Source organism: Amycolatopsis sp. WAC 04169 (assembly GCF_003947535.1).
GTDB lineage: Bacteria > Actinomycetota > Actinomycetes > Mycobacteriales > Pseudonocardiaceae > Amycolatopsis > Amycolatopsis keratiniphila.
On record NZ_QHJI01000002.1, the window covers coordinates 1 to 57,129 of the forward strand.

A 57,129-nucleotide genomic window follows, 5' to 3' on the forward strand; every position below is an offset into this window, starting at 1 on the left:
CCGCGACACCTGGACCACAAACCACCCCCACGCCACCACCAAAGCCGCACTCCGAGCACTCAAACGACACCTCACCAACACCATCTACCAAGCACTCAAAGCAGACTTGACATAGAAGCTTCTTTCGCAACACCTCGGCCTCACAGGGGCACCCCTCCGAATGCCGCGCTCGCCAGCTATGCCTAAACGGGCATGACAGACCGTCGATTCGGCATTTGTGGCCTATGCCTCACGGTGTCAGGCTTCTGCGCAATCGCCAGCAGCCGCGCTCGGCTGACGCCCGACTCGATTGGGTTATCGCAGATGAACGCACCCGCGCCCCGCAAGATCGCCGCCGCCACCCTCGCCGGAACCACCCTGGAGTGGTACGACTTCTTCCTCTACGGCACCGCGTCCGCGCTGATCTTCAACAAGCAGTTCTTCCCCTCGCTCAGCCCCGCCGTCGGCACCCTCGCCGCCTTCAGCACCTTCGCCGTCGGCTTCATCGCCCGCCCGCTCGGCGGTCTGGTGTTCGGCCACTTCGGCGACCGGATCGGCCGCAAGTCCACGCTGGTGGTCTCGCTGATGCTGATGGGCGTCGGCTCCACGCTGATCGGGTTGATCCCGAACTACCAGGCGATCGGCATCTGGGCGCCGATCCTGCTGGTCGCGATGCGGATCGTGCAGGGCATCGGGCTCGGCGGCGAAGGCGCGGGAGCCACGCTGATGTCGATGGAACACGCGCCCGCCGGCCAGCGGAACCGGTACGCCGGGTTCCCGCAGATGGGCACACCGGCCGGGCTCGTGCTGGCGAATCTGCTGTTCCTCGGCAGCAGCGCGGTGATGCCCGCCGACGCGTTCGCCGCCTGGGGCTGGCGGATCCCGTTCCTCCTGAGCTTCGTGCTGGTCGCGATCGGCCTGATGATCCGGCTGCGGATCACCGAATCGCCGTCGTTCACCCGGGCGGCCCAGGACGACAAGGTGGTCCGCTTCCCGCTCGGCGCGGCGTTCAAGGTCGGCTTCGGCAGGCTCGCGCTGACCCTGCTGGTGGGCGTGGCGAACTCGGCGGTCGCCTACGTGTTCATGGTCTTCACGCTGTCCTATGGGACCCAAAACCTCCATTACGACCGGCAGTTCCTGATCCTCTCGGTGACCGGATCGGCGGCACTGTGGTTCGCCACCATCCCGATCTGGACCCGGATCGCCGACCGCCACGGCAGGCGCACCATGTTCGTCGCCGGCTCGGCCGCGCTGCTGCTGTGGTGCCTCGCCTTCTTCCCGTTGCTGAACACCGGCAACACCGCGCTCGCGATGCTCGCGCTGGCGGGCATGGGCCTGGTCGTCCCGATCACCCACTGCGTACAGGGCGCGATCATCGCGGACACCTTCCCGGTCAACGTCCGGTTCTCCGGTATGTCGCTGCTGTTGCAGGGCGGCGCGATCCTCGGCGGCGGGCTCGCCCCGATGATCGCCACCGCGGTGCTCAACGCCACCGGCTCGACGACCGGCATCACCTGGTACCTGGCCGCGATCTGCGGCGTCAGCATGGTCAGCGCGATGGCCTTGTTCCGGCTGGTCCCGTCCGGCGCCGCGGAAATGGACGGACCTCGCGGCGGCGCCGTTCCGGTCATGACGCGATCGAAAGATGCCTGAATCGAGGCTCTTTCCGCGGTCGCCGATGACCCGTCTGATCAAACTAGTCTGTTTAGACTATACTGATCGGACTCGATCGGAGACGTGCTCATGCGAACCCTCACCATCCTCGGGCTGGCCGTGCTGCGACTGCTCAGCCAGCAACCACAACACCCCTACGAAGTCCGGCAGCGCCTGCGGGAACAAGGGCTCGACCACTTGATCAAGGTCACCCACGGCGCGCTCTATCACACGTTCGACGTGCTCACGAAGGCCGCGTTGATCGAAACGGTCGAGACCACCCGGGAGGGCAAGCGCCCGGAGCGGACGGTTTACGCGATCACCGATGAAGGGCGCGAGGTCGCCCTCGAACGGCTGCGGGAACTGCTTTCCACGCTCCAGCCGGAGTACCCGACCTACTGCGCCGCACTCGCGTTCATGTCGTTGCTCCCCAAGGAGGACGCGGTCACGCAACTGGAGCATCGGGCCGTACTCCTGGAGGCGTCGCTGGCGTCCGCGACGGCCGGGAGCGACGCGCTCGTCAAACGGGGCGTGGCGGCGATCGACATCGTCGAACTCCGGCACCTGCAAGCACATCTGCGCGCCGATCTGGACCTGACGCGCGCGATCGTCGAGGACATCCACGAGGGACGCCTGGACTGGCAGCCCGGCGAACGAGCGACCGAAGAGAAAGCGGACTGATGAGCAAGCTGCGGGGGAATCCCTGGGCCGTACTGGTGGCCCTCTGCCTCGGGTTCTTCATGACCCTGCTCGACACGACGGTCGTCGGCGTCGCGATCCCGAACATCGTCGAGCGGCTGGGCACCTCCTACAACGAGGTGCTCTGGGTCAGCAACTCCTACGTCCTGGTGCTGGCGGTCTTCCTGATCGCCGGCGGCAGGCTCGGCGACCTGTTCGGCAAACGCGGTGTCTATCTCGCCGGGGTCGCGGTGTTCACGCTGGCGTCCCTGCTGTGCGCGCTGGCGCAGGGCCCCGGCCAGCTCATCGCGGCCCGCACGCTGCAGGGCCTCGGCGCCGCTTTGCTGATCCCGCAGACGATGTCGATCATCATGAGCGTCTTCCCGCCGGAGCGACGCGGAACCGCGCTGGGCGTCTGGGGCGCGGTGGCCGGCGTCGCCACCATCACCGGGCCGCCGCTGGGCGGCTTCCTCGTCGGTGCGCTCGACTGGCGCTGGATCTTCACCATCAACGTGCCGCCGGGCATCCTGATCCTCGTGTTCGCGCCGATGATCATCCCGGCGGGCGCCAAGCCGCCGAGGACCGGCCGCTTCGACGTGCCCGGCGCGGTGCTGGTGATCCTCGGCCTGTCCTGCCTGGCGTTCGGCCTGCAGGAAGGGCAACGCTACAACTGGGGCACGATCTGGTCGTTCGTGAGCATCCCACTGCTGCTGGTGCTCGGCGTGGCGCTGCTGGTCGCGTTCGGCTTCACCCAGCGCAGGCCCGGCACGCGCGCGCCCATGGTGCCGTTCGCGCTGCTGACCGACCGCAACTTCAGCCTGATGAACGCCGGTGCCATCGGGTTGTCGGTCGGCATCATGAGCATGGCGATCGGCTTCCAGCTCTACGCGCAGTCCGTGCTGGGCTTCTCGGCGCTGGCCGCGGGCATGATCAGCCTGCCGATGTCGGCGATCTCCGTGGTGCTCGGCCCGTACGCGGGCAGGCTCAGCGACAAGGTGGGCGGCAAGCCGATCGTCGTCACCGGCCTGCTGCTGTTCGGCATCGGCCTGCTGATCTTCTCTCTCACGTCCACTGTGGACAGTACGGTGTGGACACTGCTGCCCGCGATGATCGTGATGGGCCTGGGGCTCGGCGCGACGTTCGCACCGCTGACCACCGTGGCGATGTACGACGTGCAGCCGATGATGGCGGGCTCGGCGGCCGGCGTGCTGAACGCGACGCGGCAGATCGGTGCGGTGCTCGGCACCGCCGGTTTCGGTGTGCTGCTGCAGAACCAGCTCGTCGGCAACCTGGTGACGCGTGCCGAGTCGGTGGCCGCGGCGCTGCCTCCCGAGGTGCGCGGGGAATTCGTCGACGGCGTGCGGCGGGCCACCGGCAGCGGCCTGGACTTCGCCGAACTGCAGGCGGGCACCGCGGTGCCGGTCCCGAGCGGGACCACCCCGGCGGTCGCCCAGCGGATCTCGGCGGCGGCGAACGAGGTGTTCTCCGGCGGTTACGTCGCGGCCATGCACGGCGCGATGGTCCTGCCGATCGCCGCGGTACTCCTCGGCGCGATCTGCGCACTGCTGGCCAAGCGCAGGCGGCCACCGGCTCCGGCCGCACCGGACAGCACGGCGGAACAGCTCTCCACCCCGGCGCGGTAGGGCAAAAAACCCCTCTTGACCAGGCTCGCGAGGCGCGACGATGCTGGGAGTCTTGTCTGTTTTTCCGGAGGGGAACAATGCGACGACTCTTCGTACTTCTCTGCGCCCTTTTCCTGCTCGCGACGGCCGTCCCCGCGGCGGCCGATACGCCGCCCGATCCGGTTCCCGGCGAGAGACCCCCGCTGGGGATCACCTGGGCGACCGGGGATCCCTACTGCGTCTACCAATGGGGCGAGAACGCCGTGAAGGCCGCGGCGGACCAGCTGGTCAGCTCGGGGCTGCGTGACGCCGGATACGAATACGTCATGCTCGGCGACTGCTGGCAGGCGGCCCAGCGCGACGCCGACGGCAAGCTCACCGCCCGCGCCGGTTTCCCGTCGGGCATCCCGGCGCTGGTGGACTACGTGCACTCGCGCGGGCTCAAGATCGGATTCTACAGCGGTACGGGGGCGACGACCTGCAGCCGCCAGGCGGCGGGCTCGCTCGATCACGAAGACCTCGACGCCCGGACCTTCGCCGACTGGGGAGCGGATTACCTGCGCTACGACACTTGTTACAGCGTCAACGGTGACGCTCCCGCGCGGGTGAAGAAGATGGCGGACGCGCTCAAGCGCACCGGCCGTCCGATCACCCTCGAAATCGACGACTACGACCGCGAGCAGAAGCCGTGGCTGTGGGCGCGGGCGGCGGGCGCACAGGTCTGGCGCACCTACAAGAACTCGACCAACAACTTCGGCTACTCGGCGAACAGTCTCGACAAGCAGTACGGGCTCGACGGCTACAAGGGCCCGGGCGGCTGGAACATGCCGGGCCCGTTCACCTTCAGCTACCTCGACACCGCCGAGCGCCAGGCCAAACTCGGGCTGTGGGCGGTGCTCAACGCGCCGCTGGTCGCCGACATGGCGCTGACGGCCGACACCACGCTCCCGGCCGCCGAGATGAGCAACCGCGACATCATCGCCGTCCAGCAGGACTGGGCGGGTGTCGCCGGGCGCAAGGTCCGCGACACCGGCTGGACCGAGGTGTGGACGAAACCGATGTCCGACGGCTCGGCCGTCCTGGTGCTGTTCAACCGCGGCGAACTGGCGGCACCGATCACCACCTCCGTCACCGACGCCGGACTCCCGGCCTCGTCCGGCTATCGCGTGCGCGACCTGTGGACGGGCGACGAGACCGTGACGACCGGCGCGCTCGGCGGCACCGTCGGGCGGCACGCGGCCACCGTGCTGCGGGTGTGGCCGACGAACGTGGCCGCCGCACCGCGGACATCACTGACCGTCGACCTGCCCGACTCCGTGCCGCCGTCCCAGCCGGTGACCACCACGGTCAAGTTCACCAACTCCGGCTCGGCCCCGGTCACCGGAGCCCACCTGCGTGTGACCGCACCGGCGCAGTGGCAGTTCGAGGGCCCCGCCGAAGCGACCACCGGGACCGTCGAACCAGGTGCCACCTGGGAAACCGCTGTGACGCTGCGCCCGGTTTCGACCGCCACCGAGCCGTTCAAGATGCCGGCCACGGTGACGTACACGACCGCGCAGGGCCCGCGGACCGCGACCGCGTCGGCCGAGTCACCGCTCATGCTCGCGCCGAATCCGCCGTACAGCAACGGATTGCTGAGCACCCAACCGTGGATTTCCACGGAGAACGGCCTCGGCCCGGTCGAGCGGGACAGCGTCGACAACGGCCACCCGTTCACGATCAACGGCAAGGTCGAAACGCGCGGCGGGCTGGGCGCGCACGCGCCGTCGGTCGTGCGGTACTACCTCGGCGGCAAGTGCAAGCAGTTCACCGCGACCGTGGGGATCGACGACCGCGGCCCGAACGGGACCCTCGGGTTCCGGGTGCTCGGGGACGGCGTCGAACTGGAGGCCACGGGGAACATGCGGCACGGGGACGCCGCGCAGCGTCTGGTCGTGCCGCTGACGGGCGTGCAGGTGCTCGCGCTCGCCGTGGACGACGCCGGCGACGGTTCCGCCGATGACTGGGGTGACTGGGTGATGCCGTACATCAGCTGCTGACCGCAGTCGTGAGTGGCGTTTCGGGTGCTAACCCGAAACGCCACTCACGACCCGGGTGTCTGCCCCGGACGCAGAATGTCACCGCAGGACCGCAGATGCGCGACCGCGTTGACCGCGACGACCTTCTCCGTCTCGGTGGTGACGTACTTCCGCGCCTCGGCGAGCAGCGCGGGATCCCGCACGAGATCCTTGCGCACCCAGACCCCGACGTCACCGAACGCCGCCGGCCCACGCGGGCTGCGGTAGAGCACCTCGTACTCCTGCTCGAACCGCGGGTCCTGCGCGAAGCCGAGCGTGGTGTCCCACGTGCCGATGAGCGAAATCAGCTCCGGCCTGGCCTCGTCGAAGACGTAGCGGCGCTCTCCGGCGAAATCGGCGGTGCGGAGGAAGTCGGCGATGACGCGGTCGGCGAGACCGGCGAGGTCGATCACCTGGAGCCTGCTGACCAGTGCCATCCCGCCGAGATCGATCACGCCGACCTTCGCGGAATCGGGCAGCCTCAACAGATCCGCCACACCGTTGGTCACCCTGGCGTCGCGCTCGACGACGCTGCAGAACGGCGTTTTCGGGGTGTCACGGTAGTTCTTGCCCTGCGTGTAGAAGCCGTTGACCGACGACGCCGCCGCGATGACGAGCGTGATCGCCAGCAGGACACGACCGCGGATTCGGGCCCGGCGCAGGGTTTCGACGATCACGATCGTGCCGCCGAGCGTGCCGAGCGCCCAGATCGGGGTGGCGAACCGGAGCTGCCCCATCCAGTCGGCCTGCAGGACACAGAAGGCGATCACCGACAAGGCGAACGGGACCAGCAGCGCGACCATCGCCGCGCGGAGCTTGGACGGCTTCTGCATCACCAGCGCGAGACAGACGACCGCCACCGCGACCAGCAACCAGCCCGCGTACTGGAGGACCGTCCCGGCCTTGGCGATGTCGCCGATAGCCGGGAGCGGCTGCGCCTTGGCGACCGCGGTGTTGGGCAGCAGGCGCCCGTACTCGATCCAGCGGAAGAGCAGGTAGCCACCGAAGGGAACGACGAACCCGGCCGCCGACAGCAGTACCGCGCGGATGGCGGCGGGCACACCGCCGCGGCGGGTGAACAGCGCGACGACGATCGGGAACGCGGCCGCGTAGATGACCCCGTCCGGGCGGCTCAGCCCGGCGAGGGCGGCGAGCGCTCCAGCGGGCACGGCGATCTTCGCGGTCAGCAGCGTGCCGGAGTCGACGCCGCACAGGACGACCACGGCGAGCGCGGTGGCCGTGAGCGCGTAGACGGAGTTCTCCAGGCCGGAGAAACACCAGATGACGAACGAGGGGTTGGCCGCGAGCGCCGCGCCGGCGATCAGCGTGACCAGGGCGGGCCGCGATGTCACGCGCTTCGCCGCGACGTACACCAGCGCGAGGATTGCCGCGCAGCAGAGCAGCGCCAGCCCCTTGGGGAACAGGACGTAGTCGGGGATGCCGAAGATCGTGCCGCTGTCGAACAGGCCGAGCAGTTTGCCGAGTGCCAGCAGCACCATCCAGACCGGGTTCGAGAAGCCCTCGACCGGTTCCACTCCCGGCTGCAGCACCGACCCGAAACCGTCGGCGAGGTTCCGGGAATACGCAAAAGTGATCGCCGCGTCGTCGATCATCCAGTTTCCGTAGAAACTCGCGTGGACGGCGATCAACACCGTACCGACGACGACCGCGGCGAATGCTCCCGCGAACGACGGGAAACTCCGGCGTGAGGACGCCGCACCACCGGGTCTCCGCCGGTTTCCGTCGTGGCCGGGCTCCGCCACCGTCGGCGGGCCGGCCAGTTTCACACTGTTCACTCGAAATACCCCCAATTGTCCCGGTTCGATAATTCGGCGGCAGCACGCCGATTACCCGAGAAACCCCATCGTTACTCAACAGATGATCCGGCCGGCAGAAGCCGCACCCGAAGATCATCACCCCGGACGGGGATACTACAGCACGGAAAAACGATCTTCGCTTCCGGAAGAAGGAACCCGTGAATTCATTTCGGTCGGACGTCGACGGATAATGGGAAAATCACCGAACCGCGTCACGCCGGAAGGTGGCTCGGTAGTCCCTGGGCCGCCGTCCCGTGTGCTTCGCGAAAAGAGCGGCGAACGTCCCCGGGTCCCGGTAGCCGACGGCGGCACCGATCCCGGCGACCGTACGGTCCGTCGTCTCCAGGAGGTGGCGGGCGCGCCGGACCCGGGAGGAATGCAGGTATTCGAGCGGGCTCTGCCCGGCTTCCGCCGCGAAGCGCCGCAACATCGTCCGGGTGCTGACGTTGAACCGGTCGGCCAGGGCGGCGAGGTCGTATCGGGCGGCCAGGTTCTGGTCGAGCCAGCGCATGACCGGGCGGGCGAACCCGTTGCCCGGCTTTGGAAGCAGCCTTGCGTCGACGTAAGGCTGCTGCGAGGACCGCGCGTCGTCGACCAGCGCCACCCGTGCCGTCGTCCGTGCCACCCCGTCGCCGCTGTGTTCCCGGATCAGTCCGAGCGCGAAGTCGTACATGGCGCTGAAGGCCGCCGTCGTCGTCACTCCCCTGTCGGTGACGACGAGATGTTCAGGCTGGACCAGGGCTTCAGGACGACGTCGAGCCAGCTCGTCCGCGAAGAGCCACGAGGTGGTGGCGCGGCGATGGTCGAGCAGTCCGGCCTCGGCGAGCAGGAATGCGCCGACACAGATGGACACGACGACGTTGCCCGCGGCGGCGTGGGAGTGGATCGCCTCGATCTCCCCCGCGAGGTTCGCCAGTTTCGCGCCGATGTCCTGGCCAGGCACGTACTCGAATCCCGGCACGACGAGGACGTCGACCTCGCGCAGCGCCGAGACGGTCAACGTGACACCGCCCGACGCGACGACCCGGCGGCGGGGCGAGACGACGGAGACCTCGTACCCGGCCTGGTCCGGCCCGGCGACATACGTGGCCATGGTGAGCAGGTCGGGAACACCGAAGACTTCGGACGCGAAGCAGCCCGGGTACGCCAGGACACCGACTCGCAACACGTGGCGAGATTACCCCGATATCCGGCGATCCGGCCCATTCCGCCGGCGGCCACGCTGGTCGAGGCTGCTGCCATGCGCGAACATTCCGACGATGCGATCGCCGATTTTTCCCACCGCTCGCTGGAGGTGGACGGCGTGACGAAGACGGTTCACGTCGCGGGTTCCGGCCCCGGCGTGGTGCTGATGCCGGAAATGCCCGGCATCAGTCCCGACGTCCTCCGGTTCGCGCGGTGGGTGCGCGACGCCGGGTTCACCGTCTACGTCCCCTCGCTCTTCGGGGTCGACGGCGCCTATCCCACCGCCGAGGCAGGTGAGGAAGTGGTCCGCCGAGCCTGCGTCAGCGCCGAATTCCGGGCGTTCGCCGGAGGCGGCACCAGCCCCGTCACACGGTGGCTGCGGGGGCTCGCCCGGATCGCCCACATGGAATGCGGCGGTCCCGGAGTCGGCGCGATCGGTCTGTGCTTCACCGGCAACTTCGCGCTCACGATGGCACTCGAACCCGCCGTGATCGCCCCCGTGGTCAACCACCCGTCCCTGCCGCTGGACGACCCGGGCGGGCTCGAACTCGACGACGAAGACGCGGCCGCGCTGCGGGACCGGATCTCGCGCGACGGCCTGAAGGTGCTCGCCTACCGCTTCGAGGGCGACCGCTGGTGCACCGGACAGCGGTTCGCCGCTTACCAGGCGTTACTCGGTGATGCCTTCGACGGGCGGGTCCTGCCGGACACCGCCGCGAACACCGATCCGCCACCGTTCTTCCGTGACGTGGTCGGCACTCCGCACAGCGTCGTGACCGCCCACCTCGTCGACGCCGAAGGCCATCCGACGCTGCGGGCCAGGGACGAGATCCTCGCGTTCCTCACCGAGCGCCTGTAGAAAGGAGAACGACATGCGCCGAGCCGACGTCTCCGACCACAGTGCGATCGTCGACCGTGTCCAGCGGTGGTGGGGCGACTCGCGCACTCCCGCCGAAGCCCGCGAACTCTCCCTGCTGCTGCCCAAGCTGTTCCTCCAGTTCTTCTCCAGTACGAGCCTGGTCCTGGAGGACGAAACCGGTATCAGGGCGTTTCTCGTCGGCTTCCACGCCCCCGACAACGACACCGAGGCCTACATCCACTTCGTCGGTGTGGACCCGGAACTCCGCGGGCAGGGGACGGCGCGCCGGCTGTACACGACCTTCTTCCAGCGCGCCGCCGAGTCGGGCCGCACGGAAGTCCGCGCGATCACCTCCCCGGCGAACACCGGTTCCATCGCCTTCCACCGCGCCATGGGGTTCACGCTCGAAACCGGCGACCGGGTGATCGACGGACTTCCCGTGCACGGCGACTACGACGGGCCCGGCCAGGATCGGGTGTGCTTCGTCCGGAAGCTCACGCCCTAGCCGTAGATGGAGGCGGCCCATTCCGGGTGGTCGATGAACGGGTTGCGGTTGTGCTGGAACTGGTCGTAGATGACCTGGTTGCGGCGCTGCTCAGTGGCGTCGGGCGGGTCCTGGGTGTTCCAGGTCAGCAGCACCGAGAGCCTGCCGATGTTGGGTTTGGAGCCGTTGTCGACGGCGTCATTGGGTTCGAGATCGGGGAAACCGTCGGTGCCGTCGTAGCGGACGGCCATGTAGAGGATCATGCGGGCCACATCGCCCTTGACCGCGTCGCGCGGCTCGAAGGAGTCGTCATCGGTGAGGCTTCCGGGCGCTTCCTCGACCGGAGAGCCACCGGCGTCGAAATCCTTGTTCCCCCGGGTGCTGTTGACCGACGCGTCCTCCGCGCGCAGGTGGTGCAGGTCGGTCCCCGGCCCGACGGCCGTGCCGAAGTCACCGTGCGACTTGGCCCAGACGTGCTCCCGGTTCCAGTCGTCCACTCCCCCGCCGTTGGCGGTCTTCGCCTGCGAACGACCGCTGTAGAGCAGCACGACGTTCGCCTTGTTGGCCGGATCCTCGTCGGTGGCCCTGATCCCGTCCCACACCTGTTCGTAGGTCAGTTTGGTGTTGGTACTGATGATCTTCTGCAACGCGGCCTTGAGTTCGGGGCCGGTCTTGCCCAGCGCGTCCTGGTAGTAGTCGTCACCGGACACCGGCCCCGCGAGCGCCGGCGGCGCGAACGCGAGCCCCGCCGCGGCGCCGAGCGCGAGGACGAACGGGATACGGCGGGCTGGCTGCATGCACAGTTCCTCTCCCCAGAGGCGCCGGCGCGGGTCGTCGTCCGCTCGACCACGACCCGGCAACGCACTAGTGATCTAGTTGGAAAAATACTGTCATGCCTGTCAATAGCCAACGGTGACATCCACGGCCGGTCACGCGACAATCGTCGTCCTGATCGTGACTCACTGGAGGGCCGTGTGGCCGGGTTGAGCGAGCAGATCCGCGACTGGATCGTGGCACCGAACTTCTGGCATCTGGCCACGGTGAACCTGGACGGTTCCCCGCAGGTCTCCCCCATGTGGATCGACGTCGAAGGCGACTTCATCGTGTTCAACACCGCCATCGGGCGGGTGAAGGAGGAGAACCTGCGCCGCGATCCCCGTGTGTCGTTGTCGTGCCTGGACACGACCGATCCCTACGACCGCGTGGTGATCCACGGCCGGGCCGTCGAGTTCGTCGAAGGCGACGAGGCGGATCGCTGTATGGACCGGCTGGCGAAGAAATACGTCGGCACCGACCGGTTCGAATGGCGGATTCCCGGGGAGCGACGGGTGAAGATTCTGGTCGAGCCGACCCGTGTCCGTCATGTCGTCGGCGTCGAGCCTTTCCGGCGTGGGCGCCTCGGTCCCGGCTGAGGTGGGTCCTTTGTGGATACTTGCCAGATACCAAGACGACGCAACCGAATGACCCACCCACTACGTCTTCGCCACATGAGATGGATCGCAGTGTGCCTCCTCCTGGTCCTGGCCGGATGCGGCGCGGGCGCGGGTCAGGCGAGGCTGGAGGCCTTCGTCGAGCTCGGCTCGGCCCCTCTCCCGGCCGGCCCGAAGTCCGCGGAACTGGGGACGCCCGCCGGCCAGGAGTTCCAGCGCGCCCTGGAACGCGCCAAGACCTCGAACCGGGACGAGGTCCGTGCCGCCTTGTCGTTCGCACCGACGGCCGATCGGCGCGCTTTCGCCTTCGTCATGCCCGGTTGCGCCGAGGACGGCGCCGAACTGACCATCGAGCGCGACACGCCGACCGCGAAGCTCACCGGCGGCGAGAACGTCAACTGCGCTACGGCGAACTACTTCCTCACCGTCTTTTCCGTCGACCGCGACTCGCTCCCGGCGGCACCGACGTTGATGCCACGCTGACTACGCGACAGGATCATCCTCGAGATCCTCGCCGACGGGGTGGACGTGTTCCTGCGCGCCTACCGCTGACGTCCTGGGGTTATGTTACAGGCGTAACATCGACTTGTGACCGACGAATCTCGCGAACAGGGCTGGCTGGTGATCAGCGTGTCCACCGCCGGCGGCCCGGACTCGCTGCGCGTCCAGGTCTGGCGCAAACTCCGCTCCCTCGGCGCGCTTTACCTGCAGCAATCGGTGTGCCTGCTGCCCGCGCGGGCGGAGGTGGTGCGCGAGATCCGCCGTCTGCTCGACCGGGTCCGGCACCAGGGCGGGACGGCGCGTGCACTGCCGATGGCGTTCACCGACCCGGCCGAGGAGCGGGCGGTGATCGCCGAACTGAACGAGGCCCGGGACGCCGAGTACGCCGAAGTCCTCGAGCGACTGCCCGAGCTTCGGCGGGAACTCGCGGACGAGCAGGTCCGCGGCAACGCCACCTACGCGGAAGTCGAAGAGTCCGAAGCCGACTTGAACCGGTTCCGTAGTTGGCTGGCCAAGATCGCCGCTCGCGACTATTTCGCCGCGCCGCTCGGCCAGGAGGCTCGCGACGCCGTCGAACTGGCCGCGGCCGAACTCGCCGCCTTCGAGGAAGCCGCCCTGCGCGCGGAAGCGCCCGAGCCGCGATGACCGGGTCGTTCTGGTGGGATCTGCTGCTCGGCCTCGCGGGTGCGCTGCTCCTGGCCTGGCTCGTGCTCGTCGTGGCGCTCGTGCTCGCCCGGCCCCGTGGCGGGCTGCTCCGGGAAGCGTTGCGGCTGCTGCCCGACGTGCTGCGGCTCATCCGCCGCCTGGCCGCGGACAAGACGCTGCCCCGCGGCGTTCGGATCAGGCTCGCGTTGCTGCTGGCCTACCTCGCCCTGCCCATCGATCTCGTCCCCGATTTCATCCCCGTCCTGGGTTATGCCGACGACGCCATCATCGTCGTCCTCGTACTGCGTGGCGTCGTCCGCCGCGCCGGGCTAGACGCCGTCCGCGCGCACTGGCCCGGTACCGACGACGGTTTCGACGCACTCGCCCGCCTGACCGGTTTTCCCACCGCCACAACCTGATCCCGTTTAGCGAGTTGTGCGCATTTCTGTCAGAGGCGTAACAACTTTCGGTCTTCCCACGGCATACCGGAGAGCTGTCTTGTTCTGTCCGGTCCCCGCCGCAGGAGGATTCGCGTGCTGAATTCCCGTCGTTTCCCGTTCCCCCGAAGATCACGGCGCGCGCTGGCGGTGGGTGTCGTCGGCCCGCTCGTCGGCGCGCTGGCGGTCGGGCTCGTCACCGTGGCACCCGCCGAAGCCGCCGTGCCCACCGGTTTCACCGACACGGTGGCGATCGGCGGGCTCAGCTCGCCGACGGCCACCGCTTTCGCGCCGGACGGCCGGGTGTTCATCGCCGAGAAGAGCGGCCTGGTCAAGGTGTTCGACTCGCTCGCCGACCAGACGGCGACGGTGTTCGCCGACCTCCGGACGCAGACACAGGACTTCTGGGACCGCGGCCTGCTCGGGCTCGCCGTCGACCCCGCCTTCCCCGCCAGGCCGTACGTCTACGTCTCGTACACCCTCGACGCGGAACCCGGCGGCACCGCGCCCCGCTGGGGTGACACCTGCCCGACCCCGCCGGGCGCCACCGACAAGGGTTGCGTCGTGACCGGCCGCGTCTCCCAGCTGACGATGGGTTCAGCAGGCACGGCCGTGAGCGAGAAACCGCTGGTCACGGGCTGGTGCCAGCAGTTCCCCAGTCACTCGGTCGGCGCACTCGCCTTCGGCCCGGACGGCGCCCTGTACGCGGGTGGCGGCGACGGCGCCAGCTTCACCTTCGCCGACTACGGCCAGGCCGGGAACCCCTGCGCCGACCCGCCCTCCCCCGCCGGGACGAACCTCGCGCCGCCGGCGGCCGAAGGCGGCGCGCTGCGTTCGCAGTCGCCGCGACGCGCCACCGGGCAACCGGTCCTGCTCAACGGCACGGTGCTGCGCATCGACCCGGACACCGGCGAAGGCGTCCCTGGCAACCCCTTCGCGAGCAGCGCCGACGCCAACGCCCGGCGCGTGATCGCCTACGGCGCGCGGAACCAGTTCCGGTTCGGCTTCCGTCCGGGTACCGGCGAGCTCTGGGCGGGCGACGTGGGCTGGGACACCTGGGAGGAGATCAACCGCATCGCCGACGTCGGTGACGCCGTCGCCGAGAACTTCGGCTGGCCCTGTTACGAAGGCAGCGCGAGGCAGGCCGGTTACGACGGCGCGAACCTCGACCGGTGCGAATCCCTGTACTCCTCCGGTGGGCACTCCGCGCCGTACTACGCCTACAACCACCGCGCCAAGGTGGTCGCGAGCGATCCGTGCCCCACGGGCGGCTCCTCGATCAGCGGCATCGCGTTCGAATCCGGCAGCAACTACCCCGCCGAGTATTCCGGCGCGCTGTTCTTCTCCGACTCCTCCCGCGGCTGCATCTGGGCGATGCAGACCGTGAACGGCCAGCCGGACGCGAGCCGTCTCGTGCCCTTCGTGACCGGTGTCAACATCCCGGTGCAGGTGCTCACCGGACCGGGCGGCGACCTCTTCTACGTCGCGCTCGGCAGCGGTGAGCTCCGTCGTGTCAGCCATCCCGGCGGCACCAACCGGCCGCCCACCGCGGTGGCCACGGCGACCCCGTCGAGCGGGCCGGCGCCGCTGACGGTGCGCTTCGACGGCACCGCGTCCACCGACCCGGACGCCGGCGACACCCTGTCCTACGCCTGGGACCTCGACGCCGACGGCGCGTACGACGACTCGTCGGCCGCCGACCCCACCTGGACCTACACCGCGGCCGCCGCCGTCGACGCCGGGCTGCGGGTGACGGACTCCCACGGCGCGAGCGCGACCACGACGGTGCGCGTGACCGTCGGGAACCCGGAAGGCCTCGACCCGGTGCCGGTCATCGACAGCCCGGCGGCCTCGCTGACCTGGTCGGTCGGCCAGACCGTGTCATTCTCCGGCCGCGCGGTCGACGCCCAGGACGGGCAGCTTCCGGCGTCGGCGCTGACGTGGCGGCTCGCGATCCGGCACTGCGCGACCAACGGCACCTGCCATACGCACAACGTCCAGGACTTCCCCGGCGTCGCGTCCGGCTCGTTCGTCGCGCCGGACCACGACTACCCGTCGTACCTGCAGCTGAACCTTACCGCGACCGACTCGACCGGCCGGACCGGCAGCAAGACCGTCGACCTCCAGCCGAAGACGGTGTCGCTGAACTTCGCCTCCAACCCCAGCCAGGCGACGCTCACCGTCGGCGGCACGCAGCAGCGCACGCCGTTCTCCCGGACGGTGATCGCGGGATCCACCAACTCGATCAGCGCGGACAGCCCGCAGAAGCTGCCCCCGCTCAACCTGAAGTACGCCTTCACCGGCTGGGCGCACGGCGGCGCGCGGACGCAGAACATCATCGCGCCTGGTACGTCCACGACCTATCAGGCGAACTACCGGCTGTGCTGGCTGTTGAACCCCTGCTGAGCGTCGCGGGAGCCGGTCGTGAGTGGCGATCGGGGTCTCCTGCTGCCGATGTCGGCGAGTGTGGAGGATTCGGGACATTGAACGTCCCAAATCCTCCACACTCGACCATGCCGAAGCACCACGCACGGCACTCGCCGAAACCGTCCATAATGGAGCACTCCAGCCCACTTTCGCGAAGCCGTAAGATCCCCGAAAGGATCGGAACCCCCACCGGAGAGGCCCCGTCGGATCGCGCATCCAGATCCCGCACGGAAGGTGACTCCGATGACCTATCCAGGCCTGCCCGAGCAGCAGAACCCCCGCCCCGCGACCGTCAAGCCCGGTGTCGCCATCGGGATCCTGATCGCGGTGATCGCACTGGTCGCCTTCTGCATCACCGGCTTCGCCGCGCCCGGTTTCCTGCTCAGCAAGGGACCCGGGCTGTCGTTGCCAGTCCCCACCTCCAGCTCGACGACGACCTCCTCGCCCACGAGCACCACGGAAAGCCCGAGCAGCACCAGGGTCAGCCGTCCGCGGATCACCACCACCCGGCGGCCGGTCCCGCCGCCGGAGCAGGGCGTTCAGGTGGTCGTGGACTTCCTCGCCAAGATCGCCGGGAGCGACAAGCCGGGAGCCATCGCGCTGGCCTGCGACGCGCAGAAGAGGTTCATGGACGACAAGATCGATTCCCTGATCCCGCTCGGGTCACGTGTTCAGGTGACCTCGGTCAACGGGACGTCCAGGTTCGTCCTCGCCGACGTCGCCGGAGTCGCCAAAGGACGGTCGGCGAAGGGCATCGTGATCTCGGATCGCAAGGCGGACGGCGGTTTCTGCATCACGACGTTCAGCATTCGCACCGCCGCCTGAGGTCAGTCGAGGCAGAACTCGTTGCCCTCGATGTCCTGCATCACGATGCACGACTCGTTCTCCTCGTCGGCGAGCAGGATACGCTGCTGCGACGCTCCGAGCGCCGTCAATCGGTCGGATTCGGCCTGGAGCGCGGCGAGGCGCTCGTCACCGACGAGACCGGTGCCCGCCCGCACGCAGAGATGCACCCGGTTCTTGACGACCTTGCCTTCGGGAACGCGCTGGAAGTACAGCCGCGGTCCCACTCCGGTGGGGTCGCTGCAGACAAAGGAGGCGTCCTGCTTCTCGGGCGGCAACGTGCGGTTGTAGTCGTCCCAGGTGTCGAACCCCTCCGGCGGCGAGGGCACGACGTAGCCCAGGATCTCGCACCAGAATCGGGCGAGACGCTCGGGTTTCGCGCAATCGAACGTGACCTGTACCTGTTTGACCGAGACCATCAGACCACCCTAATCGCTGCCGGACGGATCAAGCCCGCGGCCTGCAGATCGGCCCAGACCTGTGCGGGCACCTTCACATCGAAGGATGCCAAGTTGCTTCGTGCCTCTTCGGCGGTCCGCATCCCGACCGCGATGCCTGCGACGGCCGGATGCTGGAGCGGGAAGGCCATGGCCGCCTGGGGAAGCGTCACGCCGTGCGCTTCGCACACGTCGGCGATCCGGTTCGCCCGCTCGACGACTTCCGGTGTGGCGGCCGCGTAGTCGAAGTACGCGTCCTCGGCCGGCCGCGGCACGGCGAGCAGCCCGGAGTTGAAGATCGACGCCGCGATCACCGAGACACCGCGTTCCTCGCACGCCGGAAGGAAGGTGTCGAGCGCGCTGTGGTCGAGCAGGGTGTGACGGCCGGACTGCATGACCACGTCGACATCGGCCTCCCTGACCAAAGTGGTCAGCATGGCCGTGTCGTACATGCCGGCGCCGATCGCGCCGACGATCCCTTCCGACCGCAGCTCCGCGAGGGCCGGATAGCCGTCGCGCAGCGCGTCTTCGAAGTACTCCTCGGCGTCGTGGAGATACAGCACGTCGATCCGGTCCAGGCCCATCCGCTCCAGTGAATCCTCGACGCTGCGCCGGATCCCGTCACGGGTGAAGTCACGGACCCGGCGGTGCGCGGCGGGGACGTGGAAACCGGCCGGATCCAGCTTCCCGTCCGGGTCCTGGGGAATCAGCAGACGGCCGACCTTCGTCGACAGGACGTAGGAATCACGCGGCCGCGAGCGCAGGAACTCGCCGATGCGGCGCTCGGAATGCCCGATCCCGTAATGCGGTGACGTGTCGTAATACCGGATCCCGCCGTCCCAGGCCGCGGCCAGCGCCCCCGCCGCGGTGTCGTCGTCCAAGGGCGCGAACAAGCCCCCGAGCGGTCCACCCCCGAAACCCAGCCTCGTCACCTCGACGTCGGTACGCCCGAGTCGCTTCGTCTCCATCCGTGGCCCCCTCGATCGGCTCGCCGATCACCGTGCCACATCCGGGCGCTTCGCTCGCGCGATTTATTCGCCGGGCCAGTCCGCGCACGTCACGACCCCGAACCCGCGGCTCGGGAAGACCGCGTCCACGAAGAAGTCGTGCATCGCCTGATCGCCGTCGGCGCAACCGTCGCGCAACACGGTCACGTGGTAGCCGCGATCCGCCGCGTCGTAGGCCGTCGCGGCCACCATCGCGCTGGTCGCGACCCCGGCGATCGCCACGGTGTCGACGCCACGGGCACGGAGCACCAGATCGAGATCGGTGCCGGCGAACGCGCTCGCACGGCGCTTCAGCACGACCACGTCCTCGTCGGCGACCGGCAGATCGATCTCGGTCCCGGCCGATCCCTCGTGGAAGGTGTCCCCCGCTTCGTGGAACGACTTGAACAAGGCGTTCCCGGCGGGCAGGTCGGCCCCGTTGCCGCGGAGTGCGAAGTGGACGAACACGACGAGCGCACCGGCCGCCCGCGCACGCGGCAGCAGACTCTTGATCGGCGGCAGGACTGTTCCGGTGAACGGGTAGTTGCCCGTGATGCCTCGTTGCAGGTCACCGATGATCAACGCGGTGGTCATGCGGGCAAGCTACCCGATCGTCCGTATACAACCGGCCACGCGAATGGCTAGCCTCCGGCGGGTGAGGATCAAGAGTGTGCTGCTCGCCGTCCTGGTGACCGCCGGAATCGTGATTCCCCAGCCCGCCGTCGCCGCGGCGGATCCGTCGGGCTGGGTGGCGCCGCTCAGCACGCGCGGCCGCTACATCGTCGACGCGGCGGGCGACCGGTTCAAGCTGAAGGCCGCCAACTGGCACGGCGCGAGCGGGACCTGGACCGGTTCGGGCGACGTGAACGATCCGGCCGCACACCACGCCGGCGAGATCGCCTACCAGACCCCGCTCGGGCTGGACCGGGCGTCGATCGACACCGTCATCGACGGGCTCGCGGAGCTGGGCCTGAACAGTGTCCGGCTACCTTTCTCCAACGCGATGATCCACGACACCAGGCCGGTTCCCGACCTCCCGGCGAATCCGGAACTGCGCGGCTTGACCCCGTTGCAGGTCTACGATCGCGTCGTCGCGAGGCTGACCGCACGCGGATTCGCGGTGATCCTCAACAACCACACCACGACCTCCCGCTGGTGTTGCGGTCTCGACGGCAACGAGCGCTGGAACACCGCGCAGACCGAGCAGCGCTGGCAGGACGACTGGCTGTTCATGGCCCGCCGCTACGCCGCGAACAAGCGCGTCGTCGGCGCCGACCTGTACAACGAGGTCCGCCGCGACGTCTTCGACGATCCCAACTGGGGCTGGGGAAACGGCACGGACTGGCAACGCGCGAGCCAGCGGGTGGCCGACCGCATCCAGACCGAGGCCAATCCCGATCTGCTGCTCATCGTCGAGGGCATCAACTGGACCGGCGTACCCGTCGACGGCCTTCCCCACGGCAGGCCGACACTGGAGCCGGCTCGCACGCTCTCGCATACGCTCGTGGACTCAGGGAAACTGGTCTACGCCGCGCATTTCTACGGCTACACCGGTCCGAACCATTCCGGGGCGACCGGCACCGGCGAGACCCACGATCCGCGCTACCGTGACCTCTCACCCCAGCAGTTACGCGATGTCCTTCACCGGCAAGCGTTCTTCGTCTCGGCGGAGACCGGCAAGCACTACACCGCGCCGCTCTGGATCAGCGAGTTCGGCGAAGGCCGTCACACCACCGACGCGGCGAGCCGCGCCTGGTTCGAGAACTTCGTCGGCTACCTCGCCGAGACCGACACCGATTTCGCCTACTGGCCCGCGGTCGGTTTCCACGAAGGCGGCACGGGCAACGGGTGGTCGTTGCTCTCGTGGGACACCGGTGGCAGGCGCGTCGACGTGCTCGACGGTACGGACTGGCGCGGCCCGGCGTGGCGGCGGCTGGTGGACGCGCCGTCCCGCTCCGGCCGGATCCCGGACGCCGACCGGTGGTCGATGCTGAACCTCGACTACGCCGATTTCCAGGCCTCGCGAGGAGTTCGTGCCATGGCGGACTGGAATCCGGGCGCCCGCAAGGGTGCCTGCCCCGACGGCCAGCGCCTCAGCGGCCTCGCCCACACCGGGAACCGGGGCCTCTGCACCGGAACGCTCACCGCGCCGACGGGCTACGCCGTGGTCCGCGACGAGTCCTATGTGGACACAGATTGGGCGTCCGGCTACACCAAGGTGCAATGCCCGCCAGGGCACGCCGCCGTCGGCCACAGCGTCACCGGCGCGGCGTTCTCCGCCCTCCTGTGCGGCCGGTCCGCCACCCCGCTGGGCCGCACCGGACGGACGGTCTGGTTCGACCGCGGCGACAACCGGCCGTCCGGGAATCCCGGCGGCGACTTCGCCTCGGGCCACTACAAGGGGCAATGCGCCCCGGGCGAATACGTCGCCGGTGTCGCGTACACCGGCCGTGTCGGCTCGAATCGCACTCCGGACGCGTTGCTCTGCCGTGTCTGAGCGCGTTCAGGCGACGAAGACACAGAACGGATGCCCCGCCGGATCCGCGTAGACGCGCAACGGTTCTTCGGGGTCGTCGCTGCGGTCGTACCGGAGCCGCCCGCCGAGTTCGAGGACGCGGGCATGCTGTTCGTCGAGTTCCTCGACCGAATCCACGGTCAGGTCCAGGTGCAGTTGCTGGGGCACGGGTTCCGGATCCGGCCAGCTCGCCTCTTCCAGCCGATCGACCTGCTGGAAGGCGAGTTGCGCCCCGCCGTCCGGGTTCCGCAGCACCAGCCAGTCCTTGTCCTCGGCGCCGGGCGGGGGCGCTTCGTCGCCCGGCCGGTAGTCCCAGACCAGCAGACGCCGGTAGAACTCCGCCAGCACGCGGACGTCGGTGCCGTCCAGCACCACCTGACGGAACTTCGGACCCTTTTTCCGCTCAACCAAGCCGTTCACCTCTGTTCGAGCACCGCGAGAACCTGCTCGCACCAGCGAATGTTCTCCTGTTCGAACATGATCCCACGAGCCAGGGTCAGATACGGCCCGACGCGGGGCGCGGTGGCGAGGAACTCCGCCTCGGCGGAGTCGCCGAGCAACCGCTCCCGCAGGCGCTCGAACCGCTTGAGCTTCGTTTCGGCGACGGCCATCCTGTCCGCGACGGCGCGCCGGACCTCCTCGGCGTCGCCCGCTTCGACCGCCTGGACCTGCACCAGCAGCTCGTCACGGATCGCGGTCGGCTTCGGCGCCCGCGTGGTGAAGTCGGCGAGTTCGGCCGCGCCGGCGTCGGTCAAGGAGAAGAGCCGTTTGTTGGGACGCCGTTCCTGCTCGACCACCCGGGCAGCCACCAGGCCCTGCGATTCCATCTTGTCCAGCTCGCGGTAGAGCTGCTGCGGTGTCGCGGTCCAGAAGTTGGCGACCGACGCGTTGAAGCTCTTCGCCAGGTCGTAGCCCGAGGACTCGCCGTCCAGGAGCGTCGCGAGGATCGCGTTCCGCAGCGCCATGGCGCGATGATAGGCACCGCGCGGACTAGTCGCAAAGTTGATTAGTCACTTTGATGGACAGCGGCACGGTGATCACCTACGCTCGGCGGCATCTACTCAACAAGTTGACTATGAGGAGATCGCCATGCCCACGTTCCGTGAAGCAGTCGAAGCGAAGGACGCCGCCGCGATCGAGGCGTTGCTCGCCGACGACGTGGTCTTCACCAGCCCGGTGGCGTTCAAGCCCTACCAGGGGAAGGCGATCACGGCTGCGATCCTGCGCGGGGTCCTGCGGGTGTTCGAGGACTTCCGCTACGTGCGCGAGATCCAGGACGGCGCGCACCACGTGTACGAGTTCGAAGCGACCGTCGACGGGCTCCAGATCAACGGCTGCGACCTGCTGACGTTCGACGCCGACGGCAAGATCACCGACTTCAAGGTGATGGTCCGGCCGTTGCGGGCGGCCGAGGCGCTCGCGGGGCGCATGGGCGCCCAGTTCGAGGCCATCAAGGCGGACGCGCTCGGCTGAACGGCCCGGGTCACCACTCACGAACGCGCGGGGTCCTGCCGCCGCACCATCTCCGCGATCCAGACGGGCGCGAACGGCGACGTGCAGTTCGGCGGGGTCGGATAGTCCTTGAGCACTTCCAGCCGTTCCCCGATGCCGATCGCCCTGGCCCGGTGCTCCGCGTGCTCGATGCCGATCTGCGCCAGGCAGTGGTTCATCGCCCACTGCAGCCGATCCGGCGCGGTCTTCATCTTCGCCTCGATGACGTCGAGCAGCCCGCCGAGGTCGAGGCCCTCGGGCTTCTTCGCCACGCGTTCGGTGGTCAGCGCCCAGCCGGCGCTCGCGACGACGGGATCCGCATCGGCGAACCACGCCAGACGCAGCTCTTCGGCATGCGGGCTCTTCTTGACCACGTAGTTCACGAGCCAGTCGTGCACCTTCGGGGTGCGTGCCTCGCGCACCATGCGGTCCAGATCGTCGCGCCCGAACGCCTTGGGGCGGCAGATGAGGAGCGCGAGCAGTTTCGCGGCGGTGTCGTCCGTCGCCCAGAGTTCCAGCGCGAGGTCCTGCTTGGTTTTCAGCCGTTTGGCGAGCGCACGCAGCTTGCCGAGGTTCACCCCGTGGTCGTCGCCGTGCTTCTCGTTCACCTCGCGTGCGCGCGGATCCTCGAGCGCGGCCAGTTCGGCCAGCACCTCGGCCGTCGTCGTCCCGGTCACCTGTGCAGCCTACGAGGCGTGCCGGGTGGAGGAGCCCCTTGGCCCCTCCACCCTGCCGACCGCTACCCGCGTCGTGCCAGGTCGTCGGCGTGCTCACGCAGGAGGGCGGCGACCCGCGGCCAGCCGACGTTGATCCGCCGCGCCCAGCCGCGATGACGCTGCGCGAGATCCCCTGCGTCACCGTCCTGGACGGTCAATCCGGTGGCGAAGCCCTCTCGGAGATACCCGCCATCGGCGACGTCGAGGACGTCCCGGACCGGCTCCGGCGGCCACCCGTCGTCGTGAAGAGGGGAACCGCTCGCCAACAGGGTGCCGATCGCCCGGTCGCCGAACTCGGCCCGTCCCCGTTCGGCGAACTCCGTGCGGGCGCGCGAAACCCAGGTTTTGAGGGCAGCACCGTCGGTCCCCGGCATGGTGCGCGTCTCGAAGATCGTCAGCCAGGCACCGACCAGTTCGACGCTCGGCGCACTGTCGTCCGCGGGCTGGATCCGGGTGCAGAGATCGACGAACGCGCCGGGGTTCTCGGCGAGGATCCGCTGGAGGCTCCGCGGTTTCCGGTGGTGTTTGAGCGCCGCGTGGAACCGCAGCTCCAGCCGGGCGACCGCGACGTCCGAACCACCGGCCTCGGCCAGCTGGTCCAGCAGCGGGCCGACGTTCGCGACGGCCTTGCGGTCGGGGGCCTCGACACCGTCGGCGGACGCCTGGAGCAGCACTTCCTCGAGCAGGGACGCGGGCAGGGCCGCCCCGTCGCACACCCCCGCGGCGAGCGCCTTGACCGCGGCCCACGGCCGACGCCGCGCGAGTTGCGTGACGAAGAACGATTCCTGTCCTTCAGGAAGCGGCCACGGGCCGACGTGCGTCCAGTAGCCCTCGAGAACCTCTTCGTCGGCGGATTCGAAGAGCTCCAGCGCGTGGTCCACCGGAATGGCCAAAAGATAGTCGACCAGCCGGTCCTGCTCCTTGAGCTGGGTCGCGACCTCCTGCCGCCATTCCCCGCCCTGGGACCGGGCCATCTCGCCGGCCCAGCCCGCCGCCCAGTCCTCACGCCCGAGCTCCGCGAGCGCGTCTTCCCGGAGGTCGTCCGCGGCGACGTGGGCCGCGACCACACCGACCAGCCTGGGCAGGGCGGCCTCGGCGGCGAGCGCGCTCAGCCCGGCGGCACCGTGTTCGCGCAGGACACCGCCGACGGCGTCACGGCGCAGGCGCCCGATCTCCGCTTCACGCGCTTCCGGGTCGAGGGATTCGCCGTCGTCCAGGTACGGATTCCGGCCGAACAACAGGCCGTGCCGCCCGGGATTGACCGCGGGTTCGATCAGCTCGGCGCAGGATTCCAGCCATTGCAGCAACTCCTCCGGCAGCGTCCAGCCGGCGCCCGCGTGATGCCGGTGCTCGGCGGTCACCCCGGTGAGCAGGCCCCACAGGCGAAGGCGTTCGTCCGCCGAGAGCCGTTCGGTGTCCAGCCGGGTGAAGGCTTCCACGACGCGGTCCCACTGCACGGCGTTCAGCTCGGGCAGCCGCTCGAAGAACTCGCACCACCGATACGGCCGTTCCGCCAGCGCCGACAACGCCGAGGCGACCAGCTCGTCCTCGAATTCCGGCCCGTCGGCGACGTCCACGGCGGCCGCCGGGACCGTCCATTCGAGACGGACCTGGGGCCGCCTCGGGCTCGCGAGCAGATGTCCGCGCGGGCCGCGCAGCAGCGCGAGAGCCAGGCGCCAGCCCGCTTCCGGCGAGCGACGGCCGATCGCCTTGACCAGCTCCGTCCGCTGCCCGCCGGGCAGGTCGAGGTACGGATACCACGGCTGCACGAGGGTGATCAGGGATTCGAGCGGCCGGTCACCCGACTCCCGTCCCGGCCGCGTCAGCTCGGCCAGCAGGGAGACCACCATCGGCAACGCGTCCTCGGACCAGCCGACCGTTTCCAAGGCCGCGATCAGCCCTTCGGAGGTGCCGCTCAGCGGCGACGGATCGCTGGTCAGCGCGTGGTCGACGGCACTGAGGAACTCGTGAGGAGCGGCTTCGGCGAGCAAGGGCAGCACATCGGCGAGCGACCGCCAGAGCTCTCCGTCCCCGTCCTCGTTGGCCCGCCCGAGCACTTCGCGGACGAGCCGCGTGGCGTGGTCGGTGCCCGAGACGCCACCGGAGAGCGCCGTCGTCCCCTCGTCGGCCAGCAGCGCGGCGCTCCGCGCCAGTCCGTGCCTCATCTCCGCCGACCACTTCCGCCCCGGCTCCCGCTCGGTGAGCACCTTGACGGCTTCCTCGTGCCAGCGCCGCAGATCCTGCGCGCTCAGCCTGCCGTGGAGAAGCGCCCACGCGTCGTGCGGATCCGCCAGCCGCACGACGTCGCCCGAGCGGGCGAGCAGCGGATCGTCACCGGATTCGGCCCTGGCGAAGAAGCGGGTGAGCTCGTCGGTCTCCCGGCCGGCGATGGCGGCGATCTCGTCCAGGTCGTACCGCGACCCCGCCGACCACCGGCCGATCAGCAGCAGTGGCGCGGCGAGATCGCGCTCCAGCGGGTTCACCCACTTCGGGAGGTCACCGGCGACGGCGAGCTTGCGGCGCAGGGCACCGAGACTCCGCCGGGCGAGGTCCGCGCAAGCGGTCGCGTCGGCGGACGGGACACCGGCCGCCGCGAACGCTTCCGCCGCCTCGTCGCGCGGAATCCGGGGCAGCACCAGGACATCGGCGCCGTCACGGTCCGGCGTGCTCCGCACCACGACGACATGGCCGCCGATCCTCTCCTCCCCCATCTCGACGCCGTCCACCACGGCGACGAACGGCCCGTCCAGGTCGCGGCACTGACGCCAAGCCTCCGGTGTCGACACCCGGACCGCCCGGAGCCCCGGGCGGTGGGCCGCCACCGTGGTCGCGACGAACGCCGCGGCCTCGGTACGGCTGCCCGCGTACACGGGCAGCACCGACGGCTCCGCGTCCAGCCAGTCGCACAGCCGGTCCATTTCGCGGGCCCGGCCGAGCACCGGGAGGCTCTCGGGCAGGACGGGACGCGTTTCGTCCCGCCAGGATTCGAGCCACTCGGCCAGGTCTTGGAGGCCCGGGACGACACCGATGCCCAGCTCCGGGGCGACCCGGGTCAGTTCGGTGATCAGGCCCGCGATGTCCTGCTCCGCCGTGCGCCCGCCGATCCGCCGGTGGGAGTCGGCGGTGATTTCCCCGGGCATGACGGCGTCGTCCACCAGGACCGCGACGATCTTCTTCCCGAGCCGCAAGGCCTCGATGATCTCTTCTTGGACCGCTTCGTCGAGCCCGTCGGTGCCGATCGGCACCACCAGGACCGACGCGGCGTCGCCGGACCGGACGATCCGGTCCTTTCCGAACACGTGACCGAGACTCCGGTCGAGACCGCGGATCCGGTCCTGGCCGTCACCGGCTCGGGCGGTGATGAAGATTCCTGCCATGGTGCGAAATCCTTTCCAGCGAGCACAGTTGTCGATGCGTACGGGCTGTGGTTTCACTCGGCTTCGCCGCGGGCGCGGTCGAGCACCTCCTCGACGCTGAGCGGGCTGGCCGGATGGTGGGTGAGGCACAGCGGGGTGGTCACCCGCTGGAAGCCGAACGCCTCCCCCGACACGTAGAACTGGGCGCGTTCCAGCCGCGAGATGTCGTCGACGGGGCTGCCCTTGGCCCTGGCGAGTTCGTTGGCGGCGGCGATCTGGGCCGGGCTGTTGAGCCTGCCGAAGAACTGCGTCATCGCGTTGCCGACGACCTGGTTGTGCAGGCCCTTGGGCGCCTGCGTCGCGAACAGCAGTCCCAGGCCGTACTTCCGCGCCTGCGAGGCGAGCACGATGGTGCTGCGGGTGCTCGCCGTGAGCGTCCCCGACGCGGCGAGCATCTGCGCCTCGTCCATGACGAAGAGGGCGCCGAGCGGCCGGTCGCCTGCCGGATTCCGCTTGGCCCAGGCGAAAAGTTCCATCTGGAGCTGGTTGACGAAGTTCTGCCGCTGCTTCTCCGAAGGCAGCCCGATGAAGCTGATCACCGAAACCCTTGCCCGCTTGCCTTCCCCGGGAGCGAGCAGGAGTGCCGGATCGACCGGCTCGCCGCCACCCGCCAGGAGCGGGTCGTTGACCATGGAGGCCTTCAGCAGCTCGGCCAGCTCGGCCGCCAGCTTTCGCCCGTCGTTCAACGTGCTCACGCCGTCGGGCAGGTCTTCGAGCACCTCGATGAGCCCGGGCAGGCTCCGTGATCCGGTCCGGGCGTGGTGCACGACGGCCTGCCGCAGCACCGCGAGCCCGACGGTGGCCTTCCCCGTGCTGCCGGTCAGTTTCACCTGGGGCGCGAGGGTCGCCACCGCGACCTCGACGGCCGCGTTGAACTCGTCCTCGTCGTCGAGGACACCGGCGAAATCGGGCAACGGCTGGAACGCGAGCGGCCTGCCGCCGGCCCGTCCCGGCGTCCACACGACGACGTCGGTCTCGGCCAGGTAGCGCTTGGCGAGCTCGGCGTCGTCCGCTCCCCAGGCATCGGGCGGTTCCGGCCACGCGTCGCCGAGGCGGGCGAGGTCGTTGTTCGGGTCCAGCACGATCGCGGAAACGCCCTGCAGCGCGCACTCCTCCACGATCCGCCGCAGCAGCACCGTTTTCCCGGAACCCGAACCCGCGAACACCGCGGCGTGCTTGCGCAGGGCCGCCAGTTCGATCCGGACCGGTTGCCCGCTACCCGCCACGGAGCCGAGGGTGATCTCGCCGTCCGCCGTCGGGGTCGCCTCGGTGGACGCCGCCCGGGGCGACGGTTCCGGCAGGACCTCCGCGAGGAGTTCCGACCGGCCGGCGGGCCGGCGGTCGACGAGCCACTCGTGCAGTTCCCGGCTTCCCTCGGCGAACATCTTGTCCAGTGCCCAGAACGTGCGGACGTCCGCATCGGACATTCCCCGGGACTTGCCGCCCTCCTTGAAGAATTCCTTGAGTTCCGCCTGGGTTTTCACCCCTCCCGACCACGCCGGGTTGCGCAGCAGCACCAGATGCCGGTTCTCCGCGCCCTTCCGCACCCCGGCCGCCGACCGCGCCTTGCGGAACCGGTGCAGCGCGGCGATGTGATGCGACGCCGCGATGGCCCGGAACGCCCAGTGTTCCTCCAGGTCCGACGCTTCGTCCACCGTTCGGGTGAGCCAGGCGTGCAGCTCGTTCCGGTCGCTCTTCGCGCCATGAACCCATTCCATGTTGTCGTTGCCGACCTCGGTGATCCATCCCCGGATCGCGGCCGACAGCAGCCGGGGCATCACCTTGTCCTCGGCCTTCGGATCCAGCAAGGCCGACGGGTCGGCCTCCGAGCGGTGTTCCTCGAACCGCTTGTCCAGTTCCGCGAACCGATCGGCGGCCATCGCCGGACGCGGCGGTCCAGCCGAGCGCACACCGCCTTCGTCGAACGTGGTCAGCTCGATCACCCGGCCCGCCCGGACGCAGGCGTCGATATGCGCGCCGATCCGTTTCAGGACGTCTCGCGGCGACATCTCCTCCCACTCCCCTTCGAAGGCCGCTGGGGACACCGGCCAGGTGGGGTAGTGCGGCACGAACTTCATCGCCTCATACGCGACTCCGAGGCGTTTCTCGACCAGGGCCCTGCCGACTTCGGCATCGGTGACCCGGCCGAGGATCAAGGCTTCACGGAAGCGATCCGGGACGGTGTCGGTGGCCTTCTCCTTCAGCAGTTCCCACGTGCCGGGGAGACACGCGAGTACCGTCATGGTCCTTCTGGTCACTTCCCGCAGGCCCATCAGTCCGTCCGCGATCTGGGCGACGAGCAGGTCCTGTTCTTCGCTGTCCCGCACTTGCCGCTGGCCGACGGCGGACCTGGCGACCAGGGTGTCGAGCTGATCGACGGCGATCACGATCGGGCCGGTGAGCGCGAGCAGCCGCGTGATGTTCTTGACCTGGGTCGCCGCGGACCTGGGATCCGACCGGATCCCCCATTTGCGGCGGTCACCGGATTTCGACTCCGGGAACACGCCGAGGTAGTCGTCCCCGACGTAGTTCTTGTTCGGGTCTTCGCTCGCGTAGAGCACCAGTGCCCGCGCCGTGTCTGCGCATTCCCTGGCGACGTCCCGATCGAGGGCGCGCAGCCCGTCGACGAAGGCGTCAACGTCGGCCTTCGACAGGCCGCGCCCGTCCAAGATCTTCTTGGTGACGTTCGCGTCGAGGCTCGCGCGGAGACAGACGCGGCGCAGGAAGCTGGTGAGCTGGGGGACGCCGGAGCCGTCAAGCCGCGAAAGTCCCCGGCGCATCGCCTCGGCGGTGTTCTCCCAGAACGCGTCGCCCGCCGTGAGGTCGTTGAGGAAGAAGTAGCCGCGGACACCGTGGGCCTGTTTCCGCACGAGGCCGAGCAGGTGGGTCTTGCCCACGCCCTTCTTCCCTTGGAGGACCAGCCCGATCGGGCTCGGGCCGTCGCTGGAGACGGCCTCCTTGATGCCCGCGCCGACCTGCTGCAGCACGCCGGTGTGCAGGCCGTCGACGTGGTACGGCGAGTCACGCCACACGTGATCGGGAGTGTCGGCCCAGTCGAACCGCAGGGCCGCGAGCGCGGTCAGCTCGTCCATCACGGCGCCTCGATCGAGATCAGATGGTTGTCCTCACCGCCGATGCGGATCGCCGCCGCGTGGTCGGCGGCGGTGAGCGCCTTGCGATTCGATTCCGGTACCAGATGTGCCTGTCCCGACCGGCTGAGCTCCTTCAAGACCGCGTCGACGTCCACAGTGGACGCTTCACCGAGCATCGGCCGCAGCTCCACCAACGAGACCCAGTCGCGCGGCGAACGGGACAGTTTGCGATAGGCGATCCGGATCCGGGACTCGATCTCCTCCACCGTCAGGTCGACCTCGGGCATGAAGAGGTCCGCGAGCCGGAGCTTCTCGCGCCGGAGGTGCCTGCCGAGCCCGCCGAGCACGACGTACAGGGCGCTCCCCAGGCTGCTCCGGGGCGCCGGCGCCTCTTGCTGGCTCAATTCCTCTTCGCACCAGGCCCAGCCGCGCTCGGTCAGCTCGTGGTAGAAGGGACGGCCGCGCTGTTCGCTGGCGACCAGATCGAGGCCGTTGAGCTGACGGCGTTCCTTGCCGTCGAGGGCGAAGCCGACGATCTCGCGCAGCTCCGGGTTCGACACCTCGCGGGCGACCACCATCAGCGCGAGCATCGCCGCGGTCTGCTTCTGTCCCAATCGATCCGTCATCCGTGATCCTTCCCGTACCTGGTTGCTACTGATCGAGGAATCCGCTGAATCCTTGGCGTGTCACCCTGGCCTCCGAGGTGCGCACGGCCCATTCGATCGCCTCCCGCGTCTCCGGCGGGGCGAGCACGCGATGCCCCCGCGCCGCGGCGGTCGCCCGGACCCGCGTCGCCGACATGAGCTCCTCGGCGAGGTCCTGCACCCGTTCCCGGTCCCCCGCGCCGATCGCGATCTGCAGCTCGGCGACGATCTCGTCCACGAACCCCCACATGAGCGGCCGCAGCCGGGCGTGCGCGGTCTGCCGGAGCACGCCGGCGCCGACGAGGTCACCCGGTTCGACGAGTGGCGTCGTCCCTCTGAGCTGGTCGACGAGGTTCCGGGCGATCTCCATCGGTCCACGCGACGGGCCGAACTGGAGATGCCGCAGATTGCCGACGTACCCTGGCAGGCGGTTCGGCTCGGTCCCCTTGGTGAGCACCGGGACGACGCGGCGGTCCTGCCCGAGGGTCCGGTGCAGGAACAGTTCGACCTCGGCCGACTGCCAGCGGCTCACCTCGCGGTCGACGATCAGACACAGATGCTTCGCGTCGTCCGCGGTCTTCTCCAGCAGCGACCGCTCCCCCGACAGCGACAGCACCGGCCGGACGCCGAGCTCCACCAGGTACTTCATGAGTTCTTCGGCGAGGTACATCGTCGGTCTGGTCGTGCTGACCCGGACCTCGTGGGAGAAGGTGCGCTTCTCCGCCCGGACCGCGGCCACATAGGCGTCCCGGTTCTCCGCGAGAAGGTCGGTCCGGTCGAAGTCGTGCGCGACGACCGCCGCGACCGTTTCCAGTGCGAAACTGATCTGGTCGGCGGTCGGGCTGATCTCCGTCATCACCGGGAGCTGTTCGCCGAAGGTCCAGAACGAGACGTAGGGCAGCGTCAGATGACGCGACATCACGTCCGGCGAGACCTCGCGGTCGAGCCAGCTGCGGAACAGGTCCTTGGTCTCTTCGAGACAGATGCGCCGCCACTCCTCCGAGCGTGCGTACTCCTCACGGGCGTCGAATCTGGACAGCACCGGCAGGACGGTCAGCTGTGGACGGTCGTAGGGCATGCGGTCGCGCGCGGCGTTGGCGCGTTCGGCGATGTCGACCGCGCCCCGCATGCTCTGCACGTTCGCCGTGAAGAGGACGACGAGCCGGTCCGGAAGATGGGCCGTGCAGATACCCCCGATATCGGAGATACCCGTGCGGCTGTCGATGAGGACGTAGTCGTAGGCGGCCGTCCACTGTTCACGGCATTGTTCGAGGTAGTCGCCGAAACCCTGTTCGTACAAGCCTTCCCAGTCGAGATCCTGCACTCGCCGGACGTAGGCGTCGTCACCGCGGCCGGCGGTGATGACGTCGAGCTTCACCTTCCCGGTCAGCCGGGTCGTATGCGCGCCCGGAGCCAGCCTGCCCTCGCGGAAGTCGTCGATCAGGTCCATGACGCCGCCCGACGGGGGCGCGCTCATCATCGGCCGGAAGTAGGTGTCCAGACCGGGCGCTTCGAGGTCCCAGTCCAGGCACAACACCCGATATCCCCAGCGGGCCAGGAGAACGGCGATATTGGCCAAGGTGAAGCTCCGGCCGACACCGCCCTTGTAGGAGTAGAAGGTGACCACGGTTCCCGGCATGGATCAGAACCTCGGCAGCTTCGACGGCCGGGGCGGTTCGGGTGCCGGTGTCTCGATCGGCCACTCGGGAGACCACGGCGGTGCCTGCGCGATGATCTCCACCAGTTCCTCCACCATCCGCCCCAGCTCGTCTTCGAACTCGATGTACTCGGGGGTCTTCTGGTACTGGGGATGCGGTTTGTTCCAGTCCCGGAAACTGCGCATCCGGCGTTCGTGGGCCCAGTCGGGGTAGTACTCCGAGTCGCTGAAGATCACCGGGTAGATCAACGGGCCCGCCTTCGTCACGCCGTCCCGGGCGACGATTTCCTCCCGTTTCGCCATCGTGTGCCATTCGGCCATGCACCGCTCGTCGCGAAAGTACTTCGGGGAACAGACCGGGATCAGGATCCGGGCACGCTGCAACGCGTCGCGTACTTCCTGAGGCCACTTCCCGCCGACGGCGACACTGTCTTCGAGAAATATCTTGACGTCGTAGTCGACATTGTCGTCCAGAAGTCTCTGCAGCCGCGGGTGGAAGTGATTCCGCACCCAGTCCGGGGCGTCGCCTCCGCCTCGGCGATAGCTGATGAACAGGTGGTACTCGTACACGAGCGCCATCGCCCCTTCGCACCCCGATCCGTTTGACAGCCCCGATCGTAGGGGTCCACGACGCTTTCGAAAAAGGTACAAAAACACGACAAAAACTGGACACGGCCGCGCGCACGAAGCCACCGAAGACAAAAAGATGACAAGCGGGAGACAATGGGTGCCCGCGCGCGTTCGATCGCCGAGAATGCGACCTGCCGGGCAACCTTCACGCGACAGGAGTTTCGATGGCCGACAACGAGCCGCCGCAGGTGTTCGTCACTTACGCACATGATTCACCGGAGCACAAGGAGCGGGTCCGCCACTTCGCGGATTTCCTGCACGGCCGGATCGGACTCGAAGTGCACCTCGATCAATGGGACGACGGCGAACGTCGCGACTGGTCGTTATGGGCGTTGAAGCACCTCGACACGGCGAATTTCGTAGTCGTCATCGCCTCGCCGGACTACAAACGCCGTGCCGAGGGAAACGCGGCCTTCGACGAAGGGCGCGGCTCGCAGTTCGAGGCGGCCCGGATCCGCGATCGTCTGACCCGGGATCTCGGCGGCGAGCTCAAACGGATCCTTCCGGTCGTGTTCCCACAGCAGTCCGTCGACGACATCCCGAACTTCCTCAACCCGCACTCCACCACGAGGTATCCGGTCGACGTGTTCACCGAGGAGGGTGTGGAGGATCTTCTGGCCGCGATCACCGGCAGGGCCCGGCACCAGCGGCCCGAACGCGGCCAGTGGCGCGGCGGCGCGACGAACATCGCGGGCCCCGGCAAGACCTCGCTGGCGACCGGGCTGGAATGGCGGGCGTGCAGCGACGGCATCCGGACCGAAGGCGCGCGGATCAACGACGTGCACTACGCGGACAGCATCGTCTTGCGGGCGGCGGAGCGGCTCGCCTTCGTCGAAGTGGATCTCGGGATGGCCTACCGGAGGCTGACCGCGGTGGCCGGCGTCCTCGACGACGCGGTCGAGCCGTTCCAGGTAGGACACTTCCGCGTCCTGCTGGACGGACGGCCGTCACCGGAGGTCAAGGTGGCGCTGGGGAGGCCGGCGAAGATCGACGTCGGCGTCACGGGTGTGCTGAGGCTCCGGCTGGAGTTCCACCGTCCGGGTACGAGGGAGAGCAAGTGGCTGCCGGAACTGGCCTGGGGCGATCCGGTGCTGGAGTAGGGCGGTGGTGCTCCCGAGCGCGCGGGGTCGACCTGGTCCGTACCTTCGCCCCAGCGGCAGTCACAGCGACTGCGCGCAAGTACATGATGGCCCCCTTCCTTGCGCTAGACGCAGTGAAGGGGGCCATCATGTACTTGGGGAAGGGTGAAGGCGTCAACCGTCCACAAGGGACACCGATTCTCGTCGGAGTGTCCGGTTTGGGCGCTTCGCGCGGGGGTCGTGAATGGCAATGATCGTTCTAACCGCCTTTACCACTCACGACCCCCGCACAGAATCACGCATACAGACATGAATCAGGCACCCAACTGGCGTGAAATGTCCCTTGTGGACACTTTCCGACGATCGACATGGTGCGGAAACTGTGCGGATAGGTGTCACGACCCCCCGCTCAAGAGAAGTCGCCCTCCTCCCGCACCATTTCGCGCAGCTTCACCAGCCCCCGGTGCTGTTTCACCCGGACGTTCCCCGGCGTCAGCCCGAGCGCGGCCGCGGTCTCGGTGGCGGTCAGCCCGACGACGATCCGCAGGGTGAGCACCTCCCGCTGCAGCTTCGGGAGCCGGGCGACGAGCCTGCCCAGCCGCGCGCCGAGGTCGACGTCGAGCATGTGGCTTTCCGGTTCGTTGCGGACCGGCCCGGCCTCCGGCAGCTCGGGCACGGGGTCGGACCGGTCGCGGGACACCGCGCGGAAGGCGTCGGCGACCTTGTTGGCCGCGATCGCCCGCACGAGATAGAGGAACGAGCCGCCACGGTCCTCGTACACCGGCAGCAGTTTGAAGACCGCGAGGCACACCTCTTGCGCGACGTCGTCGGCAGACAGGTAAGAGAGGTCTCGCCCGCCCATCCGCGCGCGGCAGTAGCGCACCAGCATGGGTTTCACGACGGCCAGCAACGCGTCGATCGCGTCCTCGTCCCCGGTCTTCGCCGCCATGACGAGCGGATCGAGCATCTCTTTGGTCAGCCGGCCCGACGGGCGCGGGAGGGTGTCCAAAGTGCGGTATCCCCGGACTTCGCCGCCGATCGGGCGGGTGTCGATGGTCGGCATCGGATCAGCCCATCACTTTCGCGGTGGAATCGAGCCGCCGGACCTGCGCGATGAAGCCGTTCATCCGCCACCGCAGGCTGTACGCCTTGGCCGTGTCGCCGAAGATCTTCTTCTGGTGGAGGATCGCGGCCAGTTCGCCGACGGTCCGCCCGTCCGCCTCGGAGATCTTGAGAGAGATCCCGAGCCGGATCCCGTCGAATTCCGCGGAGCGGGCGATCATCGGGTTGCCGTCGTCCGCGACGGACCAGCCCCTGCCCGCGATCTTCTTCTTGAAAACCTGCCGCAGCTGCTGCCCGGTCAGGGTGGTTTCCACGCGCCGCGGCCGGAATCCGTGTCTCTTGAAGGCGACATAGCCCAGGTACAGAACGGCGATCACGACGAGGATCAGGGCGGCCGTGCCGTTTCCCTCGGTCGTGGTGTCACTGGCGATTCCCATGTTCCCTCTCCCGGGCGTTCGCGGTCCGAATGCCCGATAATCGACGAAATCGGGGACCGCGTTGCGAACCGGGGATTGTTGTCCTGGTTTTGTCCGGTGCCGTTCGCCGGAAAGCGGGCAGATCAAGGACAGCTTTCGCCACGGCGCGTTCCTCGGTAGCGAAATCGTTCCCTGGATCGATCCCTGCGCTGTCGGATCGCCACGATCACGGGGAGAGCGCGAATGACGGATCGTTTCGATGTCCTGTTGTGTTTCACGCCGGCCGATCCGGACGGCGCGGCGGCTATGGACGAGTGGGAAACCGCCCTTCGCGACGCGGGTCTCCGTGTTCTCCGGGACAGCGGCGTCGACGAGTCCGCCGACGCGCTCGCGAACTCCAATGTCGTGCTGGCCCTGTGTTCGCGTGCCGACCGGGTCCTGGTCGTCGATCCGGGGGCGGACGGCGAACACGCGGTCGATCCGCGGAACCTGCCCGCGTTTGTCGGGCTCGTCCGGCGCAAGGTGGCCGGCTCCCGCCGACGACGTGCACGGCTGGTCGGGCGGTATCGCGAACTCCTGGCGATCCATCGTGGCCTGCACGCCCATCCGGTGCTGATGGTGCGAGGCCTGCCGGGTGTCGGCAAGACCGTGCTGGCCGAGCAGTACGCCCGCCTCTTCCAGGACACCTTCGACGGCGGCGTCCTGCGGCTGGGCCCGTTCGGGCAGCACGCGCCGGAAGAGGTCCTGTCCCAGTTCCACCTCGCGCTGGCCCGCGCGGCCGGGGATCTGCTGGGCGCCGACCTGGCGGGCATCGACTTCGACCGGCTGCGCGACCACGTCGCCGAACGGATCGGCGCCGACGGGCGTCGCGTGCTCGTCCTCGTCGACGACGTACCGCCGGGGCTCCCGCCGGACGCCCTCGAACGCCTGCTCCTCCCGACGTCCGCCGTGTCCACGGTGCTCGTCAGCCGGGTGGGGAATTCTCCGTGGGACGTCCCGACGCTGGACCTCGCCGGGTTGTCACCGGCCGAAGGGCTCAGGCTGTTCAGAGAGTTCCGCGCACCCGCCGACGACGCCGAACAGGAAGCGGTGCTCCATCTCGTCGAGCAGTGCGGCGGGCATCCGATCACGCTGCGCGCCAATGCTTCGGCCGCGCCACCCGCCTCCCGTCCGGACACGGCACCGCAGGCGATCCGCGACCTGCTCGCCGGCTGCGGACCAGCCGCCGCCGGGGTCATCCGGCTCGGCGGGCTGCTGGCACCGGTTCCCTTTCCGCTCGGCATCGCCCGTGACGTGCTCGGAGACGGTTTCGCGGAAGGCGTCGGCGAACTGGAAGAACGAGGTATGGCGTCGCTTGTGGACGGTGGGTTACGGCTGCAGCCCCTGGTGGCGGAGGTGGCCAGGGCCGGGCTCGATCCCGGCGACCTGCCCGAGTCCGCGGCGAAGTCCTTGCTACGGCTGCTTTCCGGCGATCGTGCCGAATACCGGGACTTCCTCCTCCAGCATGCCCGTGCCCTCGCCGAGCGCACATCCGCTGCGCTCCGGATCCGGCTGCTGCGTTCGGTCGCGGACGCGCACGAACAGCACCGGGACTTCTTCGCCGCCGGTGAGATCCACGCCGCGATCTTGTCCACCGAAGGCGCCACGAGCGCGGACTTCGCGGCGGCCGCACGGGTGGAGATCGCCTGCGGGCTGTACCCGGAGGCCGTACGGCATGCCCGGCACGCGTTGTCGTCCGCGGCCGACGACGACGAGCGATGCGCCGCCGGTTTGGTCGCCGCACAGGCATTCGACTGTCAGGGCGACTACACCGCCGGCGAACGGATGTTCTGGCACGACTTCCCGGGCCGGGGTGAAACCGGATTACCCGCGATCGTGCAGGCTCTGCGTCTCCGAGGGCGAGCGAGGGAGGCCATCGCCTCGGTCGAGGCGACGCTGCCGGAGCTTCACGACTCGCCGCCCGCGGACCTCCTGCTGGAATACGCCCGCGCTCTGCTCCTCGACGACCAGCCGGGACGAGCACGCGAAGCCGCGGCCGAGGTGATCGCGACCTTCCACGCCACCGGCAGAACGCGGCACTTCCAATGCACCGAAGCCGAATTGCTGTGGGCGGAGGCGACGGTCACGCTCGACCTCCAGGACCGCTCCGCCGCCGTGTTGCGCGAACTCGAAGCCAGGTATGGACGACGTCACGGCCCGGAGAGCCCGCCGGCCTTGACCGCCGCGGCCCTGGCAGGCCGTGCCCTCCTGCTGCGAGGACAGCCGGAGCGGGCCCTGTCCGCGTTGAGCGCCACCGAACTGACCGTGCTCCGCGTCTTCGGCGGCGAAAACCGCTTGCGGTACCGGATCAGGCACGGCATGGCCCTGGCGCACGGACAGTTGCGCGACTTCGGCCGCCAAGCCGAAGTTCTCGAGGAGATCCTCCAGCCACAGATCCGCTTGCTGGGCTCGACCCATCCGGAAACCCTCGAAAGCAGGCTCGACCTCGGCCTCGCGCTGGCCTTCAGCGGACGCGGCCAGTACCGGCGTGCCACCGAACTGGTGGACGCCGCCGCGGACGACATCGTCGCGACACTCGGCCACGCGACCGAACTGTCCGAGAAGGCGATCGCGGCGAAACGGGTGCTGAGGGGCTCGGCGAGTCAGTTCTCCGATGGCTTCCAGCGCACTCCGTAGGCGAAACCCGGTGTCAGGCTCCGGAACTGGACGTGGACCTCGCCCGACGCGTCGGGCGTCAAGGAGCACCCGCGCGCCGCCTCGTCGCTCGCGTCGTCCTGGAAGACCCGTTCCAGCAGCACGACCTCCATCGGGATCGGCAGGGCGAACCGGACGTGCAGGTCGAACAGGTCGACCGGATGCCGCGGGACGCAGACGAAATGCGGATGCCTGAACTCCGCCCGGAACCGTAAGGCGATCTCGTGTTTGCTCAGCCGTTTGAGCGGTCTCGGCAACCGCAACGCCAGCCCGACGCGATCGGTGGATTCCATCACCCGCCCGGTCAGCCGTCCACCGTGGAACACGTCGACGCGGAGATCCTCACTGCCGATGGCCTCGCCCCGGTAGACCGAGTCGGTCAGGGTGAGGGCGAGGTCGAGTTCGGCGATGTCGTCGGCGTCGGCGACGATCCGGCGGGATTCGAGGACCTCCGGCACCGGCTGGTCGAGCGCCACCGCCACGCGCAGTTCCTCCGTGTGCCACCTTCGGCTGGGCTGGGCCGGTTCAGGCTCGTCGGATTCGCTTGTGGACGCGACGGCGACCTCGGCGAGCCGGTCGATGCCGTCGTCGATCCGGCGGCGGGCGGTCCGCTCGTCGCGCTGCAGATGCCTGGCCAGCCAGCGCACCCGATCCTGATAGAAGGGATGCACCGCCTCCGGGTGCAGCCCGAGCGCGGCCAGCACGGCCGTGCACAGATCCTCGGGCAGCGAACGTGCCCAGCCGGACAGGCATTCGCCCAGTGTCCGCCGGATCGTCGCGTTCCCGTCGTTCCCGGACGCACCGCAGACCGCGCGTAACGCGGGGCCCGCCCGTTCGGCCAGCTGAGGTGCCGCGATTCCGCGGCCCCTCCGAAGCAACTTCAATTCGCCGGCCAGATCCGCAGCGCTGACGGTCACCAGTCCTCCCCTAGTGGTTCAAGCACGGTCGTCAATAGTCGCCAGCCCGGCGGCCCGTGTCCAGCCGGTGGCGGCCGTGTATCGCCGATCGTTATTTCGGGTTTCCTTTCCCGCTCATACGTGAAACAGGAAACTCCTTGTCGCTCCCCGACCGGCGACGCATTCTTGGTGAGCCGCCCCAATTCGCGGCGATAACACCTCAACCAGCGGTTTTCCCGCGTTGTCGAGTGCTGCCCTCATGCGCTCACCGAAGGAGTCGGAATGACCGTCAAGTGCTCGCTTTCGCTGCTCTTACGGATCGCTTTCTGGCTGTGGGTGGTCGCGCTCCTCATCGGAGTGGCGCTCGGCAGCGCGGTGGGAACCGCGCCCGCGAACCCGGTCTCCCCCGGGGTCGCCACACACGGAAAGGAGGTGGACTGACCATGCAGACCCACGCCATCGGCCTGATCCTGGCCCTGCTCGGCATCGTGTTCGGCTGAGGACCCCGGCATGAAATGCGCACGCGTCGGCCGGCCGGATCCGCGGATCCGGCCGGCCGACGGAAACCACTGCCGGAACATCGTCCACACGGCCATACTGATCCTCCGACGAGGATGGGTGCCGATGAACGAGAGAGCCACGTTCGGAGCGGAGTTGCGCCGCCGTCGCAAAGCGGCGGGCCTTTCGCTCACCGAACTCGCCGCCCGCACTCACTACAGCAAGGGTTACCTCAGTAAAGTCGAGACCGGCCTTTCCGCGCCGAACCCGGCACTCGCCGCGTTGTGCGAAACGGAACTCGGCGCGGAAGGGGAACTGAAACCGCTGCTGCCCGGCGAACCCGTGCGGCGCCGGACACGACCGGACGTCAGACCGTCCGGCCTGCCACCGGCGACCGCCTCCTTCACCGGACGGACGGCCGAACTGCGCGCGATCCGCGCGGCGCTCGAAGCCGACGGGGGCGTCTGCGTCGTGTCCGGTATGGGCGGTGTCGGCAAAACGGAACTGGCGGTGCGATGCGCGCACCGGCTGGAATCCGGCTTCGCCGACGGTTGCCTGTTCGTCGACCTGCGCGACGAAGCCGGCGAACCCGCCGCGGTGCACGACAGGCTGCTGCGCGTGCTCGGTGTCCCGGCGGACCGTATCCCGGCCGAACCGGCCGATCGCGCGGCGCTGTACCGGTCCCGGCTTCGCGGCCGCAGCCTGCTGCTGGTGCTCGACAACGCGGTCAGCGCGGCGCAGGTGCGTCCGCTGCTTCCCGCCGAACCGAAATGCCGCGTGCTGATCACCTCCAGGTCCAGGCTGAGCGCGCTCGACGACGCCACGCACGTCTCCTTGGACATGCTCCCGCTCGACGCGGCGGTGGATCTCTTCACCACGATCACCGGTGTTCCCGCCGGGCCCGCGGTCACCAGGGTGGTCCGGCGTTGCGCCCGGCTCCCCCTCGCGATCCGGATCGCGGCGGCGCGGCTTCGCGCGCATGCCGCGTGGGACGTCGCGGAACTGGACCGGCGTCTGGCGGACGAATCGGCCCGCCTCGGCGAGCTGGACGACGGCGAACGTTCGCTCGCCGCCGCGTTCCGCCTATCGGTTCAGCAGTTGAGCACCGCCGAGTCGCGACTTTTCGGGCTGCTCACCGTCCACCCCGGAACCGACGTCGACGTCCATACCGCGAGCGCGTTGAGCGCGCTTCCGTTCCGGGAGGCCGATCGGCTGCTGGACCGTTTGCACGAAGCCCATCTGCTCACCCAGCCGGACTCCGACCGTTACGGATTCCATGACCTGTTGCGCGCGTTCGCCACCGAATTCGTGCTCACCGACGCGGAGGACGGGATGAAAGCCTTCAGCAGGCTCGCCGATTTCGCGGTGCGGACCGCCGCGCGAGCCGACCGGGAACTCACCCCGCACCGCTATGTCCCGGAGATCGTCTTCGATCCCGGCGTGCCGGAACCGGCCAGGCTGGACGACGGCGAGATGGCGATGTCCTGGTTTCGCGCCGAATGGCCCGGCCTGGTGGCCCTGTGCCGGAGGGCGGGTGAACGCGGCGAGCACGAGAGATGCTGGCAGCTCGCCTTCTTCCTGCGCGATTTCTTCTTCGTGGCCAAACTCTGGGACCCCTGGCTGGAGACCCATAGATGGGCTCGCTCGTCCGCAGAAGCGCTCGGGGACACGTGGGCGCTGGCCACCACCACCGCCAACCTCGGGGTCGCGCACGTCGATCGCGGCGACCTGGACGAGGCTTCGGCGTGCTACGGCGAGGCGCTCGCGCTGTTCCGGCGGATCGGCGACGGGCACGGGGAGACCACCACCCTCGCGCACAACGGCTGGGCCGAGCATTACCGGGGCCACCACGACGACGCCTTGCGGAATCTCCGGCAGGCGCACGCGTTCTACGTCCGCGACGGCAATCGCCGCAACGCCGCGATCACCGAGCGCGGGATCGCACTGGTGCTGACCGCGCTGGGGCGGTCAGAAGAGGCCGCCGCCATCGCCACCCGCACGCTGGCCGTGTTCGACGAACTGGGGCTGGACCTCGACGCCGCCATGGCGCTCAATTGCCTGGGCTGGGCCTGGTACCACGCCGGGCGCCGGGACCTGGCCGCCTCGGCCTATCGTGCCGCCGCGGACCGGGCGGAGGCCTGCGGAAGCCGGTACGAAACCGCACGCGCCTACACCGGCCTCGGCAACGTCGCGGCCGCTGAAGGCTCCGCAGAGCTGGCGGCCGGCCTGTGGGATCGCGCCGACGAGAACCATCCCGGCCTCGATCGGGTGATGGTCGGCGAAGCCCGGGTGCGGAGGGCGTGACAGCCGAGGTCGGAGGTGTCCTGAATCGCTCAACCGGCGTAAGGGGCCGCGAGGCTGCTACGGTTGGCCTGTCGCGGTTCAGACACCAGCCGCCGGATCCCTTTTTTCGGGTCCGGCATGCCCATGGGCAGCAGCCGGCCCCCATACCGGCAAGGAGTCAACTTGACCGACTACCGCGCTCCCGCATCCGACCCGCCCCGTTCGACACGAAGGTTCGTGTCCCCTCTCGACATCTCGATCACGGCTTCCGCCATCGACACGGTGGTCACCGTTTCCGGTGAAATCGATCTCAGCGTCTCCGACGACCTGCGCAAGGCGTTCGACGAGGAGCTTCGCTTCAAGCCGGGGGTGCTGATCGCCGACCTGTCCGCGGTCACCTTCTGTGATTCGTCCGGATTCACCGTCTTCGTACAGACCCGTGCGAACGCCGAGGAAGCCGGCGTCCCGTTCATCCTGGTCACCCAGGAGCGGGCCTTGCTGCGCCCGATGTCGCTGCTCGGCCTCGACGCGGTCCTCACCGTGCACCCGACCCTCGATTCGGCACGGGACGTGCTCACGCACTGACCAGCTGTCATGATGGGCGGTTGTGACGGATGACAAGGATCCAGGCTTCCGTATCGGCGGCCGTCCACTGGCGGAGCGGCTGACCGAAGTCCTGCCTTCGCTCGCGAAGACGGTGCTCTCCGAGATCGTCCTCAGGATCCCGGAGTACGGCCTGCTGCCCGCCGAGGAACTCAGCGGCGACATCACGCACGTGATCGAGCAGAACCTGCGTTCCTTCATCGACACTCTGCGCACCGGGGCCACGCCGTCACGGCCGGAACTCGACTTCCTCCGCGAATCGGCGGCCCGGCGCGCGGAGGAGGGCATCCCGATCGACATCGTGCTCACCGCGTACCACATCGGCATCCAGGTGGTCTGGGCGTCGGTGACGCCGGACGCGCGGCCGGACGAGGTCGCCGACGTCCTGGCCGTCAACGCGCTCACCCTGCGCTATCTGGAGGTGGTCACGCCCGCGGTCGGCGCCGGTTACCTCGACGAACGCCGGACGATGTTCGACGACGAGCGGTCGGCGCGGCACACGGTGCTCTCCGCGCTGCTCGACGGCGAGCCCGCGGAAGTCGCGGCGGGACAGGCGGGCCTGCGGCTGCCGCCGTGCTACATCGTCCTCGCGGCGTCGGTCGGGGCGCATCCGGACGAGGAGGTCGACGGGGTCGACCCGCTGGTCGCCGGACGCCGCAAACTCCGGCGGCTGCGGGTCGAACTGGAGCGCCAGATCCGGGGGACCGTCCTGACTTCGCTCACGCCGGACGGCGGGCTCGCCTTGCTACCGCACGAAACCGCGGCCGACGAACTGTCCACAAGGGACTGGGTGCGGCTGGAACGGGTCCTCGCCGACGTCGCCCGGACGGCGGGCGCCGAGGTCATCGCCGGGACCGCCGCGGCCGAGCCGTCCGGTGTGCCCGCCGCGGTGAGGGTCGCGCAGGACGTGCTCGCGGTCGCCATCGGATCCGGGCGGCCACCCGGGCTGTACCGGCTCGACGACGTCCTGCTCGAGTACCAGCTTTCGCGCCCGGGCCCCGCGCTCGACCGGCTGGCCACCCGGCTGACGCCGCTGGACGGCAACGAGGAGCTCCTGCAGACGTTGAAGACCTTCCTCGACCGGGGAGGCCGCCGTCAGACCGCCGCGGCCCTGCATGTGCACCCCAACACGGTCGACTACCGGCTGCGGCGGATCGCCGATCTCACCGGGCTGGACCCCACCCGGCTCGAACACATCGCCCTGCTGAACGCGGCCCTTTCGGCCCGCGCCGCCATCCGGCCCAAGCCCTTGTGACGCGTCACAGCACGTGGAGGGTGCCGCTCGGGCAGAGTCCGAGCAGGCGGCAGGCGGACCGGCATTCACCCGCGAAGATGAACAGGTCCGTTCCCGTTTCGTCGGCGAGCAGTTGCGCCCGTTCGAGCGCCCGGATACCCGACACCCCGAAGAACTCGAGCTCGGACAGGTTGACGATCACCGTGGTGCCACTGCCGTGCAGCCGCTGATCGAGCATCTCCCAGAGGCGGGGCGCGGTCCCGAGGTCGACCTGTCCGTTCATCTTGACGACGGTGGTCTCCCTGGTCGGCCTGCTCACGTGCAGCCGCAGCCGAACCCGTTGTTCTTCGAGTGCCCGCCGTTCGGAGGCCACTGAGAAGGCGCGCTTCTTGTCAAGCGCGCGAGGCGTTGACAGGGAAGTCATACGTGAGAAGTACCCAGGCACGCGGTCCGGCGAAACGGCGTCCGCTTGAAGCCCGCGGAAAGCGGGTACCACCAGCGGGTCGGAGGTGATGTCCCATGTCCGCTGAACAGACCGGCCACGGGCCGGTGGTGATCGGTTTCGACGGATCGCCCGAGGCCCGCCGTGCCGTCCGCTGGGCGGTCGCCGAGGCGAAGACCCGCGGCCTCGGCGTGATCCTCGCGTACTGCACCCACGACCGCCTTCCGCCACCCGGGTCGGACCCGGTCGCGACGCCGCTGAACGAGGCGGTCCCCCAGGCCGCCGACGAAGCCGCGGAAGTGGAACCCGCCCGGCGGCAGCTCGCCTCGATGGCCGAAGCGCTGAAACGCTCCGACCCGGGCCTCGACGTCCGCACGGCCGTGCGCGGCGGCATCCCGGAGCAGGTCCTGACCTCGGTCGCCGACGAGGTCGACGCGGCGATGATCGTGCTCGGCGAATCCCATACGGGGTTGTTCACCAGGGCCGTCCTCGGCTCGACGGAATCCGGCGTGACCAAGACCGCCGGGCGCCCCGTCGTGGTCGTGCGCGGGGACGAGCCGCCTCCCGGCGGGCCGGTCATCCTCGGCACCGACGGCTCGGAACAGAGCGCGCAGGCGGCCGGGTTCGCCTTCGACTTCGCGGCCCGGCACGGGCTCACCGTGCACGCGGTCCACGTCGCGCGGATGCCGCTGTGGGGTCCGGCGAGCGAGCCGCTGCTCGGCGGGCCGGTGCTGGATCCGGCACCAGGTCTTCCCCAGGAAGTCGCCGACGAGCTCGTCGGACGTCAGCTCGAGCCGTGGCGGGAGCGTTACCCGGACGTCGCCGTGGAGATGGTGCACGGGGTGGGGCCCGCCGCGCAGGCGTTGACCGTGCAATCCAGCGAAGCGGCGCTGCTGGTGCTCGGCCGGAGCGATCACGGCGATCTCCGGCGGCTCCTGCTGGGCTCGGTCAGCGACGACGCGCTGCACCACGCGCATTGCCCGGTGGCGGTGGTCCGGGCTCAGCCGGTCGGCTGAGCCCGGCGCCTCACGAAGAAGCGAGTTCTCCGAGCGTGCGCCGCGAAACGCGGAGCTCCGCGGCCATCAAGAGGCCGCCCGTGCGGGCCTGGGCGAGCGCGTAACCGACGTCGGCGACCTTGTCCCAGGCCTCACCGGCCGTGTCGCCCGCGCCGACCCGGCCGGCCAGCAGGCATTCTTCGAGCTGTCCCTGCAGGCCGGGCAGGACCTGGGTGAGGTCGTCGGCGAGCTGCTGCAACGCCCCGATGGTCCGGCACAGGTCCGCGGGCGAGGCCGGTTCACCCGCCCGCAGGCTGCTCTGCAGGTGACGCACGACCGAGCCGGCCTGTGCGGCCAGCAGATACGGAGGCTCCTGCGACTTCGGACTCATTGTCCTGGAATACCCCGTCCGCGACCTGCGAAAACCAAGTTTGTGCCGAACGGCCCGGGGGTATCAGCGGTTGTGGACAAGGACGTACTCACCTTCGGGGTCGAGGAAGAGTTCTTCGTGGTGGACCGGGACGGTCATCTTTCCCCGGCGGGCGACGCCGTCGTGGACGCCGCGGACGAGGAAGAGGGTGAACTCCAGCAGGAGCTCACCCGCTCGCAGGCCGAATCTGCGACCGGTATCTGCACGACCCGCGAGGAGGCCGAGCGGCAGCTGACGGCCCTGCGCACCGACCTGGCCGAAGCCGCCGCACGGCGAGGCTGCCGCCTGTTGCCCAGCGGTAGCGCACCGCTCGCGGAAACGGTGCTGCCCGCCATCACCCCGAATCCGCGGTACGAGCGGATGTCGGAACACTTCGGGGCGACCGCGCGGACGTCGCACACCTGCGGCTGCCACGTCCACATCGCCATCCCCGACCGGGAAACCGGCATCCGGGTGATCGACCACGTGCGGCCCTTCCTGCCCGCGCTGCTGACCGTGACCGCCAATTCCGCGATCTGCGACGGATACGACACCGGGTACGCCAGCTGGCGTTACCAGCAATGGAACCGCTGGCCCTCGGCGGGCGTGCCGCCGCGGTTCGGCTCGCTGGACCACTACGAGAGCATCGTCGATGCCTGGCTCCGGGCGGGCGCCATCCTCGACCGGGCGATGGTCTATTGGGACGTGCGGCTTTCCGAGAAACAGCCGACGGTGGAGTTCCGGCTCGGCGACGTCGCGGCCACCGTCGGCGACGCGGTCCTTTACGGGGTGCTGATCCGCGGCCTGGTCGGCACGATCCTCGCCTCGGAGGAACGTCCTCCGAAGCTGTCCAACGAGGTTTTGCGCGCGCAGACCTGGCGCGCGTCGCGGGAAGGGCTCTCCGGCCGCTGCCCGCATTTCCGGACCGGAGATCTCGCCCCGGCGAGCGAGGTGCTCGACGACGTCGTCACGTTCGCCGCCGGCGCGCTGGCCGAGACCGGAGATCTCGACTTCGTCCGCGACGGCTGCGCTCGGCTGGCCGCCGAGGGCGCCGGCGCCGATCGGCAACGGGCTCGCTTCGAGAAACGGCGGGCCGCGGAGGACGTGGTGGACCTCCTCGCGGTCCACCCCGCCCGTGATTGAAGGCCGAACTCGCGTGATGGAAGCCGTAACTCGCGTGATTGGAGCCGTAACTCGTGACCTACGGCTTCAATCACGCGAGTTACGGCTCCAATCACGCGTGTGCGGTCTTCAGGTCCGGCCGAGTTCGGGTGGGCGGCGCAGCGGACCCCAGTCCGCGTTCTGCTGTGCCCGGTCCCGTAGCAGTTCCCGCGCCTCGCCGAGGACCGCGGTGGAGATGCGTGCGACGGGTTCGGGGTCGGTCAGCAGTGGCTCGTTGTCCGGGCCCGAGCCCACGACCCGGCCCGCCAGCACCCACGGCTTGGTCTCACGACGGCGTTCGTGGCTGAGGTGGCAGTAGTCGTAGAGCCGCCTGGCCAGCCAGAGTTCGAGCGGCCGATCCCGCCACCAGGGTTCGGGATCGAGGGGATTCACCGAAAGCCCGGGCAGTTCCGCTCCGGTGAGTTCGTCCCGGCTCGTGCCGGGACGATGCTCCGGAGTCGGCGCCCATCGCACGTACAGGCCTTCCCGCCGCCGGACCAGCGCGGCGAGGTCTCCCAGTGACTCCAACCGTTCCATCGAGCACTCCAGGCGAAAGGTGGACGCGGTGACCGGCGCGCCGGCGTCCCTGCCCCGCCGGGGTTGCCCACGCCGGTCCACCTCACGGACGGCGGACGCACAACCTCGCTACGCCATCCGTTGTCTTCCGGTTACCCGCTCATCACGCGGCTACACCGATTTCACGAGCGATCGATCCACGAGATGGGAGATCTCCTCCAACGCCAGCTTCGCCTCCGGGATCGAGGCCAGCATCCACGCGTGGATCATGCCCTCGTACTCGTGGTAGCTCAGCGGCACTCCTTGCTCGGTGCACAGCGTATGGAGGCGCCGTGCGTCGGCGAGGAGAACGTCCTTGGTTCCGATGTAGACGGTCAGCGCCCCGAGCCCGGAAAGATCGCCGGACAGGGGACTGAGCCTGGGATCGGTGCGCGGCAACGGTCCGCTGTAGAGTCTCGCCGCCTCGTTCAGGCCGGTGAGCGCGAGGTACGGGTCGCGCTCGTCCAGCGCGGGTTGCGCCGGATGGCTCATCGTCAGGTCCAGCCACGGCGACAGCAGGACGGTCTCCTTCGGCACCGGCCTGCCTTCGTCCCGCAACGCCTTGGTGAGCACCAGCGCGATCCCCGCGCCGGCGGAATCCCCCATCACGATCTGGTCCTCCACCTCGACATCCGCGGCGAACTCGTCGTAGGCGCGGCGCACGAACGCGGTGGTCTCCGGGCAGTGATGGTCCGGGGCCAGCGGGTAGATCGGCACGGTGACCGAGCAGCCGGTGCGGTCGATCAGCCGTCCGAAGAACCGCCAGTGGTCATGCTGGATCTGATGCACGTAGGCACCGCCGTGGAAATACAGCACGTGTTTGCCGACCCCGCCGCGGCGTGGGCGGATGGTGTAGCAAGGTCGTCCGTCCACTTCGGACCGCGTGACGTCGAACCGGCGCCGGATCGAGCGGATCGGCCCCTGGTCGCCCTTCGCCTGGCTGCTCTCGATACTCCGGCGGAATCGTTCGAGTTCGGCGTACGTCCGCTTCCGGTTGGTGAGGCGTAGCCACGCGAGCAGCGACTTCGCCGTGAGACTCGTCTTAGACCTGATCACGGGGAACCGTCCGATGCCAGTTGCGGGAGAACGTCCTTCGCTCGCCTTCGAAGGCGTCGAGTTGCGCGTCGATCACGAACTCGGTGGGAGTGCACGAAACCCGGGTCCGGGTCTCGGACCTCGCGGACCAGTCCCCGCGGGCGAACGTCATCGACCACGCCGTCTCCGCCACCGGTGAACAGAAGTCGTCGGCCACCCACGAATACCGCTCGAACACGTTCCTCGTGACGTCCAGGTCGATGTCCTCGAACCGCACCTTGCCCTCGTTCTTCACGATGTCGAGCGCGGAGCGGTAGTCGATCAGGTCGCGGGAGACGGTCCAGCGCTGCTCGCCTGGTTCGACCTGGGTCGCCGGAAGTGGTTCCGTGCCTTCGGGTTCACCGAACGGCCGCGCCGGAACCTCGTCCGCTTCGGCCATCGGCCGCACCGGCAGCGTCAGCGTGCTCTGTCCGGTGTGGACGGTCACCCTTGCCGGTTCCGGCGGCGGCCACGCCAGCGGCCAGTACGACGACGAGATCGACAGGCGGATCCGGTGCCCGGCGGGGAAAGCCTGCGCGACGGCGTTGAGCTCGACGCGCACCCGGTATCGCTCGCCCGGTTCGAGCGGCTCCGGTTCGTCGTGCCCGTCCCGGTGGGTCAGGTTCAGCAGGCCGTAGGTCACTCGCGTCGCCCGGCCGTCCGGTGCGACATCGGACAGCCGGACGGCGACCTGCGCCACCGGCTTGTCCGCCGAGACCTCCAGATCCACCACCGGCGAACCGAGGATCTCGCACGGCTCGGCGAGCTCGTCGGTGTCGAAGACGAGCGAGCCGCCGTCCTCCTCGCGCTGGTCGTACGGCAGGTCGGGCGGAGCGCTGTAGGAAGCCCACTTGCCCGCGAACTGGCCGACCGAAAGCGGCGATTCCACCGGCAGGTCCTCCGCCGGGACCTCCTCGCCGGGCCGGGCGATCCGGTGCCGGGCGAGCCGATGCTCCGACGGGTGCACATGCGGCGAAGGCCAGGACGGCTCCCCGACCCAGCGGCCTGGGCGATCCTCGTACGAGGTCGACGGCGGCACGCTGTCCTGCATCCAGGTCTGCAGCATCGGCCCGTCCATGACGCCGTTTTCGACGTCCTTGAGCCAGTGATCCCACCAGCGGACCAGTTCCTGCAGATACCCGATGGCGGGGCCCGGCCGTCCGAGATGCGGGTACTTGTGCGACCACGGCCCGATCAGCCCGCGCCGCGGCACGTCGAGATTGGCCAGCAGCCGCGAGACCGCGTTCGAGTACCCGTCCGCCCAGCCGCTGGAGGCGAGGACGGGCACCTGCACGTCGCTGTAGTTCTCGCAGACCGACGCGTGCCGCCAGTAATCGTCGCGCCGCTGGTGGCTCAGCCATTCCCCCGCCCACAGACCGCAGTTCTCCAGCCGTTCGTGCCACAGGTCGCGCCACCGCTCCCCCGCCAGCGCCGGGTCGGGCGGCAAGGTGGCGTAGGCGAACATCGTGGAGGCTTCCGCGATGTTGTCCGACAGCAGGCAACCACCCATGTAGTGCATGTCGTCGGAGTACCGGTCGTCGGTGAACGAGGAGATCGCGATCGCGCTCAGGCTCGGCGGTTTGCGCGCCGCCACCTGCAGGGCGGCGAAACCGCCCCAGGAGATGCCCATCATGCCGGTCCGGCCGGAACACCATGGCTGCGCGGCGATCCATTCGAGGACGTCCTCGGCGTCGAGTTGCTCCCGTTCGAGGTATTCGTCGGCGAGGATCCCCTCCGATTCCCCCGAACCTCGGATGTCGACGCGGACGCACGCGTAGCCGTGCCCGGCGAGGTACGGATGGTGCACCGAGTCCCGCACCGAGGTCAGATCACGGTGCCGGTACGGGATGTACTCCAGGATCGCGGGGACCGGCTCCCCGTCCGAAGCGACCGGCCGCCAGATACGGGCCGACAGCCGGACGCCGTCGGAAACCGGGATCCAGACATGGTCCTCCTCGGTGATCTCGTACGGCAGCGAAGCCACCGTCCGCATGGGCTATCCCTCCTCGAAGTCGAACCGCAGCGCCTCGGTGCACCGCCGGTACTTGCTCTCCATCTCCCGTTCGGTCTGCGCCGCCACGAAGATGTGCGCGAGTTCGTAGCTGTAGCTGTCCTGTTCGGGCAGATCGGAGAGCCGGACGTCCTTCTCGGCCACCAGTTCGATCTTCACCCCGGGGATCTCCGCCTCCAGGTCGGCGATCTCGGCGCGGGTGGGCACCCGGGTGACCAGCGCGTCGCTGAAGCGGCGGTAATACCACTTGCCCGCGATCCGGTAGTCGCCCCGGTTCCGTCGCGCACCGGGATCCTGCCCCAGGCCCAGCCGGACCATGATCTGGTGATTCGCCACCCCGTCCACGTACTCGAACAGCTCCGCGTGGGACTGCGAATGCCGCGGATTGATCTCCAGCAGGCAGGCCTGCCCGGATTCGGGATGACAGAAGAACTCGATGCTGAACGTCGCGTTGTCGAAGCCGATCTGCTCCATCACCCGGACGGAGATCTCCTTCATCCGCTCGACGGCGTCCACGGGCAGCTGCGACGGGTACTGATGCCGCAGGAAGGACGTCGAATCGGGATAGTTGATCGAATCGAGCACACCGTAGACGGTGACCTGTCCTTTGTAGACATAGCCCTCGGTCGCGGCCTGCACGCCGTTGAGCTCCCCTTCGGCAAGGCACGCGGCCCCACCGGCGTTCGCCACCTCTTCGGGGAGGTCGACCGTGGCGAGGACGCGCTCGAAGGGTTTGCCGACCCGGTCGACGCCCGCGCGGATCTCGGCGACCGCCTTGTCGAACTCGTCGTCGTCGGCGACGTGGAAGGCAAGCTCCGAGGAGAACGATTTGACCGGCTTGAGCCACATGGGGTAGTCGACACCCTCGGGCGGGCGGGGGTCGTCCTCGTCCAGGTCGACGATGCCGAACGACGGCACCTCGTCGATCACCTTCGCCTGTTCGAGACGGCTCCAATACTTGTGCTCGCATTTCAGCACCGCCTCGAGGGAAACACCCGGGAGCCCGTACTTCTCGCACAGCATCGCCACCATCGTCGAGGACGGGAAGTCCCAATAGCTGACGATCGCGTCGATCTGTCCATCGAAGGCGTCCAAATGCGCCTCCGCCTTCTCCACGAGTTCGACGATCGGGATCTCGCCGTGCTGGAGCTCCTCCGGCGAGAGCAGCGCGTGGAAGCGATACCTGCCGGCGCCGGGGATTCGTCTCAGCACCTCGTCATTGGAGTCGTCGAGACCGATGACGAAGATGTTCTTTTCCTCTGGGTGCCTGGAGGATGTGGTCATAGGCCAGTGCTACCCGCTCGGATGGGCCGGAAAACCAGGGTTTGCCCGCCCCGCCCCCTGGGAATCCGGCCCCCATGACGGAGTTGCCCGGCACGCGTTCCTTGTGGCTCGACACGGCCCCCGCTCCCGATCGCACCGGCACGCCGTTGCCGCCGGAGGTCGACGTCGCCGTTCTCGGCGGCGGCATCGCCGGGCTCACCACGGCGTACCGGCTGGCGAGGGCCGGGCGCTCGGTCCTCGTGCTGGAGGCCGGCCGTATCGCCGCGGGGGTTTCCGGCCACACCACCGCCAAGATCAGCACCCAGCACGGGCTCAAGTACGCCACGCTGGCCAAGACCAAGGGCACCGAAGCCGCCGCGATGTACGCGTACACGCAGGCGGCCGCCCTCGACTGGATCGCGGCGGCCACGGCCGAGCTCGGAATCGACTGCGGGTTCACCCGCTCCGACAGTTTCGTCTACACGACCAGGCCCGAGACCGTCGAAAGCCTCGAACGGGAGGCGGAAGCGGCCGCCGAGGCAGGTCTCCCGGCCACTTACGTCACCGAGGTCGACCTCGACGTGCCCGCCGTCGGCGCGGTCAAGTTCGCGTCGCAGGCGCATTTCCATCCGCGCCGCTGGCTGCTCGCGCTGGCCGCCGAAATCGAGCGCGCGGGCGGGACGATCATCGAGGGGGTACGCGCGGAAGGGCTCGACGAACTCGGCGGGACCAAGGTGCGCACCAGTTCGGGTGACGTGCGCGCCGGTGACGTCGTGGTGGCGACCCACTATCCCGTGTTCGACCGCGGGCTGTTCTTCGCCCGGCTCGATCCGGTGCGCGATCTGGTGGTCGCCGGACCGGTCGCGGGAAACCGCCCGCCCGAAGGGATGTACCTGGACGCCGACACCCACCACTCCGTGCGGAGCTACCTCAACGACGGTGTCCCTTACGCGGTCGTGGGCGGCGAGCATTACCGGGTCGGCGACTCCGTCGACGTCGAGAGCCGCTACGAGCGGCTGGCCACGTGGGCCGGCGAGCACGCCGGCGTGCACCGGGTCACCCACCGGTGGTCCGCGCATGATCTGTCCACTTTGGACTCCGTACCGTATGTCGGGCGCTATCACCCGGCGAGCCGTCACCTCTGGGTCGCCACCGGCTTCGGCCAGTGGGGGATGACCGGCGGCACCGCGGCCGGGCTGCTCCTCGCGGATCTGCTCACCGGACGCGACAATCCGTCGGCGGGCCTGTACGACCCGAACCGCTTCGACCTCCGCTCGGCGATCTCGACCGTGGAGAACAACGCCACCGTGGCGAAATTCCTGGTGGGCGACCATCTCAGCGCGTTGCGCAAACCCGCTTCACTGGACGAGCTCGCGCCCGGCGAGGCGAAGGTGACCCGGGACGGCGGCGAACTCGTCGCCGCCTACCGCGATCCGGGCGGCGAACTGCACGCCGTCGGCGCCCACTGCACCCATCTCGGCTGCCTCGTCGCGTTCAACAACGCGGAGAAGACCTGGGACTGCCCGTGCCACGGTTCGAGGTTCGGCCTGGACGGGTCGGTGATCCAGGGGCCGGCCGTGCGCGCGCTGCCGAAGAAGCGGGAGCGGTGATGACCAGTATCGGCATCGAAGAAGAATTCCTGCTGGTCGATCCCAGGACCGGGGTGAGCTGCCCCCGGGCCGACGCCGTGCTCGAACGGCACCGGCTCTGCTGTCCGCTGCCGGACGGTGCGGCGGTCCACCGGGAACTGCGGCCGACCCAGATCGAAGCCGCCACCGGCGTCTGCGAGACCGCCGACGAGCTGTACGAGCAGCTGACCGCGGGACGCCGCACGCTCGCCGAAGCGGCCGCGGGCGAAGACTGTGCCATCATCGCCGCCGGCACTCCCCCGCGTCCCTCACCCGAGCGCGACCTCGACGCCCCCGACCGGTTCGGCAAGGTCGACGCGCTGTACGCGGGCGTGGTCAAAGCCTACGAAGCCTGCGGATGCCACGTGCACATCGGCGTGCCCGACCGGGAGACCGCGGTCGCCGTGGTGAACCACCTGGGTGAATGGCTACCCACGCTGCTGGCGTTGTCGGGCAACTCGCCCTTCGAAGGCGGCCGCGACACCGGCTACGAGAGCTGGCGCATGGTGGAGCAGAGCCGGTTCCCCGGGTCGGGGGTCGCCCCGTACTTCGCCGACGCCGCCGCTTACGAGGAACAGGTCGGGAAACTGGTGGACTGCGGGGTCCTGGTGGACGAGAACCAGACCTTCTGGCTCGCCCGGCCGTCCGCGCGGTGGCCGACGGTCGAGGTCCGCGCCGCCGACACCGCGTCCACCGTCGACGAAGCCGTCCTGCAGGGGCTGCTGACGCGCGCTCTGGTGCGCACCGCCCTCGCCGAACTGGACCACGGGGTGGAGGCCACGCCGCTGGATCCGCAGATCGCCGCCGCGGCCGTGTGGTCGGCCGCGCGTCACGGGCTTTCGGGACCGGCCGTCGACCCGGTGGCGGGAAAACCGGTCCCGGTGGGCGACCGGGTCGCCGCGCTGCTGGCACATACGAAGCAGGCGTTGGAGGACACCGGAGACGCGGACCTCGTCCGCACCCTGCTCGGCCGTCTGGAACAGGAGGGCACCGGCGCCGAACGGCAGCGCCGGGCCGCCGCCGACGGCGAGATCGCGGTGTTGCGGATGCTGACCGAAGAGACGGTTCCGCACGCCTAGATCGGGTACCCGCGCGGCATGACGACGATCGACCGTGACGTGGCCGCGAGGCTGCCCGAGATCCGCGGCCCGCTTTCCGCCGCCGTGGTGGACACCCTGGCGGGCGGACGCCGAGACGATTTCGACCCCGAAGTGGCGACCGGCGCCGACCCGTTCGGTGAAGACCTCCAGCTGGCGCTGCACGTCTGCTACGAGCTCCACTACCAGGGCTTCGACGGTGTCGATTCGGAGTGGGAGTGGGATTCCCGGCTGCTCGCCTTCCGATCCGTCCTGGAGCACGTGTTCCTCGACGGCATCCGCGCCGCCGTACCCGGCGGGGACGACGTCGGCGGGCTGCTGGAGGAGCTGCTCGTCGAACCGGTCGACGGCGGCGGCGTTTCCCACTTCCTGCGCGACGAGGGCGAATGGTGGCACGTCGAGGAGTACTTCGCGCAGCGGTCGATCTACCACCTCAAGGAGGCCGATCCCCACGCGTGGGTGATCCCGCGGCTGCGGGGCAGGGCCAAGGCCGCGCTGGTCGCCGTGGAGTTCGACGAATTCGGCGGCGGGCGGGCCGATCAGGCGCACTCCCGGCTGTTCGGGGATCTGCTGACCGCCGCCGGCCTGTCGGACGGCTACCTCGCCTACCTCGATCACGTTCCCGCGTGCATGCTCGCGACGGTGAACATGATGTCGCTGTTCGGGCTGCACCGGGGCCTGCGCGGCGCGCTCGTCGGGCATTTCGCCGCCGCCGAGATCACCACCGCGCCCGCCGCCCGGCGCATGGACCAGGCGCTGGAACGCCTCGGCGCGGCACCGGAATGCCGCTACTTCTACGCCGAGCACATCGAGGCCGACGCGGTGCACGAACAGGTGCTGCGGCACGACGTCGTCGGCGATCTGCTCGACCGGGAACCCGGGCTGGCGGCGGACATCGCGCTGGGCATCCAGGCCACCGACCTGCTGGAAACCCGGCTGACCGAGCACCTGCTGGGCGCTTGGTCAGCCGGGGAGAGCTCACTGCTCAGGCCGTTGCATCCCTTGCCGTGACCGGCGGCGGTGGCTCGTGTCGCAGAACGGGTAGCGCTTGCTGCGGCGGCAAGCGCAGAGGGCGACCACGAAGCGATCCGAGGTCACCGTCTCGCCGTCGTCGGTGACGACCTCGACCGGCCCCTCCACCAGGAGGGGCCCGCCGGGTTCGAGCCGGACCCTGGTCCTACGTCCGGTCGGCACGGATCACCACCAGTTCCTCATGGCACTGCTCGGCCTCGATCAGGCCCGCCGCTTCGAGGAAGGCCGCCCGCGCCCGCATGACGGGTCCGAAGGGGATCGACCGGGTGGCGACCACCGACGGTGTCATTCCCGCCGCCCGCAACTGCGTCAACGACCTGTCGGGGCCGGAAACCGCGGAGTGGACCATCATCAGGTAACCGCCCGGCGCCACCAACCGGGCCGCCTGGGCGCAGACCTGATCGAGGACGATCCGGCCGTCCGGCCCGGCGTCCCACGCCCGCGCGGCCCCGGTGGCGGGCACGGGCGAGGGAACGTACGGCGGATTCGCCAGCACGACGTCGAACGGTCCGCCGCTCGCCGCCTCGACCAGACCGCCACGAAGCGGCCGCACCGGGAGCCGGCGCAGCCGCGCGTTGACCCACACCGCGGCCAGCGCCCGCCGGGAGATGTCCACGGCGGTCACCGATCTCGCGCCGTGCGCCGCGGCCGTCAACGCGAGTGCGCCGGTGCCGGTGCAGAGATCGAGGACTTTCGCTTCGCGGGGGATTCCCGCCGCGCTCAACGCGCTTGCCAGCAACCAGGTGTCGTGCTGCGGGCGGTAGACCCCCGGCGGCCGCAGCAGCCATGGCCGCGCCGGGGCGAGTGGAATCGTTGCTGCCTGGGAGATCGCGGTCATGTCCCCTCCGGTTCGCCGTAGTTGCTCCCGGCTACCCCGGCCGTGCGGTGCCAAACGTCCACAGTGGTCCAGTTGGTCGTGAGTGTCGTTTCGGGTTCTGGTGGACCGGCATTTGCTTACCTTCGGAATCCTCCCCACTGAGCATGACCTTGATCAACGGAGGATCGGGGACACTCAACGTCCCCGATCCTCCGTTGATCAAGCTCCGAGACCCGAGCTGCCCCTCGACGATGTGGGAATTGGGACGTTGAACGTCCCAATTCCCACATCGTCGACACCTGGCGACGCCGAGCAGCCAACCCTCGTCCGGGCAGGTGATTCGAGTGTGGACGAATGGAGACATTCAACGTCCCAAATCCTCCACGCCCGACCGTGCCGCGGCGAGCGTCCGACGTGATCGAAGCCGTGACTCACGTGATCAGCGGCGGAACACCGAGTGTCGCCTCCAGTCACGCGAGTTACGCGCCTGATCACGCGAGTCACGCCGAACGCCACGCGCCACCACTTCGACCCACCTATCACTAGAACGCGAGAAAGCGGGTAACCCCGAGGAAACCGAAAGAAGGAGACTCTCATGGACACCGGTCCGGCCAAAGGCGATTCCACCGACAGCGAGAAACTGGACCAGGAAGACCGCGAAGAGATCCGGGGCGAGCAGGGGACGTCGTCCGGCGACCCGCACGACGACACCGACCCGCAGTCCGGTGAATGAGGCGTTTCACGGCGGCTCCAAGGGGTACCCGGTCAGCTTGCGGCGAAACGGAGGCTTTCCGATGAACCTACGTACGACTGGCTTCCTTCTGCGACCGGTGGTGCTGGTCATCGCGCTGGTCCATCTCGTGCTGGGTGTGCTCGGCTTCTTCTTCCTCCCCGAGGCGAACGAGGTCGGCGAAAACACGATATGGATCTTCAGTGCGACAGGCATGCTCGACGTCATCCGCACCGTGATCGGCGTCCTCGGTCTGGTCGCGGCGTTCAAACCTTCCGCGATCCCGGCCTACAGCTGGCTGGCTTTCGTGGCATTCACCGGTTTGACCGCCTTCGGCGTCCTCTCGGCGGGGACCGATTCCGCCGGCGACGCGGTCAATCTCAACTGGGCCGACAACGTCCTGCACGGGGTGACCGCCTTCCTGGCGCTCGTGGTCGGCGTCGCCTCCACTCGCGTTTCCCGGCGGAAGCAAAGTAAGACAAGGGAAAACGTTTAGTCCGTCCACAACGGGCAACCTGGCGGGTATGACGAAAACGGCCCCGCTCCGGATTCTCCTGTGGCATGTGCACGGCTCCTGGACCGAGGCTTTCGTCCGCGGTGGCCACCACTGTTTCCTGCCGCTTCTCGACGAAGGCGGACCGTGGGGCCGCGGCCTCAGCGGCCGTAACTGGCCCTCCGCCCAAGAGGTTCCGGTCGACCGACTGAAGGATCTCGACATCGACGTCGTGATCCTCCAACGGCCGGAAGAGATCCATCTGGCCGCGCGGTGGCTGCGCCGCCGTCCCGGCAAGGAAGTGCCCGCCGTCTACGTCGAGCACAACACGCCCCGGGAGCACGCCGCCACCACTCGGCATCCGCTGGCCGAGCGCGACGACATCCCGCTGGTCCACGTGACCCATTTCAACGAACTGATGTGGGACTCCGGTCTCGCGCCCACGGTGGTCGTCCC

General features: G+C 69.1%; 53 protein-coding genes (1 of these 53 only partly in view). 28 read left to right on the forward strand and 25 right to left on the reverse strand.

The window, feature by feature from the left end; genetic code table 11:
- The first annotated feature begins 303 nt into the window (after positions 1–303).
- From DMC61_RS04855 to DMC61_RS04870, 4 genes are all read left to right on the forward strand, one after another.
- Positions 304–1,632, forward strand: coding sequence for an MFS transporter (locus DMC61_RS04855; RefSeq protein ID WP_125687159.1), 1,329 nt, complete (start codon positions 304–306; stop codon positions 1,630–1,632).
- Between the two features lie 90 nt (positions 1,633–1,722).
- Positions 1,723–2,313 (forward strand): PadR family transcriptional regulator, encoded by a 591-nt coding sequence (locus DMC61_RS04860; RefSeq protein WP_125687161.1) that lies wholly within the window; start codon positions 1,723–1,725, stop codon positions 2,311–2,313.
- Positions 2,313–3,953 carry a DHA2 family efflux MFS transporter permease subunit gene (locus DMC61_RS04865; protein ID WP_125687163.1) on the forward strand — a complete coding sequence of 547 codons (1,641 nt, stop codon included), beginning with the start codon at positions 2,313–2,315 and terminating at the stop codon, positions 3,951–3,953. Before DMC61_RS04860 ends, DMC61_RS04865 begins: the two co-directional genes overlap by 1 nt.
- Before the next feature lie 77 nt (positions 3,954–4,030).
- Complete coding sequence (locus DMC61_RS04870; protein WP_125687165.1) at positions 4,031–5,971, forward strand: NPCBM/NEW2 domain-containing protein; 1,941 nt, start codon at positions 4,031–4,033, stop codon at positions 5,969–5,971.
- Between the two features lie 44 nt (positions 5,972–6,015).
- Here DMC61_RS04870 and DMC61_RS04875 read toward each other — a convergent pair whose 3' ends face one another.
- A complete protein-coding gene (locus DMC61_RS04875; protein WP_125687167.1) occupies positions 6,016–7,785 on the reverse strand; it encodes a hypothetical protein in 1,770 nt (589 codons plus the stop codon).
- Between the two features lie 220 nt (positions 7,786–8,005).
- Positions 8,006–8,974, reverse strand: a complete 969-nt coding sequence (locus DMC61_RS04880; RefSeq protein WP_125687169.1) for a GlxA family transcriptional regulator — start codon at positions 8,972–8,974, stop codon at positions 8,006–8,008.
- A 72-nt stretch (positions 8,975–9,046) separates the two neighbouring features.
- Here DMC61_RS04880 and DMC61_RS04885 point away from each other — a divergent pair, with 72 nt between their 5' ends.
- Positions 9,047–9,850 carry a dienelactone hydrolase family protein gene (locus DMC61_RS04885; protein ID WP_125687171.1) on the forward strand — a complete coding sequence of 268 codons (804 nt, stop codon included), beginning with the start codon at positions 9,047–9,049 and terminating at the stop codon, positions 9,848–9,850.
- Between the two features lie 13 nt (positions 9,851–9,863).
- The gene (locus DMC61_RS04890) at positions 9,864–10,355 is read left to right on the forward strand and encodes a GNAT family N-acetyltransferase (RefSeq protein ID WP_125687173.1); all 492 of its coding nucleotides are present in this window, start codon (positions 9,864–9,866) and stop codon (positions 10,353–10,355) included.
- Here DMC61_RS04890 and DMC61_RS04895 read toward each other — a convergent pair.
- The gene (locus DMC61_RS04895) at positions 10,352–11,131 is read right to left on the reverse strand and encodes an endonuclease I family protein (RefSeq protein WP_125687175.1); all 780 of its coding nucleotides are present in this window, start codon (positions 11,129–11,131) and stop codon (positions 10,352–10,354) included. The two genes, DMC61_RS04890 and DMC61_RS04895, sit on opposite strands and share 4 nt — an antisense overlap.
- Before the next feature lie 177 nt (positions 11,132–11,308).
- On the opposite strand from DMC61_RS04895, the gene DMC61_RS04900 reads away from it, so the two are divergent.
- The 6 genes from DMC61_RS04900 (at position 11,309) to DMC61_RS04925 (ending at position 16,599) form a co-directional block, all read left to right on the forward strand.
- Positions 11,309–11,746: a PPOX class F420-dependent oxidoreductase gene (locus tag DMC61_RS04900; RefSeq protein ID WP_125687177.1), complete on the forward strand. Its 438-nt coding sequence runs from the start codon at positions 11,309–11,311 to the stop codon at positions 11,744–11,746.
- A gap of 75 nt (positions 11,747–11,821) precedes the next feature.
- A complete protein-coding gene (locus DMC61_RS04905; RefSeq protein WP_233594700.1) occupies positions 11,822–12,247 on the forward strand; it encodes a hypothetical protein in 426 nt (141 codons plus the stop codon).
- 105 nt (positions 12,248–12,352) lie between these two features.
- Complete coding sequence (locus DMC61_RS04910) at positions 12,353–12,910, forward strand: Chromate resistance protein ChrB (RefSeq protein WP_125687179.1); 558 nt, start codon at positions 12,353–12,355, stop codon at positions 12,908–12,910.
- Positions 12,907–13,329 carry a YkvA family protein gene (locus tag DMC61_RS04915; RefSeq protein WP_125687181.1) on the forward strand — a complete coding sequence of 141 codons (423 nt, stop codon included), beginning with the start codon at positions 12,907–12,909 and terminating at the stop codon, positions 13,327–13,329. The genes DMC61_RS04910 and DMC61_RS04915 overlap by 4 nt, the downstream gene beginning before the upstream one ends.
- Before the next feature lie 114 nt (positions 13,330–13,443).
- Complete coding sequence (locus DMC61_RS04920) at positions 13,444–15,753, forward strand: PQQ-dependent sugar dehydrogenase (RefSeq protein WP_199749900.1); 2,310 nt, start codon at positions 13,444–13,446, stop codon at positions 15,751–15,753.
- Positions 15,754–16,017: 264 nt separating this feature from the next.
- Positions 16,018–16,599, forward strand: a complete 582-nt coding sequence (locus DMC61_RS04925; protein ID WP_125687183.1) for a hypothetical protein — start codon at positions 16,018–16,020, stop codon at positions 16,597–16,599.
- Positions 16,600–16,601: 2 nt separating this feature from the next.
- On the opposite strand, the gene DMC61_RS04930 is transcribed toward DMC61_RS04925, so the two are convergent.
- The 3 genes from DMC61_RS04930 to DMC61_RS04940 all read right to left on the reverse strand — a co-directional run bounded on the left by DMC61_RS04930 (position 16,602) and on the right by DMC61_RS04940 (position 18,634).
- Positions 16,602–17,036: a VOC family protein gene (locus DMC61_RS04930; protein ID WP_125687185.1), complete on the reverse strand. Its 435-nt coding sequence runs from the start codon at positions 17,034–17,036 to the stop codon at positions 16,602–16,604.
- The gene (locus tag DMC61_RS04935; RefSeq protein ID WP_125687187.1) at positions 17,036–18,022 is read right to left on the reverse strand and encodes an aldo/keto reductase; all 987 of its coding nucleotides are present in this window, start codon (positions 18,020–18,022) and stop codon (positions 17,036–17,038) included. The genes DMC61_RS04930 and DMC61_RS04935 overlap by 1 nt, the downstream gene beginning before the upstream one ends.
- 63 nt (positions 18,023–18,085) lie before the next feature.
- Positions 18,086–18,634: a cysteine hydrolase family protein gene (locus DMC61_RS04940; protein WP_016333567.1), complete on the reverse strand. Its 549-nt coding sequence runs from the start codon at positions 18,632–18,634 to the stop codon at positions 18,086–18,088.
- Between the two features lie 61 nt (positions 18,635–18,695).
- On the opposite strand from DMC61_RS04940, the gene DMC61_RS04945 reads away from it, so the two are divergent.
- The gene (locus DMC61_RS04945) at positions 18,696–20,537 is read left to right on the forward strand and encodes a glycoside hydrolase family 5 protein (protein WP_233594701.1); all 1,842 of its coding nucleotides are present in this window, start codon (positions 18,696–18,698) and stop codon (positions 20,535–20,537) included.
- 6 nt (positions 20,538–20,543) lie between these two features.
- Here DMC61_RS04945 and DMC61_RS04950 read toward each other — a convergent pair whose 3' ends face one another.
- Together DMC61_RS04950 and DMC61_RS04955 are read right to left on the reverse strand one after the other, a co-directional pair.
- Positions 20,544–20,966 carry a VOC family protein gene (locus tag DMC61_RS04950; RefSeq protein ID WP_125687191.1) on the reverse strand — a complete coding sequence of 141 codons (423 nt, stop codon included), beginning with the start codon at positions 20,964–20,966 and terminating at the stop codon, positions 20,544–20,546.
- Positions 20,967–20,971: 5 nt separating this feature from the next.
- Entirely contained in the window at positions 20,972–21,520 is a 549-nt protein-coding gene (locus DMC61_RS04955; protein WP_125687193.1) for a PadR family transcriptional regulator, read from the reverse strand.
- A gap of 124 nt (positions 21,521–21,644) precedes the next feature.
- Here DMC61_RS04955 and DMC61_RS04960 point away from each other — a divergent pair, with 124 nt between their 5' ends.
- Complete coding sequence (locus tag DMC61_RS04960) at positions 21,645–22,028, forward strand: nuclear transport factor 2 family protein (RefSeq protein WP_125687195.1); 384 nt, start codon at positions 21,645–21,647, stop codon at positions 22,026–22,028.
- A gap of 17 nt (positions 22,029–22,045) precedes the next feature.
- Here the strand turns inward: DMC61_RS04960 and DMC61_RS04965 are convergent, their stop codons facing one another.
- The 6 genes from DMC61_RS04965 to DMC61_RS04990 form a co-directional block, all read right to left on the reverse strand.
- A complete protein-coding gene (locus DMC61_RS04965; protein WP_125687197.1) occupies positions 22,046–22,723 on the reverse strand; it encodes a DNA alkylation repair protein in 678 nt (225 codons plus the stop codon).
- A 62-nt stretch (positions 22,724–22,785) separates the two neighbouring features.
- On the reverse strand, positions 22,786–26,139 hold the full coding sequence (locus DMC61_RS04970; protein ID WP_125687199.1) for a hypothetical protein: 3,354 nt from the start codon (positions 26,137–26,139) through the stop codon (positions 22,786–22,788).
- A 53-nt stretch (positions 26,140–26,192) separates the two neighbouring features.
- Positions 26,193–29,270 (reverse strand): ATP-binding protein, encoded by a 3,078-nt coding sequence (locus DMC61_RS04975; protein ID WP_125687201.1) that lies wholly within the window; start codon positions 29,268–29,270, stop codon positions 26,193–26,195.
- Positions 29,270–29,896, reverse strand: a complete 627-nt coding sequence (locus DMC61_RS04980; RefSeq protein ID WP_125687203.1) for a hypothetical protein — start codon at positions 29,894–29,896, stop codon at positions 29,270–29,272. Before DMC61_RS04980 ends, DMC61_RS04975 begins: the two co-directional genes overlap by 1 nt.
- Before the next feature lie 25 nt (positions 29,897–29,921).
- A complete protein-coding gene (locus tag DMC61_RS04985) occupies positions 29,922–31,553 on the reverse strand; it encodes a CATRA system-associated protein (RefSeq protein WP_125687205.1) in 1,632 nt (543 codons plus the stop codon).
- Positions 31,554–31,556: 3 nt separating this feature from the next.
- Positions 31,557–32,150, reverse strand: a complete 594-nt coding sequence (locus DMC61_RS04990; protein WP_233594702.1) for a TIR domain-containing protein — start codon at positions 32,148–32,150, stop codon at positions 31,557–31,559.
- Between the two features lie 215 nt (positions 32,151–32,365).
- Between DMC61_RS04990 and DMC61_RS04995 the strand changes: the two genes are divergently transcribed.
- Complete coding sequence (locus tag DMC61_RS04995) at positions 32,366–33,301, forward strand: SEFIR domain-containing protein (RefSeq protein WP_125687207.1); 936 nt, start codon at positions 32,366–32,368, stop codon at positions 33,299–33,301.
- Positions 33,302–33,689: 388 nt separating this feature from the next.
- Here DMC61_RS04995 and shbA read toward each other — a convergent pair whose 3' ends face one another.
- Both shbA and DMC61_RS05005 read right to left on the reverse strand, forming a co-directional pair.
- Positions 33,690–34,343 (reverse strand): RNA polymerase sigma factor ShbA, encoded by a 654-nt coding sequence (gene shbA / locus DMC61_RS05000; RefSeq protein WP_125687209.1) that lies wholly within the window; start codon positions 34,341–34,343, stop codon positions 33,690–33,692.
- Positions 34,344–34,347: 4 nt separating this feature from the next.
- Complete coding sequence (locus DMC61_RS05005) at positions 34,348–34,779, reverse strand: hypothetical protein (protein WP_125687211.1); 432 nt, start codon at positions 34,777–34,779, stop codon at positions 34,348–34,350.
- Between the two features lie 222 nt (positions 34,780–35,001).
- On the opposite strand from DMC61_RS05005, the gene DMC61_RS05010 reads away from it, so the two are divergent.
- Positions 35,002–37,434 carry a hypothetical protein gene (locus tag DMC61_RS05010; protein ID WP_125687213.1) on the forward strand — a complete coding sequence of 811 codons (2,433 nt, stop codon included), beginning with the start codon at positions 35,002–35,004 and terminating at the stop codon, positions 37,432–37,434.
- Here the strand turns inward: DMC61_RS05010 and DMC61_RS05015 are convergent.
- Positions 37,401–38,369 (reverse strand): hypothetical protein, encoded by a 969-nt coding sequence (locus tag DMC61_RS05015; RefSeq protein ID WP_233594703.1) that lies wholly within the window; start codon positions 38,367–38,369, stop codon positions 37,401–37,403. The two genes, DMC61_RS05010 and DMC61_RS05015, sit on opposite strands and share 34 nt — an antisense overlap.
- A 261-nt stretch (positions 38,370–38,630) precedes the next feature.
- Between DMC61_RS05015 and DMC61_RS41115 the strand changes: the two genes are divergently transcribed.
- The 4 genes from DMC61_RS41115 (at position 38,631) to DMC61_RS05030 (ending at position 42,987) form a co-directional block, all read left to right on the forward strand.
- Positions 38,631–38,789: a hypothetical protein gene (locus DMC61_RS41115; protein WP_158634078.1), complete on the forward strand. Its 159-nt coding sequence runs from the start codon at positions 38,631–38,633 to the stop codon at positions 38,787–38,789.
- 183 nt (positions 38,790–38,972) lie between these two features.
- Positions 38,973–41,150 (forward strand): tetratricopeptide repeat protein, encoded by a 2,178-nt coding sequence (locus DMC61_RS05020; protein ID WP_125687215.1) that lies wholly within the window; start codon positions 38,973–38,975, stop codon positions 41,148–41,150.
- Positions 41,151–41,366: 216 nt separating this feature from the next.
- On the forward strand, positions 41,367–41,714 hold the full coding sequence (locus DMC61_RS05025; protein ID WP_233594704.1) for an STAS domain-containing protein: 348 nt from the start codon (positions 41,367–41,369) through the stop codon (positions 41,712–41,714).
- A gap of 22 nt (positions 41,715–41,736) precedes the next feature.
- Positions 41,737–42,987, forward strand: coding sequence for a CdaR family transcriptional regulator (locus tag DMC61_RS05030; RefSeq protein WP_125687219.1), 1,251 nt, complete (start codon positions 41,737–41,739; stop codon positions 42,985–42,987).
- Positions 42,988–42,991: 4 nt separating this feature from the next.
- Here DMC61_RS05030 and DMC61_RS05035 read toward each other — a convergent pair whose 3' ends face one another.
- Positions 42,992–43,339 carry an STAS domain-containing protein gene (locus DMC61_RS05035; RefSeq protein ID WP_233594705.1) on the reverse strand — a complete coding sequence of 116 codons (348 nt, stop codon included), beginning with the start codon at positions 43,337–43,339 and terminating at the stop codon, positions 42,992–42,994.
- Between the two features lie 146 nt (positions 43,340–43,485).
- Between DMC61_RS05035 and DMC61_RS05040 the strand changes: the two genes are divergently transcribed.
- A complete protein-coding gene (locus DMC61_RS05040; protein WP_125687223.1) occupies positions 43,486–44,424 on the forward strand; it encodes a universal stress protein in 939 nt (312 codons plus the stop codon).
- 10 nt (positions 44,425–44,434) lie between these two features.
- Here the strand turns inward: DMC61_RS05040 and DMC61_RS05045 are convergent, their stop codons facing one another.
- On the reverse strand, positions 44,435–44,794 hold the full coding sequence (locus tag DMC61_RS05045; RefSeq protein WP_063271501.1) for a hypothetical protein: 360 nt from the start codon (positions 44,792–44,794) through the stop codon (positions 44,435–44,437).
- A 72-nt stretch (positions 44,795–44,866) separates the two neighbouring features.
- Here DMC61_RS05045 and DMC61_RS05050 point away from each other — a divergent pair, with 72 nt between their 5' ends.
- Positions 44,867–45,955 carry a glutamate--cysteine ligase gene (locus DMC61_RS05050; RefSeq protein ID WP_125687225.1) on the forward strand — a complete coding sequence of 363 codons (1,089 nt, stop codon included), beginning with the start codon at positions 44,867–44,869 and terminating at the stop codon, positions 45,953–45,955.
- Between the two features lie 108 nt (positions 45,956–46,063).
- On the opposite strand, the gene DMC61_RS05055 is transcribed toward DMC61_RS05050, so the two are convergent.
- From DMC61_RS05055 to DMC61_RS05070, 4 genes are all read right to left on the reverse strand, one after another.
- Positions 46,064–46,510, reverse strand: a complete 447-nt coding sequence (locus DMC61_RS05055; protein WP_125687227.1) for a DUF6098 family protein — start codon at positions 46,508–46,510, stop codon at positions 46,064–46,066.
- Positions 46,511–46,660: 150 nt separating this feature from the next.
- Complete coding sequence (locus DMC61_RS05060) at positions 46,661–47,584, reverse strand: alpha/beta hydrolase (RefSeq protein ID WP_125687228.1); 924 nt, start codon at positions 47,582–47,584, stop codon at positions 46,661–46,663.
- Positions 47,571–49,595, reverse strand: coding sequence for a CocE/NonD family hydrolase (locus DMC61_RS05065; protein ID WP_125687230.1), 2,025 nt, complete (start codon positions 49,593–49,595; stop codon positions 47,571–47,573). The genes DMC61_RS05060 and DMC61_RS05065 overlap by 14 nt, the downstream gene beginning before the upstream one ends.
- 3 nt (positions 49,596–49,598) lie before the next feature.
- Positions 49,599–50,897 (reverse strand): acetyl-CoA carboxylase biotin carboxylase subunit family protein, encoded by a 1,299-nt coding sequence (locus DMC61_RS05070; protein ID WP_125687232.1) that lies wholly within the window; start codon positions 50,895–50,897, stop codon positions 49,599–49,601.
- A 74-nt stretch (positions 50,898–50,971) separates the two neighbouring features.
- Here DMC61_RS05070 and DMC61_RS05075 point away from each other — a divergent pair, with 74 nt between their 5' ends.
- From DMC61_RS05075 to DMC61_RS05085, 3 genes are read left to right on the forward strand one after another with little or no spacing between them, the layout of a single operon-like run.
- On the forward strand, positions 50,972–52,486 hold the full coding sequence (locus tag DMC61_RS05075; protein ID WP_125687234.1) for an FAD-dependent oxidoreductase: 1,515 nt from the start codon (positions 50,972–50,974) through the stop codon (positions 52,484–52,486).
- Positions 52,486–53,583, forward strand: coding sequence for a glutamate--cysteine ligase (locus DMC61_RS05080; protein WP_125687236.1), 1,098 nt, complete (start codon positions 52,486–52,488; stop codon positions 53,581–53,583). Before DMC61_RS05075 ends, DMC61_RS05080 begins: the two co-directional genes overlap by 1 nt.
- A gap of 18 nt (positions 53,584–53,601) precedes the next feature.
- Positions 53,602–54,612 (forward strand): iron-containing redox enzyme family protein, encoded by a 1,011-nt coding sequence (locus DMC61_RS05085; protein ID WP_125687238.1) that lies wholly within the window; start codon positions 53,602–53,604, stop codon positions 54,610–54,612.
- Here DMC61_RS05085 and DMC61_RS05090 read toward each other — a convergent pair.
- Together DMC61_RS05090 and DMC61_RS05095 are read right to left on the reverse strand one after the other, a co-directional pair.
- Positions 54,580–54,795, reverse strand: a complete 216-nt coding sequence (locus tag DMC61_RS05090; protein WP_016333547.1) for a CDGSH iron-sulfur domain-containing protein — start codon at positions 54,793–54,795, stop codon at positions 54,580–54,582. The genes DMC61_RS05085 and DMC61_RS05090 overlap by 33 nt on opposite strands.
- Entirely contained in the window at positions 54,779–55,471 is a 693-nt protein-coding gene (locus DMC61_RS05095) for a methyltransferase (protein ID WP_125687240.1), read from the reverse strand. The genes DMC61_RS05090 and DMC61_RS05095 overlap by 17 nt, the downstream gene beginning before the upstream one ends.
- 574 nt (positions 55,472–56,045) lie before the next feature.
- Between DMC61_RS05095 and DMC61_RS41355 the strand changes: the two genes are divergently transcribed.
- The 3 genes from DMC61_RS41355 to DMC61_RS05105 form a co-directional block, all read left to right on the forward strand.
- Positions 56,046–56,183, forward strand: a complete 138-nt coding sequence (locus DMC61_RS41355; protein ID WP_167337769.1) for a hypothetical protein — start codon at positions 56,046–56,048, stop codon at positions 56,181–56,183.
- A gap of 61 nt (positions 56,184–56,244) precedes the next feature.
- Entirely contained in the window at positions 56,245–56,676 is a 432-nt protein-coding gene (locus tag DMC61_RS05100) for a DUF4383 domain-containing protein (RefSeq protein WP_125687242.1), read from the forward strand.
- A 28-nt stretch (positions 56,677–56,704) separates the two neighbouring features.
- Positions 56,705–57,129, forward strand: partial view of a glycosyltransferase gene (locus DMC61_RS05105; RefSeq protein ID WP_125687244.1) — the start only. 541 nt of this gene lie beyond the right edge of the window; 425 of the gene's 966 nt are visible here — the first part of the coding sequence; its start codon is at positions 56,705–56,707; its stop codon lies off the right edge, out of view.

Coding starts and splice junctions, on each gene's coding strand:
- DMC61_RS04855 (WP_125687159.1), top strand. CDS start 304: ATGAACGCACCCGCGCCCCGCAAGATCGCCGCCGCCACCCTCGCCGGA.
- DMC61_RS04860 (WP_125687161.1), top strand. CDS start 1,723: ATGCGAACCCTCACCATCCTCGGGCTGGCCGTGCTGCGACTGCTCAGC.
- DMC61_RS04865 (WP_125687163.1), top strand. CDS start 2,313: ATGAGCAAGCTGCGGGGGAATCCCTGGGCCGTACTGGTGGCCCTCTGC.
- DMC61_RS04870 (WP_125687165.1), top strand. CDS start 4,031: ATGCGACGACTCTTCGTACTTCTCTGCGCCCTTTTCCTGCTCGCGACG.
- DMC61_RS04885 (WP_125687171.1), top strand. CDS start 9,047: ATGCGCGAACATTCCGACGATGCGATCGCCGATTTTTCCCACCGCTCG.
- DMC61_RS04890 (WP_125687173.1), top strand. CDS start 9,864: ATGCGCCGAGCCGACGTCTCCGACCACAGTGCGATCGTCGACCGTGTC.
- DMC61_RS04895 (WP_125687175.1), bottom strand. CDS start 11,131: ATGCAGCCAGCCCGCCGTATCCCGTTCGTCCTCGCGCTCGGCGCCGCG.
- DMC61_RS04905 (WP_233594700.1), top strand. CDS start 11,822: ATGAGATGGATCGCAGTGTGCCTCCTCCTGGTCCTGGCCGGATGCGGC.
- DMC61_RS04915 (WP_125687181.1), top strand. CDS start 12,907: ATGACCGGGTCGTTCTGGTGGGATCTGCTGCTCGGCCTCGCGGGTGCG.
- DMC61_RS04925 (WP_125687183.1), top strand. CDS start 16,018: ATGACCTATCCAGGCCTGCCCGAGCAGCAGAACCCCCGCCCCGCGACC.
- DMC61_RS04930 (WP_125687185.1), bottom strand. CDS start 17,036: ATGGTCTCGGTCAAACAGGTACAGGTCACGTTCGATTGCGCGAAACCC.
- DMC61_RS04935 (WP_125687187.1), bottom strand. CDS start 18,022: ATGGAGACGAAGCGACTCGGGCGTACCGACGTCGAGGTGACGAGGCTG.
- DMC61_RS04940 (WP_016333567.1), bottom strand. CDS start 18,634: ATGACCACCGCGTTGATCATCGGTGACCTGCAACGAGGCATCACGGGC.
- DMC61_RS04955 (WP_125687193.1), bottom strand. CDS start 21,520: ATGGCGCTGCGGAACGCGATCCTCGCGACGCTCCTGGACGGCGAGTCC.
- DMC61_RS04960 (WP_125687195.1), top strand. CDS start 21,645: ATGCCCACGTTCCGTGAAGCAGTCGAAGCGAAGGACGCCGCCGCGATC.
- DMC61_RS04970 (WP_125687199.1), bottom strand. CDS start 26,139: ATGGCAGGAATCTTCATCACCGCCCGAGCCGGTGACGGCCAGGACCGG.
- DMC61_RS04975 (WP_125687201.1), bottom strand. CDS start 29,270: ATGGACGAGCTGACCGCGCTCGCGGCCCTGCGGTTCGACTGGGCCGAC.
- DMC61_RS04980 (WP_125687203.1), bottom strand. CDS start 29,896: ATGACGGATCGATTGGGACAGAAGCAGACCGCGGCGATGCTCGCGCTG.
- DMC61_RS04985 (WP_125687205.1), bottom strand. CDS start 31,553: ATGCCGGGAACCGTGGTCACCTTCTACTCCTACAAGGGCGGTGTCGGC.
- DMC61_RS04990 (WP_233594702.1), bottom strand. CDS start 32,150: ATGGCGCTCGTGTACGAGTACCACCTGTTCATCAGCTATCGCCGAGGC.
- DMC61_RS04995 (WP_125687207.1), top strand. CDS start 32,366: ATGGCCGACAACGAGCCGCCGCAGGTGTTCGTCACTTACGCACATGAT.
- shbA (WP_125687209.1), bottom strand. CDS start 34,343: ATGCCGACCATCGACACCCGCCCGATCGGCGGCGAAGTCCGGGGATAC.
- DMC61_RS05005 (WP_125687211.1), bottom strand. CDS start 34,779: ATGGGAATCGCCAGTGACACCACGACCGAGGGAAACGGCACGGCCGCC.
- DMC61_RS05010 (WP_125687213.1), top strand. CDS start 35,002: ATGACGGATCGTTTCGATGTCCTGTTGTGTTTCACGCCGGCCGATCCG.
- DMC61_RS41115 (WP_158634078.1), top strand. CDS start 38,631: ATGACCGTCAAGTGCTCGCTTTCGCTGCTCTTACGGATCGCTTTCTGG.
- DMC61_RS05020 (WP_125687215.1), top strand. CDS start 38,973: ATGAACGAGAGAGCCACGTTCGGAGCGGAGTTGCGCCGCCGTCGCAAA.
- DMC61_RS05040 (WP_125687223.1), top strand. CDS start 43,486: ATGTCCGCTGAACAGACCGGCCACGGGCCGGTGGTGATCGGTTTCGAC.
- DMC61_RS05045 (WP_063271501.1), bottom strand. CDS start 44,794: ATGAGTCCGAAGTCGCAGGAGCCTCCGTATCTGCTGGCCGCACAGGCC.
- DMC61_RS05055 (WP_125687227.1), bottom strand. CDS start 46,510: ATGGAACGGTTGGAGTCACTGGGAGACCTCGCCGCGCTGGTCCGGCGG.
- DMC61_RS05065 (WP_125687230.1), bottom strand. CDS start 49,595: ATGCGGACGGTGGCTTCGCTGCCGTACGAGATCACCGAGGAGGACCAT.
- DMC61_RS05070 (WP_125687232.1), bottom strand. CDS start 50,897: ATGACCACATCCTCCAGGCACCCAGAGGAAAAGAACATCTTCGTCATC.
- DMC61_RS05075 (WP_125687234.1), top strand. CDS start 50,972: ATGACGGAGTTGCCCGGCACGCGTTCCTTGTGGCTCGACACGGCCCCC.
- DMC61_RS05080 (WP_125687236.1), top strand. CDS start 52,486: ATGACCAGTATCGGCATCGAAGAAGAATTCCTGCTGGTCGATCCCAGG.
- DMC61_RS05085 (WP_125687238.1), top strand. CDS start 53,602: ATGACGACGATCGACCGTGACGTGGCCGCGAGGCTGCCCGAGATCCGC.
- DMC61_RS05095 (WP_125687240.1), bottom strand. CDS start 55,471: ATGACCGCGATCTCCCAGGCAGCAACGATTCCACTCGCCCCGGCGCGG.
- DMC61_RS41355 (WP_167337769.1), top strand. CDS start 56,046: ATGGACACCGGTCCGGCCAAAGGCGATTCCACCGACAGCGAGAAACTG.
- DMC61_RS05100 (WP_125687242.1), top strand. CDS start 56,245: ATGAACCTACGTACGACTGGCTTCCTTCTGCGACCGGTGGTGCTGGTC.